Annotated in this window: 52 protein-coding genes and 1 pseudogene (1 of these 53 only partly in view); 33 read left to right on the plus strand and 20 right to left on the minus strand. The window is 71.5% G+C overall.

Annotation, left to right across the window (positions count from 1 at the left end):
- Positions 1–113 precede the first annotated feature (113 nt).
- The 6 genes from CIB93_RS21040 (at position 114) to ccsB (ending at position 7,211) form a co-directional block, all read left to right on the plus strand.
- Positions 114–818 (plus strand): histidine phosphatase family protein, encoded by a 705-nt coding sequence (locus CIB93_RS21040; RefSeq protein WP_096628890.1) that lies wholly within the window; start codon positions 114–116, stop codon positions 816–818.
- An 850-nt stretch (positions 819–1,668) separates the two neighbouring features.
- Positions 1,669–2,928 carry a hypothetical protein gene (locus CIB93_RS21050; protein ID WP_096628892.1) on the plus strand — a complete coding sequence of 420 codons (1,260 nt, stop codon included), beginning with the start codon at positions 1,669–1,671 and terminating at the stop codon, positions 2,926–2,928.
- A gap of 67 nt (positions 2,929–2,995) precedes the next feature.
- Positions 2,996–3,598, plus strand: a complete 603-nt coding sequence (locus CIB93_RS21055) for a TlpA disulfide reductase family protein (protein WP_096628893.1) — start codon at positions 2,996–2,998, stop codon at positions 3,596–3,598.
- Between the two features lie 37 nt (positions 3,599–3,635).
- A complete protein-coding gene (locus CIB93_RS21060) occupies positions 3,636–4,358 on the plus strand; it encodes a cytochrome c biogenesis CcdA family protein (RefSeq protein ID WP_096628974.1) in 723 nt (240 codons plus the stop codon).
- Between the two features lie 4 nt (positions 4,359–4,362).
- A complete protein-coding gene (locus tag CIB93_RS21065) occupies positions 4,363–6,132 on the plus strand; it encodes a cytochrome c biogenesis protein ResB (RefSeq protein ID WP_096628895.1) in 1,770 nt (589 codons plus the stop codon).
- Positions 6,129–7,211, plus strand: coding sequence for a c-type cytochrome biogenesis protein CcsB (gene ccsB / locus CIB93_RS21070; protein WP_096628896.1), 1,083 nt, complete (start codon positions 6,129–6,131; stop codon positions 7,209–7,211). The genes CIB93_RS21065 and ccsB overlap by 4 nt, the downstream gene beginning before the upstream one ends.
- Positions 7,212–7,302: 91 nt before the next feature.
- On the opposite strand, the gene CIB93_RS21075 is transcribed toward ccsB, so the two are convergent.
- On the minus strand, positions 7,303–7,764 hold the full coding sequence (locus CIB93_RS21075) for a PLD nuclease N-terminal domain-containing protein (protein ID WP_096628898.1): 462 nt from the start codon (positions 7,762–7,764) through the stop codon (positions 7,303–7,305).
- 143 nt (positions 7,765–7,907) lie between these two features.
- On the opposite strand from CIB93_RS21075, the gene CIB93_RS21080 reads away from it, so the two are divergent.
- Both CIB93_RS21080 and mqnP read left to right on the plus strand, forming a co-directional pair.
- Complete coding sequence (locus tag CIB93_RS21080; protein WP_096628976.1) at positions 7,908–9,365, plus strand: menaquinone biosynthesis decarboxylase; 1,458 nt, start codon at positions 7,908–7,910, stop codon at positions 9,363–9,365.
- Positions 9,362–10,285: a menaquinone biosynthesis prenyltransferase MqnP gene (gene mqnP / locus CIB93_RS21085; RefSeq protein ID WP_096628899.1), complete on the plus strand. Its 924-nt coding sequence runs from the start codon at positions 9,362–9,364 to the stop codon at positions 10,283–10,285. The genes CIB93_RS21080 and mqnP overlap by 4 nt, the downstream gene beginning before the upstream one ends.
- A 35-nt stretch (positions 10,286–10,320) precedes the next feature.
- Here mqnP and CIB93_RS21090 read toward each other — a convergent pair whose 3' ends face one another.
- Positions 10,321–10,947, minus strand: a complete 627-nt coding sequence (locus CIB93_RS21090) for a rhomboid family intramembrane serine protease (protein WP_096628901.1) — start codon at positions 10,945–10,947, stop codon at positions 10,321–10,323.
- Between the two features lie 121 nt (positions 10,948–11,068).
- On the opposite strand from CIB93_RS21090, the gene CIB93_RS21095 reads away from it, so the two are divergent.
- A complete protein-coding gene (locus tag CIB93_RS21095) occupies positions 11,069–11,755 on the plus strand; it encodes a UbiX family flavin prenyltransferase (protein ID WP_096628902.1) in 687 nt (228 codons plus the stop codon).
- 16 nt (positions 11,756–11,771) lie between these two features.
- On the opposite strand, the gene CIB93_RS38015 is transcribed toward CIB93_RS21095, so the two are convergent.
- A complete protein-coding gene (locus tag CIB93_RS38015; protein WP_179500185.1) occupies positions 11,772–11,918 on the minus strand; it encodes a hypothetical protein in 147 nt (48 codons plus the stop codon).
- 121 nt (positions 11,919–12,039) lie between these two features.
- Here CIB93_RS38015 and CIB93_RS21100 point away from each other — a divergent pair, with 121 nt between their 5' ends.
- From CIB93_RS21100 to CIB93_RS21120, 5 genes are all read left to right on the plus strand, one after another.
- The gene (locus CIB93_RS21100; RefSeq protein ID WP_096628904.1) at positions 12,040–12,495 is read left to right on the plus strand and encodes an Lrp/AsnC family transcriptional regulator; all 456 of its coding nucleotides are present in this window, start codon (positions 12,040–12,042) and stop codon (positions 12,493–12,495) included.
- Between the two features lie 49 nt (positions 12,496–12,544).
- Entirely contained in the window at positions 12,545–13,708 is a 1,164-nt protein-coding gene (gene mqnE, locus CIB93_RS21105; RefSeq protein WP_096628905.1) for an aminofutalosine synthase MqnE, read from the plus strand.
- A gap of 136 nt (positions 13,709–13,844) precedes the next feature.
- On the plus strand, positions 13,845–14,381 hold the full coding sequence (locus CIB93_RS21110) for a GNAT family N-acetyltransferase (protein WP_096628907.1): 537 nt from the start codon (positions 13,845–13,847) through the stop codon (positions 14,379–14,381).
- 77 nt (positions 14,382–14,458) lie between these two features.
- Positions 14,459–14,752, plus strand: coding sequence for a DUF4229 domain-containing protein (locus CIB93_RS21115; RefSeq protein ID WP_096628908.1), 294 nt, complete (start codon positions 14,459–14,461; stop codon positions 14,750–14,752).
- Positions 14,753–15,155: 403 nt separating this feature from the next.
- The gene (locus CIB93_RS21120; RefSeq protein WP_096628910.1) at positions 15,156–16,538 is read left to right on the plus strand and encodes a dicarboxylate/amino acid:cation symporter; all 1,383 of its coding nucleotides are present in this window, start codon (positions 15,156–15,158) and stop codon (positions 16,536–16,538) included.
- Between the two features lie 83 nt (positions 16,539–16,621).
- Here the strand turns inward: CIB93_RS21120 and CIB93_RS21125 are convergent, their stop codons facing one another.
- Entirely contained in the window at positions 16,622–17,869 is a 1,248-nt protein-coding gene (locus tag CIB93_RS21125) for an alpha/beta hydrolase (RefSeq protein WP_096628911.1), read from the minus strand.
- A gap of 251 nt (positions 17,870–18,120) precedes the next feature.
- Between CIB93_RS21125 and CIB93_RS21130 the strand changes: the two genes are divergently transcribed.
- Positions 18,121–18,741, plus strand: a complete 621-nt coding sequence (locus CIB93_RS21130; RefSeq protein ID WP_179500190.1) for a TetR/AcrR family transcriptional regulator — start codon at positions 18,121–18,123, stop codon at positions 18,739–18,741.
- Here the strand turns inward: CIB93_RS21130 and CIB93_RS21135 are convergent.
- The gene (locus CIB93_RS21135) at positions 18,738–19,574 is read right to left on the minus strand and encodes a MaoC/PaaZ C-terminal domain-containing protein (RefSeq protein ID WP_096628914.1); all 837 of its coding nucleotides are present in this window, start codon (positions 19,572–19,574) and stop codon (positions 18,738–18,740) included. The genes CIB93_RS21130 and CIB93_RS21135 overlap by 4 nt on opposite strands.
- A 5-nt stretch (positions 19,575–19,579) precedes the next feature.
- A complete protein-coding gene (locus tag CIB93_RS21140; protein ID WP_096628916.1) occupies positions 19,580–20,914 on the minus strand; it encodes a 3-oxoacyl-ACP reductase in 1,335 nt (444 codons plus the stop codon).
- A 126-nt stretch (positions 20,915–21,040) separates the two neighbouring features.
- Here CIB93_RS21140 and CIB93_RS21145 point away from each other — a divergent pair, with 126 nt between their 5' ends.
- Positions 21,041–22,303, plus strand: coding sequence for an acetyl-CoA C-acetyltransferase (locus CIB93_RS21145; protein ID WP_096628917.1), 1,263 nt, complete (start codon positions 21,041–21,043; stop codon positions 22,301–22,303).
- A 101-nt stretch (positions 22,304–22,404) separates the two neighbouring features.
- Complete coding sequence (locus CIB93_RS21150) at positions 22,405–24,330, plus strand: long-chain fatty acid--CoA ligase (protein ID WP_096628919.1); 1,926 nt, start codon at positions 22,405–22,407, stop codon at positions 24,328–24,330.
- A 36-nt stretch (positions 24,331–24,366) separates the two neighbouring features.
- Here the strand turns inward: CIB93_RS21150 and CIB93_RS38020 are convergent, their stop codons facing one another.
- The 4 genes and pseudogenes from CIB93_RS38020 to CIB93_RS21165 all read right to left on the minus strand — a co-directional run bounded on the left by CIB93_RS38020 (position 24,367) and on the right by CIB93_RS21165 (position 26,029).
- Entirely contained in the window at positions 24,367–24,669 is a 303-nt protein-coding gene (locus CIB93_RS38020; protein WP_257002292.1) for a VapC toxin family PIN domain ribonuclease, read from the minus strand.
- Between the two features lie 140 nt (positions 24,670–24,809).
- A pseudogene (locus tag CIB93_RS39635) lies at positions 24,810–24,887 on the minus strand (type II toxin-antitoxin system prevent-host-death family antitoxin); the annotation flags it as partial.
- 118 nt (positions 24,888–25,005) lie between these two features.
- Positions 25,006–25,515 carry a GNAT family N-acetyltransferase gene (locus tag CIB93_RS21160; RefSeq protein ID WP_096628920.1) on the minus strand — a complete coding sequence of 170 codons (510 nt, stop codon included), beginning with the start codon at positions 25,513–25,515 and terminating at the stop codon, positions 25,006–25,008.
- A gap of 91 nt (positions 25,516–25,606) precedes the next feature.
- The gene (locus tag CIB93_RS21165; protein WP_096628921.1) at positions 25,607–26,029 is read right to left on the minus strand and encodes a MarR family winged helix-turn-helix transcriptional regulator; all 423 of its coding nucleotides are present in this window, start codon (positions 26,027–26,029) and stop codon (positions 25,607–25,609) included.
- Positions 26,030–26,267: 238 nt separating this feature from the next.
- On the opposite strand from CIB93_RS21165, the gene eno reads away from it, so the two are divergent.
- Entirely contained in the window at positions 26,268–27,554 is a 1,287-nt protein-coding gene (gene eno, locus CIB93_RS21170; RefSeq protein WP_257002289.1) for a phosphopyruvate hydratase, read from the plus strand.
- A gap of 31 nt (positions 27,555–27,585) precedes the next feature.
- Here eno and CIB93_RS21175 read toward each other — a convergent pair whose 3' ends face one another.
- Genes CIB93_RS21175 through CIB93_RS39455 form a run of 4 tightly spaced genes read right to left on the minus strand, consistent with a single transcriptional unit; the run spans position 27,586 to position 32,169 of the window.
- Positions 27,586–28,008 carry a TetR family transcriptional regulator C-terminal domain-containing protein gene (locus tag CIB93_RS21175; RefSeq protein WP_257002290.1) on the minus strand — a complete coding sequence of 141 codons (423 nt, stop codon included), beginning with the start codon at positions 28,006–28,008 and terminating at the stop codon, positions 27,586–27,588.
- 20 nt (positions 28,009–28,028) lie between these two features.
- Entirely contained in the window at positions 28,029–28,496 is a 468-nt protein-coding gene (locus tag CIB93_RS21180; RefSeq protein ID WP_096628924.1) for a hypothetical protein, read from the minus strand.
- Positions 28,497–28,544: 48 nt separating this feature from the next.
- Complete coding sequence (locus tag CIB93_RS21185; protein WP_096628925.1) at positions 28,545–28,955, minus strand: VOC family protein; 411 nt, start codon at positions 28,953–28,955, stop codon at positions 28,545–28,547.
- A gap of 37 nt (positions 28,956–28,992) precedes the next feature.
- Positions 28,993–32,169: a BTAD domain-containing putative transcriptional regulator gene (locus CIB93_RS39455; protein ID WP_096628926.1), complete on the minus strand. Its 3,177-nt coding sequence runs from the start codon at positions 32,167–32,169 to the stop codon at positions 28,993–28,995.
- Between the two features lie 189 nt (positions 32,170–32,358).
- Here CIB93_RS39455 and CIB93_RS21195 point away from each other — a divergent pair, with 189 nt between their 5' ends.
- The 8 genes from CIB93_RS21195 (at position 32,359) to CIB93_RS21230 (ending at position 42,606) form a co-directional block, all read left to right on the plus strand.
- A complete protein-coding gene (locus tag CIB93_RS21195; RefSeq protein ID WP_096628927.1) occupies positions 32,359–33,372 on the plus strand; it encodes an NAD(P)-dependent oxidoreductase in 1,014 nt (337 codons plus the stop codon).
- Entirely contained in the window at positions 33,365–34,264 is a 900-nt protein-coding gene (locus CIB93_RS21200; RefSeq protein ID WP_096628929.1) for an NAD(P)-dependent oxidoreductase, read from the plus strand. Before CIB93_RS21195 ends, CIB93_RS21200 begins: the two co-directional genes overlap by 8 nt.
- Before the next feature lie 120 nt (positions 34,265–34,384).
- Positions 34,385–35,293, plus strand: a complete 909-nt coding sequence (locus CIB93_RS21205) for a TIGR03619 family F420-dependent LLM class oxidoreductase (protein WP_179500191.1) — start codon at positions 34,385–34,387, stop codon at positions 35,291–35,293.
- Positions 35,294–35,304: 11 nt separating this feature from the next.
- On the plus strand, positions 35,305–36,102 hold the full coding sequence (locus tag CIB93_RS21210) for an SDR family NAD(P)-dependent oxidoreductase (protein ID WP_096628930.1): 798 nt from the start codon (positions 35,305–35,307) through the stop codon (positions 36,100–36,102).
- A gap of 136 nt (positions 36,103–36,238) precedes the next feature.
- Positions 36,239–37,363, plus strand: coding sequence for an LLM class flavin-dependent oxidoreductase (locus tag CIB93_RS21215; protein WP_096628932.1), 1,125 nt, complete (start codon positions 36,239–36,241; stop codon positions 37,361–37,363).
- 231 nt (positions 37,364–37,594) lie between these two features.
- Positions 37,595–39,334 carry an amidohydrolase family protein gene (locus tag CIB93_RS21220; RefSeq protein ID WP_096628933.1) on the plus strand — a complete coding sequence of 580 codons (1,740 nt, stop codon included), beginning with the start codon at positions 37,595–37,597 and terminating at the stop codon, positions 39,332–39,334.
- Positions 39,331–40,794, plus strand: coding sequence for an aldehyde dehydrogenase family protein (locus tag CIB93_RS21225; protein ID WP_096628935.1), 1,464 nt, complete (start codon positions 39,331–39,333; stop codon positions 40,792–40,794). Before CIB93_RS21220 ends, CIB93_RS21225 begins: the two co-directional genes overlap by 4 nt.
- Before the next feature lie 240 nt (positions 40,795–41,034).
- Positions 41,035–42,606, plus strand: coding sequence for an APC family permease (locus CIB93_RS21230; protein WP_096628936.1), 1,572 nt, complete (start codon positions 41,035–41,037; stop codon positions 42,604–42,606).
- 28 nt (positions 42,607–42,634) lie between these two features.
- Here CIB93_RS21230 and CIB93_RS21235 read toward each other — a convergent pair whose 3' ends face one another.
- A complete protein-coding gene (locus CIB93_RS21235; RefSeq protein ID WP_096628938.1) occupies positions 42,635–43,363 on the minus strand; it encodes a siderophore-interacting protein in 729 nt (242 codons plus the stop codon).
- 124 nt (positions 43,364–43,487) lie between these two features.
- Here CIB93_RS21235 and CIB93_RS21240 point away from each other — a divergent pair, with 124 nt between their 5' ends.
- The 3 genes from CIB93_RS21240 to CIB93_RS21250 all read left to right on the plus strand — a co-directional run bounded on the left by CIB93_RS21240 (position 43,488) and on the right by CIB93_RS21250 (position 48,057).
- Positions 43,488–46,292 carry a GNAT family N-acetyltransferase gene (locus CIB93_RS21240; protein WP_257002291.1) on the plus strand — a complete coding sequence of 935 codons (2,805 nt, stop codon included), beginning with the start codon at positions 43,488–43,490 and terminating at the stop codon, positions 46,290–46,292.
- Positions 46,293–46,428: 136 nt separating this feature from the next.
- Entirely contained in the window at positions 46,429–46,689 is a 261-nt protein-coding gene (locus tag CIB93_RS21245) for a hypothetical protein (RefSeq protein ID WP_096628941.1), read from the plus strand.
- Positions 46,690–46,845: 156 nt separating this feature from the next.
- Positions 46,846–48,057: a hypothetical protein gene (locus tag CIB93_RS21250; protein WP_096628943.1), complete on the plus strand. Its 1,212-nt coding sequence runs from the start codon at positions 46,846–46,848 to the stop codon at positions 48,055–48,057.
- A 45-nt stretch (positions 48,058–48,102) separates the two neighbouring features.
- Here the strand turns inward: CIB93_RS21250 and CIB93_RS21255 are convergent, their stop codons facing one another.
- Positions 48,103–48,558, minus strand: a complete 456-nt coding sequence (locus CIB93_RS21255; protein ID WP_096628945.1) for a hypothetical protein — start codon at positions 48,556–48,558, stop codon at positions 48,103–48,105.
- A 125-nt stretch (positions 48,559–48,683) separates the two neighbouring features.
- On the opposite strand from CIB93_RS21255, the gene CIB93_RS21260 reads away from it, so the two are divergent.
- Together CIB93_RS21260 and CIB93_RS21265 are read left to right on the plus strand one after the other, a co-directional pair.
- Entirely contained in the window at positions 48,684–49,529 is an 846-nt protein-coding gene (locus tag CIB93_RS21260; protein WP_096628947.1) for an LLM class F420-dependent oxidoreductase, read from the plus strand.
- Positions 49,530–49,677: 148 nt separating this feature from the next.
- The gene (locus CIB93_RS21265) at positions 49,678–51,162 is read left to right on the plus strand and encodes a penicillin-binding protein 2 (RefSeq protein ID WP_096628949.1); all 1,485 of its coding nucleotides are present in this window, start codon (positions 49,678–49,680) and stop codon (positions 51,160–51,162) included.
- Between the two features lie 91 nt (positions 51,163–51,253).
- Here CIB93_RS21265 and CIB93_RS21270 read toward each other — a convergent pair whose 3' ends face one another.
- Positions 51,254–51,973, minus strand: coding sequence for an HAD family hydrolase (locus tag CIB93_RS21270; RefSeq protein WP_096628951.1), 720 nt, complete (start codon positions 51,971–51,973; stop codon positions 51,254–51,256).
- A 150-nt stretch (positions 51,974–52,123) separates the two neighbouring features.
- Here CIB93_RS21270 and CIB93_RS21275 point away from each other — a divergent pair, with 150 nt between their 5' ends.
- The gene (locus tag CIB93_RS21275; protein ID WP_096628953.1) at positions 52,124–54,706 is read left to right on the plus strand and encodes a bifunctional FO biosynthesis protein CofGH; all 2,583 of its coding nucleotides are present in this window, start codon (positions 52,124–52,126) and stop codon (positions 54,704–54,706) included.
- Positions 54,707–54,779: 73 nt separating this feature from the next.
- On the opposite strand, the gene CIB93_RS21280 is transcribed toward CIB93_RS21275, so the two are convergent.
- Complete coding sequence (locus tag CIB93_RS21280; RefSeq protein ID WP_096628955.1) at positions 54,780–55,295, minus strand: hypothetical protein; 516 nt, start codon at positions 55,293–55,295, stop codon at positions 54,780–54,782.
- 78 nt (positions 55,296–55,373) lie between these two features.
- The gene (locus tag CIB93_RS38030; protein WP_179500186.1) at positions 55,374–56,057 is read right to left on the minus strand and encodes a hypothetical protein; all 684 of its coding nucleotides are present in this window, start codon (positions 56,055–56,057) and stop codon (positions 55,374–55,376) included.
- A gap of 337 nt (positions 56,058–56,394) precedes the next feature.
- Here CIB93_RS38030 and CIB93_RS39640 point away from each other — a divergent pair, with 337 nt between their 5' ends.
- The gene (locus CIB93_RS39640) at positions 56,395–56,628 is read left to right on the plus strand and encodes a hypothetical protein (protein WP_373558778.1); all 234 of its coding nucleotides are present in this window, start codon (positions 56,395–56,397) and stop codon (positions 56,626–56,628) included.
- Positions 56,629–56,689: 61 nt separating this feature from the next.
- Here CIB93_RS39640 and CIB93_RS21295 read toward each other — a convergent pair whose 3' ends face one another.
- On the minus strand, positions 56,690–56,739 hold the 3' portion of the coding sequence (locus CIB93_RS21295) for a hypothetical protein (protein ID WP_096628981.1). The gene runs 484 nt beyond the window's last position; the window shows 50 of its 534 coding nt (coding positions 485–534); its start codon lies off the right edge, out of view — the gene reads right to left on this strand; it ends in the stop codon at positions 56,690–56,692.

Below are 56,739 nucleotides of genomic sequence, written 5' to 3' on the forward strand. Positions count from 1 at the left end.
GGCGGCCAGGTGGCCAGAACCATCAAGGGCAACCGCATGAAAGCCATACCCGGCGTCTCTGGGTCTCTGGACCTTACGACGGCCCGTCCAACCCACGAACAAGGTAGGACCGCATGAGCGACAACGCCGGCCGCGACGAGCAGCTGACCGTGGTGCACCTGGTCCGTCACGGCGAGGTGCACAACCCCGAGGGCGTCCTCTACGGCCGGCGCCCCGGCTACCACCTCTCCGACCTCGGCCGGAAGATGGCCGACCGGGTCTCCGAGCACCTGGAGCGGCGCGACATCACCCATGTCGTCGCCTCCCCGCTGGAGCGCGCCCAGGAGACGGCCGCCCCGGTCGCCAAGGCGCACGGCCTGGACCTGGCCACCGACGCCCGGCTGATCGAGGCCGCCAACGTCTTCGAGGGCAAGACCTTCGGCGTCGGTGACGGGGCGCTGCGCAAGCCGGAGAACTGGAAGCACCTCACCAACCCGTTCAAGCCGTCCTGGGGTGAGCCGTACGTCGAGCAGGTCGTCCGCATGATGGGTGCGCTCGACGCCGCCAAGGACGCGGCGCGCGGGCACGAGGCGGTCTGCGTCAGCCACCAGCTGCCGATCTGGATCGTCCGCTCCTTCGTGGAGCGCCGACGGCTCTGGCACGACCCGCGCAAGCGCCAGTGCACGCTGGCCTCGCTGACCAGCTTCACCTACCGGGGCGACACGATCGTCTCGGTCGGCTACTCGGAGCCCGCCCGGGACCTGGTGCCCGCGCATCTGCTGGCTGGGGCCAAGCCGGTGAAGGGGAAGCCGGGGCAGTCCAAGGCGTTCGGGGCGTAGCCCGACGCCTCCGGGGGCCGACGAGATCGGACGTCACGGGACCGGCTGCCGCGAGCTGCGGCGGCCGGTCCCGTCCTCGTTGCCGGGTGCGGCGGGAAAGCGCACCGAACGCGAAGGCAGGTCAAGTCCTGGGCTGCGGCCGCCCGCACCGGCACCCCCTCGTCGAACCGCTCGACGGCGATCCCGGCCATCGCGCCGTCACCTTCCTGTGGCGCGCCCACCGATCCCGTACGGCTTCAGCGGCTGCTGCCGGCGCTGCCGGCGCACGGCGTCGCCGACCCGCTCAACCTCCATCGCCTGCCGGTGCGCCGGCGGTCCGTCGCTCTCACCGGGATGGCGGCCCGGCGGCCGGGGGCTGGGAGCCCGGCGGCATCGTCCACCTCGACATCGGACCGCACGACGGGACCGCGTCGGCCGAACACGGCGAGGCCCTCGTATCCGTACTGCGCGCCCGGGGCACCGGGTCACCCGTGATACCCACAACGGCGGCCGCGACCACGCCTGTTGGCAGGGGTTCCTGGCCGACACGCTGGTGGAGGCCTTCCGCCAGGGGCGCCCCGCGAGGGACGGCGGTCAGGGCGCATGAGCTCCCCGGGACGGGGAAGTCGAACGGCGGGGCGACTCCCGGACATGTGCTCGGGCGGTGACCGGAACGGCACGGGCCTCCCAGCGCGTCCTTCCGCAGGAGTGGGCGCAAGGTGACGGGGCCGGACAGCGGTGACAGGGCCGGACAGCAAGGTAAAGCGTAAAGAAAGTCCTTAAATGTGCGGAACCGTCGTGTTGACCACCTCATCTAACCCTTCAGTAGTTTGTATGTCCTTGAGATAAAACGACCGCAGATGGGGACGGCATGCGCGACATCAATCGAAGGGGGCTGCTCGGAGCCGGACTCGGGGCCGCGGCCGCGATCGGACTCGCCGGCTGCGGGGCCTCGGGTTCCTCCGGAGGCGACAGGTCCGGTCAGGGCGGCGGCAAGGGGGACACGGGCACCGGAGGCAACGGGGGCGGAAACGGTTCTCCGAAGGACAGGGTCCGGCTGATCGGTGACGGCTCCACCGCCGACACCGGCAAGCAGCCGCACCAGCCCTCCGCGCCCGTTCCGCTCGAACCCGGCCAGAAGCCCCCGCAGTTCGTGATCTTTTCCTGGGACGGTGCGGGCGAGGTCGGCAACGGTCTCTTCCCGCGCTTTCTCGACCTGGCCAAGGAACACGACGCGGCCATGACCTTCTTCCTCTCCGGGATCTATCTCCTGCCCGAGTCGAAGAAATCCCTCTACCGTCCGCCGAACAATCCCCGCGGCGCTTCCGACATCGGCTATCTCACCGACGGCCACGTCAAGGACACGCTGAAGTACGTGCGTCAGGCGTGGCTCGACGGTCATGAGATCGGCACACACTTCAACGGCCATTTCTGCGGCGGTTCCGGATCGGTGGAGCGCTGGACGCCCGCCCAATGGCGCAGCGAGATCGATCAGGCTGTGTCCTTCGTCACGGAATGGCGGACCAACACCGGCTGGGAGAACGAGGACCCGCTCCCGTTCGACTACCGCAAGGAACTGGTCGGCGGCCGCACCCCCTGCCTGCTCGGCCAGGACAATCTGCTGCCGACCGCGAAGAAGCTGGGCTGGCGCTACGACGCCAGCTCGCCCGGCGGCCGCCAGACCTGGCCCGTGAAGCGCGGCGGGATCTGGGACCTCCCGCTCCAGGCGATGCCGTTCCCCGGGCACTCCTTCGAGGTGCTCTCGATGGACTACAACATCCTCGCCAATCAGTCGAAGAATTCGACGAAGGGCATGCCCTCGCGTTATCCCGGCTGGCGCACCCAGGCGACCGGGGCCTATCTCGCCGGTTTCCAGCGCGCGTACGCGTCGAATCGCGCACCGTTCTTCATCGGCAACCACTTCGAGGAGTGGAACGGCGGCATCTACATGGACGCCGTAGAAGAAGTGATCAAGAAAGTCGCGGGCAAGGAGGACGTGCGCCTCGTCTCGTTCCGGCAGTTCGTCGACTGGCTCGACGTCCAGGACCCCGCCGTGCTCGCCAAGCTCCGCACGCTGGACGTCGGACAGTCGCCCGCCGGTGGCTGGAACTCCTTCTTTAAACAAGCTTGACAAGGGGCTTTACGGGCACTGAGGGGGGCGCGGGAGATCGCCGGAACTGCCATGCGAAACTTTTCACATGAGCTTTGGCCGCGCGTCCCGACGCCGCTTCACCCTGCTCGCCGCCACCGCCGTGGCCGGTGCCCTGACGCTGTCCGCGTGCGGGGACGGCAACAGGGCCGGGGGTGGCGGCAACACCAACTTCGTCGCCGGCAGCGGGGGTATCTCCACCGTCGCCAGGAGCGAGCGGGTCGCGGCTCCGAAGCTGGCGGGCAACGGGCTGGACGGCAAGCCGCTCGACCTCGCCGACTACCGGGGCAAGGTCATCGTCCTCAACGTCTGGGGCTCCTGGTGCGGCCCCTGCCGACTTGAGGCGAAGTACTTCGCCAAGGTCTCCGAGGAGACGAAGGACCAGGGCGTCCAGTTCGTGGGGATAAACACCCGGGACGCCCAGCGGGACGCCGCGGTGAACTTCGAGAAGGACTACGGGATCACCTACCCGAGCTTCTTCGACCCGATCGGCAAGCTCATCCTCCGCTTCCCCAAGGGCACCTTGAACCCGCAGGCCATCCCGTCCACCGTGGTCATCGACCGGGACGGGAAGATCGCGGCCCGCACGCTCCAGGCGCTCGACGCTGACGAGCTGCACAAGATGATCGACCCGATCATCGCGGAGAAGTGATCAGGTGACCACGCTCGCCGCGGCCAACGAGACCGTGATGAGCGGGACCCTGCTGGTGTCCCTGCCCATCGCGCTGCTGGCCGGTCTCGTCTCCTTCTTCTCGCCCTGTGTGCTGCCGCTCGTCCCCGGCTATCTGAGTTACGTCACCGGGGTCACCGGCACCGACCTGGCCGAGGCCCGGCGCGGCCGGATCGTGACGGGCGCCACGCTCTTCGTCCTCGGCTTCACCGTCGTCTTCGTCTCGGGCGGGGCGCTGTTCGGCTTCTTCGGCCGGGAGCTCCAGATGCACGCCGAGGTGATCAACAAGGTCCTCGGCGTGCTGATGATCCTCATGGGGGTCTTCTTCATGGGCTTCCTGCCGGGCGTGACGCAGCGCGAGTTCCGCATCCACAAGCGGCCGGTGAGCGGACTGGCGGGCGCGCCGCTGCTGGGTGCCCTCTTCGGGATCGGCTGGACGCCCTGCATGGGCCCGACGTTCGCCGCCGTGAGCACGCTCGCGTTCAACGAGGGCACCGCCGGGCGCGGCGCGATACTGACCGTCGCGTACTGTCTCGGACTCGGCGTCCCGTTCGTTCTGGCCGCGGTCGCCTTCCGCAAGGCGCTCGGCGCGTTCGGCTGGGTCAAGCGCCACTACGCCTGGGTCATGCGGATCGGCGGCGGCATGATGATCGTGACCGGAATCCTGCTGCTGACCGGGGCGTGGGCCACGCTCATGCAGCAGATGCAGAGCTGGTCCAGCGGCTTCGTTGTGGGGATCTGAGTTCATGAGCAACGCGAACAGCACCGACGAGCGGGAGCGCGCGGACGAGGGGGAGCAGGGGTCCGCCCACGGCGCGGCCGGCGACCGGCTCTCCACCGCACCCCGCGAGGAGCGGCCGGAGACCGACACCGGGGCCGGTGTGCCCGCGATGGGGGTGATCGGCTGGGCCCGCTGGTTCTGGCGCCAGCTCACCTCGATGCGGGTCGCGCTGATCCTGCTCTTCCTGCTCTCCCTCGGCGCGATTCCGGGATCGCTGATCCCGCAGACCAGCGTCGACGAGGTGAAGGTGCAGGCCTTCAAGGACCAGCACGCCACGCTCACCCCGATCTACGAGAAGCTCCAGCTCTTCGACGTCTACAGCTCGGTGTGGTTCTCCGCGATCTACATCCTGCTGTTCGTCTCGCTCATCGGCTGCATCGTGCCGCGCACCGGCCAGTTCGTCGGCCAGCTGCGCAGCCGCCCGCCGGGCGCCCCGAAGCGGCTGACCCGGCTGCCCGCCTACACCACCTGGCGCACCGAGGCGGAGCCCGAGGAGGTCCGCGAGGCGGCCCTCCTGGCCCTGCGCGGGCGTCGGTTCCGCTCGCACGAGGTGGGCGACGCGGTCGCCGCCGAGAAGGGCTACCTCCGCGAGGCCGGGAACCTGGTCTTCCACCTCGCCCTGATCGTGATGCTGATCGCCTTCGCCGCGGGCCAGCTCTTCAAGTCCGAGGGCGGCAAGCTGATCGTCGAGGGCGACGGGTTCTCCAACACGCTCACCCAGTACGACGACTTCAGGTCCGGCTCGCTGTACGACTCCGACTCGCTGGCCCCGTTCAGCTTCGTGCTCGACGAGTTCGTCGGTACGTACGAGGAGAGCGGCCCCCAGCGCGGCACCCCGCGGACCTTCGAGGCCCGGGTGACGTACACCGAGGGAGCCGAGGGGCCCGAGCGCAAGGCCGTCATCAAGGTCAACGAGCCGCTCGTCGTGGACGGCACCAAGGTCTATCTGATCGCCCACGGCTACGCGCCCGTCGTCACCGTCCGGGACGCCAAGGGCGAGGTCGTCTCGCGCAGCGCCGTGCCGCTGCTGCCGATCGACAACAACATCACCTCGACCGGCGCGATCAAGGTGATGGACGGCTACCGGGACAAGACCGGCGAGAAGACCCAGCTGGGCTTCAAGGCGTTCTTCGTGCCGACCTTCGCGGGGCAGGGCAAGGGCCAGATGTTCTCGCAGTTCCCGGGCCTGCAGTTCCCGGTGCTGGCGCTCAGCGCCTACCACGGCTCCCTGGGCGTCGACTCCGGTCTCGCGCAGAACGTCTACCAGCTCGACACGTCCAAGATGAAGCAGTTCAAGGACGAGGACGGCGAACTGCTCAAGAAGATGCTGATGCCCGGCGAGAAGCTGGAACTGTCCGACGGCGCCGGATCGATCACCTTCGAGGGCGTCGAGGAGTGGGCCAGCTTCCAGATCTCGCAGCAGCCGGGCAACGGCTGGGCGCTCACCGGATCCGTCGCCGCCATCGCCGGACTCGCCGGATCGCTGTTCATCCAGCGCCGCCGGGTGTGGGTGCGGGCGGTCCGGGGCGCGGACGGCGTCACCGTCGTGGAGATGGCGGGCCTGGGCCGCAGCGAGTCCGCGCGGCTCCCCCAGGAACTGGGCGACCTCGCGGCCGCCCTGATCACGACGGCGCCGGTCGCCCAGGAGAAACCTGCCGCGCCCGACGCCACCCACGAGGCCGGGAGCCGGCCCGTACACCCTGCCGAAGCACCTGCCGAAGGGGCTGAGAAGTGAATCTCGCCGCCGCGACCAACCAGAGCCTGGCGGATATCAGCAATGTGCTGGTCTATTCGTCGATGGCCGTCTACACCCTGGCCTTCTTCGCGCACATCGCGGAGTGGGTCCTCGGCAGCCGCAGCAAGGTCGGCCGCACCGCCGCCGCACTGTCCGGCTCCGGAGCCGGTGCTTCCGCCGACGCTTCCCCCGTGAGCGCGCAGGCCGGCGGTACGGCCGTGCTGGAGCGGCCCAAGGTCGTCACCCGCGCGGTCTCCGGTGCGCGGGACGTGCCCGACGGCCCGGGGGCGGCGGGCGGTACGTTCAAGGGCGACCTGTGGGGGCGGATCGCGGTCTCGCTGACCGTGGTGGCGTTCCTCGTCGAGGCGGGCGGCGTCCTCACCCGCGCCCTCTCCGTACAGCGGGCCCCCTGGGCCAACATGTACGAGTTCTCGATCACCTTCTCCACCGTGGCGGTCGGCTCCTACCTGGTGCTGCTCGCGCTGGGGAAGAACGCCCGCTGGATCGGCCTTCCGCTGGTCACCACGGTCCTGCTGGACCTCGGCCTCGCGACGACGGTCCTCTACACCGACAGCGACCAGCTGGTACCCGCGCTGGACTCGTTCTGGCTGTGGATCCACGTCTCGACCGCCATCATCTGCGGCGCCGTCTTCTACCTCGGCGCGGTCGGCACGGTCCTCTACCTCTTCCGCGACAGCTACGAGACCAAGCTCGCATCCGGCGGCACGCCCGGGAAGTTCGCCACCTCCGTCCTGGAGCGGCTGCCGTCGGCGTCCTCGCTGGACAAGTTCGCGTACCGGATCAATGCGGCGGTCTTCCCGCTGTGGACGTTCACGATCATCGCCGGCGCGATCTGGGCGGGCGACGCCTGGGGCCGGTACTGGGGCTGGGACCCCAAGGAGGTCTGGTCCTTCATCACCTGGGTCGCCTACGCCGCTTACCTGCACGCCCGCGCCACGGCCGGGTGGAAGGGCCGCAAGGCCGCCTACCTGGCCCTCGTCGCCTTCGCCTGCTGGCTGTTCAACTACTACGGCGTGAACATCTTCGTCTCCGGCCTGCACTCCTACGCGGGGGTCTGAGGCCCGTCCCGCCGCAACGGAGAACGGCCCCCGGGAGGACGCGGGTCCTCCCGGGGGCCGTTCCGTGTCTCCGGTGCCGTACCCCGCCAGGTCAGGGCGTGGCGGGCGGGGCCGTGTCGTCGGGGCCCGTGCTGCGTTCGCGGCGGATGCGGTCCTTCTCGGCGTCGCTCTCCGCGTCCGGCCGCGGCGCCTCCGGCTGCGGAGTCTTCGGCTCGGCGGCGTCCTTCCCGCCCCCGCCGCCGTCGTCCTTGCCGCTGTCGCCCTTCGGGCTGTCACCCTTGAGCGACTTCAGGAAGTCGGGGTTGTCGTCCGGGGCCACCCACTGCGTCCGCCTGCCGCGCTGCCACGAGGAGGGCGCGCCGACCCCGGCCGCCCCGTGCCGCACCTTTCCGGCCGCGATCCAGCCGATCGAGCCGACGACCCAGAAAAGCAGGATGATGAAGACCCAGGCGATCTTCGGCAGGTGCTTCGTCTCCTCCTCGGGGGTGTTCAGGCAGTCGATGAAGGCGTAGATCATCAGAGCCATCGGCACGAGGATCATCAGGGCTCTCATGGTGCGTCCCCCAGGAAGTGGCGGTGGGGCGAGATGCGTCCCCGGTGTCGCGGCCAGGGTACCGGCTCCGCGCCGAGGATCCGGGGCCCGTCGGCGGGGAGCCCGGGCGGGGCGGCGCGGGCGGGGATGACAAACTGGACCGCATGGCTTACGACGATCTTCGCTCCCTGCTCCGGGCTCTCGAACGCGACGGTGATCTCAAGCGCATCAAGGTCGAGGTCGACCCCCACCTGGAAGTCGGTGAGATCGTCGACCGGGTCAACAAGGCCGGCGGCCCCGCCCTGTTGTTCGAGAACGTCAAGGGGTCCTCGATGCCCCTGGCCATGAACGTCTTCGGCACCGACCGGCGCCTGCTCAAGGCGCTCGGGCTGAAGTCGTACAGCGAGATCAGCGACAAGATCGGCGGGCTGCTCAAGCCGGAGCTGCCGCATGGCTTCGTCGGGGTGCGGGAGGCCTTCGGGAAGCTCGGCTCGATGGTGCACGTGCCGCCGAAGAAGGTGAAGTCCTCCGACGCGCCGGTCCAGGAAGTGGTACTGACCGGCGACGACGTCGACCTGGACCGGCTGCCCGCGCTGTTCACCTGGCCCGAGGACGGCGGATCGTTCTTCAACCTGGGCCTGACCCACACGAAGCACCCCGAGAACGGCGTACGGAACCTGGGTCTCTACCGGCTCCAGCGCCACGACAAGCGCACCATCGGGATGCACTGGCAGATCCACAAGGACAGCGCCAACCACTACCAGGTCGCCGCCCGGCGCGGCGAGCGGCTGCCCGTCGCCATCGCGTTCGGCTGCCCGCCCGCCGTGACGTACGCCTCCACCGCCCCGCTGCCCGGGGACATCGACGAATATCTCTTCGCCGGGTTCATCCAGGGCAAGCGGATCGAGATGGTCGACTGCAAGACCGTGCCGCTCCAGGTCCCCGCGCAGGCGGAGGTCGTCATCGAGGGCTGGCTGGAACCGGGCGAGATGCTCCCCGAGGGCCCGTTCGGGGACCACACCGGCTTCTACACCCCGCAGGAACCGTTCCCCGCGCTGACCATCGACTGCGTCACCATGCGCAAGCGGCCGCTGCTCCAGTCCATCGTGGTGGGCCGCCCGCCGACCGAGGACGGGCCGCTGGGCCGGGCCACGGAGCGGTTCTTCCTGCCGCTGCTGAAGATCGTCGTGCCGGACATCGTGGACTACCACCTGCCGGAGTCGGCGAGCTTCCACAACTGCGCGATCGTCTCGATCGACAAGAAGTACCCGAAGCACGCCCAGAAGGTGATGAGCGCGATCTGGGGCGCGCACATGATGTCGCTGACCAAGCTGATCGTGGTGGTGGACGCGGACTGCGACGTCCACGATCTGAACGAGGTCGCCTGGCGGGCGCTCGGCAACACCGACTACGCCCGTGACCTCACGGTCGTCGAAGGCCCGGTCGACCACCTGGACCACGCCTCGTACCAGCAGTTCTGGGGCGGCAAGGCGGGCATCGACGCCACCCGGAAGCTGCCCACGGAGGGCTACACCCGGGACGGGGGCTGGCCGGAGATGGTCGTCTCCGACCCGGAGACGGCGGCGAAGGTCGACCGCCGCTGGAAGGAGTACGGGCTGTGAGCAGCGCGGCGGAGGCGGCGGCGTCCGTACCCGGTTCCGCGCCCTCGGGCAGCAAGGTCAAGTCGTTCCTCCGGCTCGTGATGATCGAGCACTCGGTCTTCGCGCTGCCCTTCGCCTACATCGCCGCGCTGACCGCGATGTTCCGGCTGGACGGCACCATCGGCTGGGGTGTCCTGCTGCTCGTCACGCTGGCGATGGTGGGGCTGCGGACCTTCGCGATGGCCGCCAACCGGATCATCGACCGGGAGATCGACGCCCGTAACCCGCGCACCGCGGGCCGGGAGCTGGTGACCGGTGCGGTGTCGGTGAAGTCCGCGTGGACCGGGGCGCTCGTCGCGCTCGCCGTCTTCCTCGGCGCCGCCGCCCTGCTCAACCCGCTCTGCCTGGCGCTCGCGCCGCTGGCCGTCGTGCCGATGGTGGTCTACCCGTACGGCAAGCGGTTCACGAACTTCCCGCACGCGATCCTGGGCCTCGCGCAGGCCATCGGGCCGGTCGGCGCGTGGCTCGCGGTGACCGGCAGCTGGTCGTGGGACGCGGTGATCCTCGGGCTCGCCGTGGGGATCTGGATCGGCGGCTTCGACCTGATCTTCGCCTGCCAGGACGTCCAGGCCGACCGGGCCCACGGGGTGCTGTCCTTCCCGGCCCGCTTCGGCATCCCGGCCGCGCTCTGGGGTGCGCGGGTCTGTCATGTGATCACGACCGGGCTGCTGGTCTGGTTCGGGCTGGCCACGGACGCCGAGTTCTTCTACTGGACGGGCATGGTGATCGTCGCGGTGGCGTTCGTCTACGAGCACCGCGTCGTGCGGCCGCACGACCTGTCCCGGCTGAACCGTGCGTTCTTCTCGGTGAACGGCTTCATCGGCATCGCGCTCTTCGCCTGCGCGCTGCTGGACCTGCTGGTGCGCGGCCTCACCCCGTGAGGCCTCACCTGTAGGGCGTTACCCCGTGAGGCTTCTCAGACCGTGACCAGGTTGTCCCGGGGCCCGGGCGGGCGGCGGAAGAAGAAGGCCGCCGCCACTCCGCCGGCCAGGCCGAACAGGTGCCCCTGCCAGCTGACGCCCGAGTCGGTGGGCAGGACGCCCCACAGCAGGGAGCCGTAGACCACGGCGACGCCGATGCCTATGAGGACGTCCCAGGGGCGGCGGTCCACGAAGCCCCGGACCAGCAGATAGCCCAGCAGCCCGAAGACGACGCCGGACGCGCCGAGCGTCACCGTGTACGCCGGGGCGGTCAGCCAGACGCCGACGCCGCTGATCACGATGATCGTCGCGACGACGGCGGCGAACCGGCGCAGCCCGCCCAGGGCGGCTATGAAGCCGAGGACCAGCAGCGGGACGCTGTTGGAGGCGACATGCTCCCAGCCGCTGTGCAGGAAGGCGGCGGGCACCACATCGCGCAGCTCCGCGATCTCGCGGGGGCTGATGCCGTAGGTGTCCAGGGCGTGCCCGGTCATCACGTCGATGCCTTCGAGCAGCCAGAGCAGGGCCACCCAGCTCACCATCAGGATGCCTGCGGTCAGCGCGCGTGCGCCGCCGGTCGTGGCGGAACTCGTGTCGCGGCCGGTGGTCCAGTAATCGCCCATGGTCTGCCCCTGCCCCCGGGTTGCCCGTCATCCGTTGAACGTCCGGGGCCGCCGCCCGGTTCCGGGTGCGGGGCGCCGCGGTGCGCCGGATAGGCTCGCAGATGTGGAATCCGGGACATCAGTGACTCATCAACAGCGGCGGCCTTGGATTGTCGGGGTGTCCGGCGCTTCGGGGACCCCGTTCGCGGCGGCCGTGCTGCGCGGGCTTCTCGCGGCCGGCGAGAGCGTCGATCTGGTGGTGAGCCGGGCCTCGCGGCTCACCCTGCTGGACGAGACCGCCATCGCTTTCCGGGACGGGCACTGGCGCGAGGACCTCGCAACCTGGCTGGCGCGGGGCGCGGACGGGAAGCCGGACGCGTTCGCGGTGGGCGGCGCGGAGCTGGAGCGCGTACGCCACTGGCCCGCCGGGGATCTGGCGGCCGGGCCGTCCTCCGGGTCGTACCCCGCGAAGGGGATGCTCATCGTGCCGGCCTCGACGGCCTGTGTGGCCGGAGTGGCGCTCGGTCTGTCGAAGGATCTGCTCCAGCGGGCCGCGAGCGTGACGCTCAAGGAGCGCCGCCCGCTCGTCGTCGCGGTGCGCGAGACCCCGCTGAGCGGCCAGACGCTGAAGCAGATGGTGGCCCTGGACGAGGCGGGCGCGGTCGTGCTGCCCGCCTCTCCGGCGTTCTACGCGGGCGCGACGCACATCCAGGACCTGGTGGACTTCGTCGCGGGGCGGGTGCTGGACGCGGCAGGCGTGCCGCACCGGCTGTACCGCCGCTGGGAAGGAGAGCTCGGTGGCGGCTCCCGCAGCGCTCAGGACCTGTAGGTCCGGGTCGGCCGGGTCAGCGCTTCTTGGACGGGCGCGGGGCGCGGGTCTTGTCGACGCGGTGGGCGGCGGCGGGCTGGTGGGCACGCGAGCGGTTGGCCAGGTCCTGCAGCTCGCGCATCCGGGCGTAGGCCATCTCGATCGTGTACACGGTGAAGTTCACTCCTGAAGATTCGAAAGCGTTTCTTGGATGTTCTAGAAGATTTGCAGGGTCGAAGCCCTGCATGCCTTAGATTCTACACGTAAACTCGCGGTACTGCTGAACAATGGAAGGTTTCAGGCATATGGACGCGGTGGACAGGCAGCTCATCCAGGCCCTCAGGGAGAACGGCAGGGCCTCGTACGCCGAGCTGGGGCGGCTCGTGGGGCTCTCCGGCCCCAGCGTCACCGACCGCATCAATCGGCTGGAAACCGCCGGTGTCATCACCGGTTACCGCGCCACCGTCGACTCCGCCTCGCTGGGGCTCGGAGTCACCGCGCTCATCGGGATCTCGCTCTCGGACGCCGCCGACCACGAGGACGTGGCGCGCCGGCTGAAGGACCTCGCGGAGATCGAGGACTGCTGGTTCATCGCGGGCGACGACTCGTACATGCTCAAGGTGCGCATCGGAGACGTGGACGGTCTGGAGAAGACGATCCGCCGCCTGAGCGGGACGAAGGGCGTCTCCCGGACCCGTACCACGATCGTGCTCTCCACCAAGTGGGAGAACCGGGTCGGGGAACTTCCCGAGGAGTCGTAGGCGTACCGTTGGGCGGAGTCTGTTGTACGGAGATATGGGAGGCGCCCTAGTGGACGCGGGACTCAAGCGCGAGCTGGAGGAGAAGGTCCGGGCCGGCGAGCGGCTGACCCGCGAGGACGGGATCGCCCTCTACGAGTCCGACGACCTGGCGTGGCTCGGCGGGCTGGCGCACGAGGTGCGCACGCGCAAGAACGGCGACGTGGTGCACTTCAACGTCAACCGTCACCTCAACATGACCAACGTGTGCACCGCCTCGTGCGCGTACTGCTCGTTCCAGCGCAAGCCGGGCGAGAAGGACGCGTACACGATGCGCATCGAGGAGGCCGTCCGCCTCGCCAAGGCGATGGAGGGCGAGAACCTCACCGAGCTGCACATCGTCAACGGACTCCACCCCTCCCTGCCGTGGCGCTACTACCCGCGCTCGCTCAGCGCGCTGAAGGAAGCCCTGCCGAACGTCGCGCTGAAGGCGTTCACGGCGACGGAGATCCATCACTTCGAGACGATCTCCGGCCTCACCGCCTCCGAGATCCTCGACGAGCTGATCGAGGCCGGTCTCGAATCGCTGACCGGCGGCGGCGCGGAGATCTTCGACTGGGAGGTCCGCCAGCACATCGTCGACCACCGCACCCACTGGGAGGACTGGTCGCGCATCCACCGCCTCGCGCACGAGAAGGGGCTCAAGACCCCCTCGACGATGCTGTACGGGCACATCGAGGAGCCCCGGCACCGCGTCGACCACGTGCTGCGGCTGCGCGAGATGCAGGACGAGACCGGCGGCTTCCAGGTCTTCATCCCGCTGCGCTACCAGCACGACTTCGTCGACATGAAGGACGGCAAGGTCCGCAACAAGCTCCAGGCGCGGACGACGATGGCGACCGGCGCCGAGGCGCTGAAGACCTTCGCGGTCTCCCGGCTGCTGTTCGACAACGTGCCGCACGTCAAGGTGTTCTGGGTGATGCACGGTGTGCAGACCGCCCAGCTCGCCCTCCAGCACGGCGCGGACGACATGGACGGCTCGGTCGTCGAGTACAAGATCACGCACGACGCCGACGACTTCGGTACGCCGAACAAGCTCGGCCGTGAGGACCTGCTGGACCTGATCCGCGACGCCGGTTTCCGGCCGGTGGAGCGGAACACCCGGTACGAGATCCTGCGCGAGTACCCGGGCCCCGACGCGGACCGGCGCGAGTCCCCGCAGCCGATGCGGGTCTGAGGCGCACGCCCCCTGCTCGTCCCCGCAAGCCCCGGCCGCTGTCCTCGGCCGGGGCTTGTCCGCGTTCCCGAGCGCGTCCCTGTTCGCGGGGCGGAAAGGGTTGAGATGCCGATCGCGTAATGGTTAATCTTGCCCTATGGCACTTACCTTCGAGCTGGATCCCGCGTTCACGCCCGCCCTGCGCGACGGCATCACCGCCCTGTGGGCCGATGTCACCAACGCGGGCGGCGCCGTCGGCTTCGTGGCGCCCGTCACCCCCGAGGAGATCCGGCCCGATCTGCTCAAGCACCTCGCCGCCATCGAGAAGGGCCGCGTCCGGCTGCTGGTCGGCCGGGACGAGGACGGTGCCGTCGTCGCCACCGCCTTCCTCACCCTGAACGACCACCGGCTGCACCAGCACTGGCTGATGCTCTACACCGTGATGGTCCACCCCCGCCTCCAGGGCAAGGGGTACGGTCGCGACCTGATGACGGCCGCCGCCGACGCCGCGCGCTCCATCGACGGCATCGAAGCCATCCGCCTCACCTGCCGGGGCGGCACCGGGAACGACAGCTTCTACGCAGCCTGCGGCTACAAGGAGGTCGGCCGGGTTCCGGACGCGATCCGGCTCGCCCCCGGCGACGACCGCGACGACATCATCATGCTGCTCCCGCTCGGCCCGGCAGCCCCCTGAACCGAGAGAATCCGGGCCGTGCTTCACTGGACGGGCAGGACTGTGCCGAGAGAGTTGATGGGAAGAGAGGGCCAGCCGTGTCCGCTGCCAAGTCGAGCGCGATGATCCGGTACACCGCGTTGCGCCTGATGATCTTCGTAGGCTGCTTCCTCGTCGCCGGTGTCGCCGTCCACTTCGGGCTGATCCCCTCCGGGCTCGGCGGCTCCAACATGGTCTGGGTGATCCTGCTCGGGCTCATCCTCTCCGCGCCCCTGAGCTATGTGCTGCTGCGCAAGCAGCGCGACGAGCTGTCCGAGCAGATCGTCTCCACGGTCGACCGGACCAAGGCGCGCCTCGACGCCAACCGCACCCGCGAGGACGCCGTTCAGTAAGGTTCCTCACACGCGCGCGCCGCGCGTGCCGCCTTTCCGCAGGGCCCCGTGCCGGAGCAGACCGCTCCCGCACGGGGCCCTCGGCGTTTTCCGGACACTGTGCGGCGGGAAAGCGCCGCCTCGGAGCCAAAGAGAAGCTTTGAGGTTCTCAAAGTTCAAGTGTTAACGTATTCGGCATGAAGACAGCTGTGCGCCTCCGTCATGCCGCGAGCATCCCGCTCGTGGCGCGCCTGCATGTCGATCTCTGCCGCTGTATGTCCGCGGTCTGTTGCCGCGAAGTCTGATCCGGCATCATGCAGCGGCGCCGCCCCTGACGCGGGCGCCGCGACCCCGTCCCCGTTCCACCGCACGACCGTACGGGTGTCCCCGTACGTCCCGATGCGTCCTTAACTGGAGTGTGTCCGTGTCCGCGAACTCCGCGTCCGCCGCCCCCGAGGCCGAGCAGCCCACCGGCTCCGGCCCCGGTTTCCGTATACCCAAGGTCCCGTTCTGGGCCCAGATCGTCGCCGGTCTGGTCCTCGGTGTGCTGCTCGGCTGGCTGGCTCGCAGCCAGGACCTCGGCTGGCTCGTCACCACCCTCGACGAGATCGGTTCGCTCTTCGTCCAGCTGCTGAAGCTGGCGGTCGCTCCGCTCGTGTTCTTCGCGATCCTGGTGTCGATCACCAACCTCCGCAAGGTCAACAACGCCGCCCGGTTGGCGACCCGCACCCTGCTCTGGTTCATGATCACGTCGCTGATCGCGGTCGCCATCGGCCTCACGATCGGCCTGGTCACCAACCCGGGCTCCGGCACCGGCCTCACGCCGAAGGACGGCGCGCTCTCCGAGACCAAGGGCAGCTGGATCGACTTCCTGACGGGCATCGTCCCGGACAACGTGATCACGCCGTTCACCGAGCTGAACGTGCTCCAGATCGTGTTCATGGCCGCCGTCGCCGGTATCGCCGCCCTCAAGCTCGGCGAGAAGGCCAAGCCGATCCTCACCCTCAGCCAGTCGATCCTGGAGCTCCTCCAGAAGGCCCTGTGGTGGGTCATCCGCCTCGCCCCGATCGGCACCGTCGGCCTCATCGGCTACGCCATCGCCGACTACGGCTGGGACCTCATCGGCAAGTACGCGACGTTCACCGCCGACGTCTACATCGGCTGCGCCCTGGTGCTGTTCGGCGTCTACCCGCTGCTTCTGGCCACGGTCGCCAAGGTCAACCCGCTCCAGTTCTTCAAGGGCGCCTGGCCCGCGATCCAGCTCGCCTTCGTCTCCCGCTCCTCGGTCGGCACCATGCCGGTCACCCAGCGCGTCACCGAGCGCCTCGGCGTTCCGAAGGAGTACACCTCCTTCGCCGTCCCGTTCGGGGCGACCACGAAGATGGACGGCTGCGCCGCGATCTACCCGGCGCTGGCGGCGATCTTCATCGCGCAGATCTTCGACGTGCAGCTGGGCATCGGCGACTACGTGCTCATCGCCTTCGTCTCGGTGATCGGTTCGGCGGCCACCGCCGGTCTCACCGGCGCGACGGTCATGCTGACCCTCACCCTGTCCACGCTGGGCCTCCCGCTGGAGGGCGTCGGCCTGCTGATGGCCATCGACCCGATCCTGGACATGATCCGCACCGCCACCAACGTGGCCGGCCAGGCGGTCGTCCCGGTCATCGTCGCGGCCCGCGAGAAGATCCTCGACCACGACAAGTACAACTCGGCCTCGGGCTCCCCGATCGACTCCTTCGGCCAGGAGGACGACGTGCGGGACGCGGAGCAGATCGACCGGAAGGTCGCGGTCCCGGCGACCGCGTGACCCGGCACCCCTGTGGGGCAGCGCCCCCGGTCCACGTATGCACGCAGATACGCGGACCGGGGGCGTTGTCGTGTTCCGTACGGTCAGGGCTGCTGGAAGAGGACTTCGGGGTTGGCCGGGGCCGGGCCGTTCAGCAGCGGGGCCGCCCGCCCGCGCAGGGTGCGGTCGAAGAAGGCGGCCACATAGCTCCGGGTGATCGTGGTCGAGCGGGCGGCGGAGAGCGGGGCCTCCGGGTCCTCCAGGCCGAGCTGCTCACCGATCTCCGGGGTGTCCGTGAACGTGAAGTGCCCCGCGTCGCGCACCGTCAGCCACCGCTTCCAGCCGGCCAGCCGGTCCCAGCCCTCGTCCCAGGACGTGTCGTCGCCGGGCCCGTGCCCGGGGTGGGCCCCCAGCATCAGGAACGGCCGCCCGCCGAGCCCCGTGGCGGGCACCGGGTCGAAGAAGGTGCCGTCCATGTTGACCCCCGCGTCCACACGGCGGTCGGCGGCCATGGTGGACGCGGCCGCGTTGCCCCCGATGGAGTGGCCCGCCATTCCGACGCGGTGCCGGTCGATCGTCCGGGCGTACCGCCAGGACGCGTGCGGGCCGGTCAGCCGGTCCAGCAGGAACGAGAAGTCGGCGGCCCGACCGCCGGAGACGGCGGCCAGCACCTTCCGCCGGCCGGCGTCGTCGGGCTGCGCGCTCACCCGGTCGCACGCGGCACAGGTGAGGACCCGCCCGTCGGGCAGCCGCGTACCGGTCGACTCGTACGGATGGTCCGCCGTCGCCACGACGTAACCACGGCTCGCCAGATCCTCGGCGAGCCCGGTCAGGGTGGCCCGGGGCGTCCCGAACCCGGGGGAGAGCAGGACCAGCGGGAACCGCCCCGGGGCGGGCCGGGCGGCGGTACGGGCATGGGTGCGGGTGGCGCTGACGAGGGCGGGCGGCACGACGTCCTCCAGCCCGCGCTGCGCGAGCATGAGCCGTGCCTCCTCCTCCGCCATGTACGGGGCCGGGGCGCCGCCGCTGCCGGGCCGGGCCGGGTAGTGCAGCGACACCAGCAGCTGCCGCGCCCCCGCCGAGGGCACCCAGGGGTCGGGCCGCGTGTGGTCGGTGAGGAACAGGGTGTCGCGGCCGGTGGCGTACGGGCCCGTGGGGCGGGGGAGCGCGAGGGCGGAGGGGGTGCGGTCGCCGGGGGCAGGGGCTGAGGCGGAGGCCGCAGGAGAGGCTGCCGCCGTGGCCGGTCCGGTCGCGGAGGCGGGTGCGGCCGCGCCCAGCAGCGCGGCCAGTGCCGTCAGCACGGCCGCTGTGGCCACCGCGGCCGGTCGTCGGTTGCGGAGGAAGATCGTCATGTCCGCAACGCTAGGTGGGCGTCCGGGGCGTGCGCATCGGACGCCGGGTGGACCGGTGTCGGACCACGGGAGGACCCAGCAGGCTTCCCCCTCGCCCCCGGCCGACGCCAACCGGCCATCCGATCCGCACCCGATCGCTCCGTACGGCGTCGGGCCCGGCAGCGCCGTACTCTTGCCGGGGAGCAGGACCGGGGAAGCAGGGCCATGGGGTGGGGAGGAAGTCGGACGTGGGTGCTGTGAAGAGCAAACGGATGCCGCGCGCGGTGCGCGAGCAGCAGATGATGGACGCCGCGGTGCAGACCTTCGGGCAGCGCGGCTACCGGGCTGCCTCGATGGACGAGATCGCGGAGCTGGCGGGCGTCTCCAAGCCGTTGGTCTACCTGTACCTGAACTCGAAGGAAGAGCTGTTCTCCGCGTGCATCAGGCGCGAGGCGAAGTCGCTGGTGGAGGCGGTACGGGCGGGCGTGGAGCCGGGGCTGCCAGCCGACCGCCAACTGTGGTCGGGGCTGCGGGCGTTCTTCACCCACACCGCCGAGAACCCGGACGGCTGGGCGGTGCTGCACCGCCAGGCGCGGTCGCACGGTGAGCCGTTCGTCAGCGAGGTCGTCGTGATGCGGGACGAGATCGTTGCGTTCGTGACGGGCCTGATCGGTGCCGCCGCCCGTGAGGCGCACAGTGACCCCGCCCTCGCGGACCGGGATGTGGCGGGGCTGGCGCAGGCCCTGGTGGGGGCCGCGGAGTCGCTGGCGGGCTGGGCCAACGACACCCCGGGCGTCTCGGCGAAGGAGGCGGCGGCGACGCTGATGAACTTCGCCTGGGCAGGCCTGGAGAACCTGATGCACGCCCGCCCCTGGCAGCCCCCGACGGCCTAAGGGCTGTCCCGGCTCAGCGTCCCCGCCAGGTGGACGCGCCCACCGTCCGCACCCCGCAGCGCGAAGGCGGCGCCGGAGGGGGCGGCCGCGTACGTCACGGTGGCGGGCAGCAGGACGGGCGCCCTGAACTCGGCCCGTACGGAACGGATTCCGGCCGGGTTCTCGGCCTCGGCCAGGCAGCGGGCCACCGTCCACATGCCGTGCGCGATGGCCCGGGGGAAGCCGAACAGACGGGCGGTCAGCGGGTACAGGTGGATCGGGTTGCGGTCGCCGGAGACCGCTCCGTAGCGCCGCCCGAGATCACCGGGCAGCCGCCATTCGGCGACGGCGGGCAGATCGCCCGCGGCCGGGGCGGAGCGCTCCGAAGCCGTGGTGTCCGTCGTCCCGTGCCGCGACAGATACCCGCTGCGGGACTCCCACGCCAGCTCTGCGCCCACCCGCGCCTCGGTCACCATCGTGACCTCGGTGCCTCGCCGGTGAGGTGTCAACCCATCTGCGTACACGGCCAGTTCGAGCGACTCGGTGGGCTGCACGGCCCGGTGCGGCGCGATCTCGATCCAGGTGTGGACGAGCCCGACGACGGGCAGCGGGAAGGACCTGCCTGTCATCAGCCGCATGGCGAGCGGGAAGGCCAGCACATGCGGGTACGTGAGCGGCACAGGGCCGGACTCGGCGAAGCCGCACATCCTGCTGTAGGCGGCGAGGGGGCCGGGGGCGAGGGGCGCGGCCGGGCGGGTGAGGCGGTCGGCGGGCAGGGTGGCGCCCGGCTGCCCGGCGCGTTTGAACGGCGAGGTGACGGCCCCGCGCACCAGTGAGGCGTTGAGCGAGGTCATCGGTCTCACGCCCCCAGCAGGCTCTGGCCGCAGACGCGCAGCACTTGGCCGTTGACCGCGCCGGAGCCGGGCTGGGCGAACCAGGCGACGGCTTCGGCGACGTCGACCGGAAGGCCGCCCTGGGAGAGGGAGTTCATCCGGCGGCCCGCCTCGCGGATGAGCAACGGGACGGCGGCGGTCATCCTCGTCTCGATGAAGCCGGGGGCCACCGCGTTGACCGTGACGCCGTGCTCGGCGGCGGCGCGCGGCCCGAGCGAGCGGACGAGACCGATGATCCCGGCCTTGGCGGCCGCGTAGTTGGTCTGGCCGTAGTTGCCCGCGATGCCCGCGATGGAGGCGGTGGCGACGATGCGGCCGCCCCGGTTCAGGGCGCCCGAGGTCAGGAGCTCGTCGGTGGTGCGCAGGACGCTGCCGAGGTTGACCTCGATGACCTGGGCCCACCGGTCGGCCGGCATGTTGGCGAGGCGGCGGTCGCGGGTGATGCCCGCGTTGTGGACGAGGACGTCGAGCCCGTTTGGTGCGGCGGCGGTGATACGGGCGGCGGCGTCGGGCGCGGTGATGTCCAGCGGCAGCGCGGTGGCCCCGAGGCGGTCGGCGGTGCGTACGAGGTCGTCCTGGGCCTGGGGGACGTCCAGCACGACGACGTGCGCCCCGTCGCGGGCCAGCACGGAGGCGACGGACGCGCCGATGCCCCGGGCGGCCCCGGTGACCAGGGCGGTCCGGCCGGTGAGGGGAGCGGCCGGGTCGGGGGTGGGGCCGGGGGTGGCGGCGGTCAGCTCGATCACCTGGCCGCTCACGTACGCGGACCGGGGGGAGAGGAGGAAGCGGAGGGTGGACTCGGCGGCGGACACGAGGGCTTCGGGGGTCCCGTCGGCCGCCAGCCGCAGGAGCTGCGCGGTGGTGCCGCGTCCGGCCTCCTTGCCCAGAGACCGGACGAAACCCTCCAACGCCTGCTGGGCAGCGGCCTGATGGTGGTCCTCGGAGGACGGCCGGCTGCCGAGGACGACGATCCGGCCACCGGGAGCCTGCGACCGTACGACGGGGTGGAGGGCGGCGTGCACCTGGGCCAGGTCCGCGACGGCGCCGACCCCGGTGGCGTCCAGGACGATCCCGCCGGGCCGGGCCGCCTGCGGGTCGACGGTCAGCCCGGTCGCGGCCAGCGCCTTCGCCAGTTCGTCCGTGATCGACGAGGACCCGGCGGTCAGATGCAGCAGCGGCCCGTCCAGCCGGGGCGTCTCCAGGCTCCAGCGGCGCAGCGGTGCGGGCTGCGGCAGGCCGAGCCGACGGGTGAGGAAGCGGCCGGGTGCTGTGCCGGTGAGGTGCAGATAGCGATCGGCCATTGTCCTGACTCCCAGTGGGTCGTAGATTTACTCCTGAGTAAGGTTACTGAAGAGTCAGGAGCTGGTCGAGATGAACTTCCCTGGACTGTCCGGGACGAGGCCGACCGGGGCGAGCTGGTCACGGTGATGACGCCTCTCCCGCAGCCGCGCCGCGTGGCGGTGATCGGCGGCAGCCGCACCCCGTTCGCGCGCTCGGACGGCCCGTACGCGACCGCCTCCAACCAGGACCTGCTGACGGCCGCGCTCGACGGCCTGGTGGAGCGGTACGGGCTGGCCGGGGCCCGGATCGGGGCGTTCGTGGCGGGCGCGGTCCTCAAGCACAGCCGGGACTTCAACCTGGCGCGGGAGACCGTCCTCGGCTCCGCGCTCGACCCCCGCACCCCCGCGTACGACATCCAGCAGGCCTGCGGCACGGGCCTCCAGGCGGTGATCGCCGCCGCCAATACGATCGCGCTCGGGGCCGCCGACTCGGCGATCGCGGGCGGCTCCGACACGACCAGCGACGCACCCCTGGGCGTCAACGACGAACTGCGCCGCATCCTGCTGGCCGCGCGCCGCGCGAAGTCGACCGGCGCCCGCCTCAAGGCCCTGGCCGCCGTACGCCCGCGCCACCTCCTCCCCGACATCCCGCGCAACGCCGAACCGCGCACCGGACTGTCGATGGGCGAGCACGCGGCGCTCACCGCGCGCCGCTGGGCGGTGAGCCGGGAGGACCAGGACCTGCTGGCCGCCACGAGCCACCAGCGCCTGGCGGCGGCGTACGAGCGGGGCTTCCTGGACGACCTGGTGGTCCCGTACCGGGGCCTGGAACGCGACCAGAACCTGCGCCCGGGATCAACGGTCGAGAAACTGGCAAGCCTGAAGCCGGTGTTCGGGGTGTCCGTCCCCAACCCCACCATGACGGCGGGCAATTCGACCCCCCTGACAGACGGGGCGGCGACCGTCCTGCTGGCCACCGAGGACTGGGCCCGGGAACGGGGCCTGGAGCCGCTGGCGTACCTCTCCCTGTACGAGACGGCGGCGGTGGACTACGTGGACGGCGAGGACGGGCTCCTCATGGCCCCGGCGTACGCGGTGCCGCGCCTGCTGGAGCGGGCCGGGCTGACGATGGAGGACTTCGACCTGGTCGAGGTCCACGAGGCGTTCGCCTCCCAGGTGCTGGCCACCCTCGCCGCCTGGGAGAAGCAGGGCCTGACCCCGGTGGACCGCACCCGCCTGAACGCGGCCGGTTCCTCCCTGGCCACCGGTCACCCCTTCGCCGCGACGGGCGCCAGGATCGTGGCGACGCTGGCGAAACTCCTGGCGGAACGGGACGGCCCGGGACGGGGCCTGATCTCGATCTGCGCGGCGGGCGGGCAGGGGGTGACGGCGATCCTGGAACGCCCGTGATCCGCGTCCTTCTTCCGCCTCTTCCGCCTCTTCCGCTTCTACTGCCGGACGGACGACCCGGCGAACCGACCCGCCCGACCCCCCGAACCGAGGAGCCGCACGTGTCAACGCCACCTTCATCCGCCGCAACCGCCCCTGATGTATCGCCGCCCGTCCTGGTCGAACCGACGAAGAGGCGCGGCCCCGACGGCAGGGTCCAGGAGGTCTCCGTACCGAAGTTCGCACCGGCCGTGGAGCGCGGCTCGCTGGCCGAGATCCCGTTCGACAACGCCCGGGAGGCCCCGTCGGACCCGGTCCTCAGCCGCAAGGACGACGAGGGCGTCTGGCGGGACGTGACGGCGGCCGAGTTCGCGGCCGAGGTGCTGGCGGTCGCGAAGGGCCTGATGGCGGAGGGGCTGCGGGCGGGCGAGCGGGTGGCGATCATGGCCCGGACGGCGTACGAGTGGACGCTCCTCGACTTCGCGTCCTGGGCGGCGGGCCTGGTGACGGTCCCCATCTACCCCACCTCCTCCGCCTTCCAGACCCGCTGGATACTCCAGAACTCGGGCGCGGTGGCGTGCGCGGTGGAGACGACGGAACAGGGCCGCCTGATCAGCCAGGAACGCAAGCAGCTGGGCGATCTGGCGCACCTGTGGCAGTTCGACACGGGGGCGATCGGCCACCTGAAGTCCCGGGGCAAGGACATCCCGGACGAGGCGGTCACGGCCCGCAGGACGGCCCTGGCACCGGAGACCCCGGCCACCCTCATCTACACCTCGGGCACGACGGGCCGCCCGAAGGGCTGTGTCATCACGCACGGCAACTTCTTCGCCGAGGTCGACAACGCGATCGAACTCCTGCACCCGGTCTTCAAGTCGGTATCGAAGGACCCCGCCTCCACGCTCCTCTTCCTCCCCCTCTCGCACGTGTTCGGCCGGATGGTGGCGATCGGCTGCATGAGGGCGAGGGTCCGCCTCGGCCACGCCCCCTCGATCCGGACGGAAGACCTCCTGGCGGACCTCGCGGGCTTCCGCCCGACGTTCCTCCTCGCCATCCCGTACGTACTGGAGAAGGTCTACAACACGGGGAGAGCGACGGCGGAGAAGATGGGCCGGGCGTCGTCGTTCGACCGTGCGGCCCGCATCGCCCGGCGCTACGGCGAGGCGGTCGAGGCCGCCGAACACGGCACGGGCCCGGGGCCGGGCTTCGGCCTGCGCGCCGCCCGCGCCCTGTATGACCCGCTGGTCTACCGCCGCATCCGGGCGGCACTTGGCGGCAAGGTCCGGTACGTGATCTGCGGCGGCTCCCCGCTGGGCCGGCGGCTGGCCGCGTTCTACGAGGGCGCGGGCATCGGCGTCTTCGAGGGGTACGGCCTCACGGAGACCACCGCCGCCCACACGGTCACCCCACCCCTCAAGCCCCGCCTGGGTACGGTGGGCTGGCCGCTGCCCGGCACCTCGGTACGCATCGCGGACGACGGCGAGGTGCTCCTGAAGGGCGGCCAGGTGTTCCGGGGCTACTGGGACGCGGAACGGTCGGAGGTGACCCCAGCGCTCCTGGACGACGCCTGGTTCCCCACGGGCGACCTGGGCGCCCTGGACGAGGACGGCTACCTCACGATCACGGGCCGCAAGAAGGACATCATCATCACGTCGGGCGGCAAGAACGTCACCCCGGCACCCCTGGAGGACTGGCTGCGCGCCCACCCCCTGGTGGGCCAGTGCATGGTGGTCGGCGACAACCGCTCGTTCATCACCGCCCTGATCACCCTGGAGCCGGACGGCCTCCACCACTGGCGCCAGATGACGAAGAAGCAGGACGTCCCGATGCGCGACCTGATCCACGACGAGGACCTGCGCACGTCGCTGCAACGCGCGGTGGACGAGGCCAACCGCCTGGTCTCGCGGGCGGAGTCGATCCGCAAGTTCGCGGTCCTGCCCGTGGACTTCACGGAGGAGAGCGGCCACTTGACGCCGTCGCTGAAGCTGAAACGGGACGCCATCGCGCGGGACTTCTCGGGGGAGATCGAGGAGTTGTACCGGAGGTGAGGGGGGAGGGGGCTGCCCTGGTGGCGAGTGCCCCCGTCACTGGTCCTCGGGCAGCAACCGGAACGCCTTGTGCCCGGTGAGGGGCCGGACCATACGGAAGTGGCGGTCCGACGTGAAGACGGCCTCGGTCCGGTACGCGGCGGCCAGGGCAACGTTCATCGCGTCTGTCAGCCCGATGCGCTTGCCGCCGTCCGCGTCCACGTAGCCCTCCGCGACGGCGATCGCCGCACTCAGGTGTGCGCCGACGGAGGGCACCTCGAAGCGGCGGGTGACCACGTTGCGTTCAATGAACCGCGCTGCTGCCAGAGCCTTGCCGGACCCTGCCCTGGTGGTGATCAGGTCCTCGTCGGTGAGGTGGGGGCAGGCCGAGGTCGGGGAGGTCCATGGTGCCCATCGGGTCGGTGGGGTAGGGGGATGCCGTCCTCGGTGATGGGTACGACGCGTGCGACGGCGGTGCCGTTCTTGGTGACGGTGATGGTCTCGCCGCGTGCTGCCGCGGCGAGGGTCTGTGAGGATCTCCGGTTGAACTCGCGGGCCGTGGTCTCCATGTAGTGCATGGTGCTACATGGAGGGTCGGGTGCCGGCGGTCCGCGTCTCCGCGTACGGCCTTCCCCGCTGGGGCGACGACGAGGCCCGCGACGACATCGGCGTGGTGATTCCGGACTGCTGACCGAACTACGGCAGCGAGCGGGTGAGCCAGAAGACGTCGCCGTTCTCTTCTGTGGAGACGCGATCCCGCTCGAACCCGAGCTTCTCCAGGACGCGGAGCGACGGGGTGTTCCAGGTGCCGACGGTCGACCACAGCCGCTTCCGGCCGGTCGCGATGGCCGCATCGAGCACCGCTGCGGCCGCCTCGGTGGCGTAGCCGCGCCCGTGCGCGTGCCGGAACAGCTCGTAGGCGATTTCCGGCTCCTCCAGGGTGGAGCGGCCGATGATCAGCCCGCAGTAGCCGATGAAGTCGCCTTCGTCGCGGCGTTGGACGGGCAGCAGGGCGATCCCGGTGGAAACGGTCGCGGCGAGCAGCTTCGCGATGTCCGTCCGGGTCTCCTCGACCGTGGGTGTTCCCTTGCCGCGTTCGGAGAGGAGGGCGGCGAACTCGGCCGCGTCGGAATCGGCCCACGGCCGCAGTAGCAGCCGCTCGGTTTCCAGGTGGAACGGCATCGTGCTGTACGTGGGTACGGGCATGGGTCCCACCCTGTCACCGGCTCACGCCAAGGGGTGGCGCGGGGCGCGGCGGGAGCGCCGGTGCCGGGGGTGTCTGGCAATCCCGCGTGGATCAGCGGGAGGCGAGCCGCTCCATCAGGGCGGCGCTGCGGGCCAGCACCTCCCGCTCCTCGCCGGTGAGCTCGTCCTCGATGGCCTGGGCGAGCCAGCCGGCCCGGCGCCCGCGTTCCGCTTCGAGCGCGGTCCGTCCGGCGGGGGAGAGGTCGACCAGGGTCTTGCGGCCGTCCGTGGGGTGCGCCCGGCGGACCACCAGGCCCTGGTCCACGAGCAGCCCGACCGCACGGGCCATGGACTGGGGCCGTACGCGCTGGTCCGCCGCGAGGTCGCTGGTGGTCATGGCCCCGTCGCGGTCGAGGGTGCCGAGCACGGAGACCTGGCCGTGCGGGATCCGGTCCTCGTGCTTCACGCGCCGCGTGAGCTTGCCCATCGCGATGCGCAGTTCCGCGGCGACGGCGGCGGGTTCCGGGTTGGGCATAGGGCACTTTAACCGGTGATGCCCGACGGGGCCGCCCGCCGTCTGTGCACAGCAAAACTGAACAGCGGAACTGAACAGCATTGCTGTAGAGTCGTTGATGTCGCGGTACGCGCCAGCGTTGTCGCAGCAGGGTCGCGGCGCGCCTCAACGTGAAGGGCCTCCCATGGTTTCCCGGGCAGTCGAGTCCACCGCCATTCAGTCCCCCACCGCCGTTCAGTCAGTGACGGCCACTCAGTCCGTGACCGCCATCCGGTCCGTCACCGCCCGCCGAGTCCTCGACAGCCGGGGCAATCCCACGGTCGAGGCCGACGTCCTCCTCGCCGACGGGTCCCTGGGCCGGGCCGCCGTCCCCTCCGGTGCCTCGACCGGCGCACGCGAGGCCGTGGAACTGCGCGACGAGGACCCCGCCCGCTGGCATGGCAAGGGCGTCGACCGCGCGGTGGCCCACGTCAACGGTGAGATCGCGGCAGCGGTCGTGGGGCGCGACGCCGACGATCAGGCGGGCCTGGATGCCGCGCTCGTCGCGCTCGACGGCACCGCGGACAAGTCCCGCCTGGGCGCCAACGCGCTCCTCGGCGTCTCCCTCGCCACCGCCAAGGCCGCCGCGGCCGCCCACCGCCAGCCCCTCTACCGCTACCTCGGCGGTGTCGACGCCCGCCTGCTCCCGCTGCCGATGATGAACATCGTCAACGGCGGCGCCCACGCCGACAACCCGCTGGACTTCCAGGAGTTCATGATCGCCCCGGTGGGCGCGGAGAGCTTCGCGGAAGCCGTCCGCATGGGTTCCGAGGTCTTCCACACCCTCCGCCGCGACCTGCTGTCCGCCGGGCACTCCACGGGCGTCGGCGACGAGGGCGGCTTCGCGCCCGCGCTGCGTACGGCCGAGGAAGCGCTCGACTTCGTCATGGCGGCCATCGACCGCACCGGATACCGGCCCGGCACGGACATCGGCCTGGTGATGGACCCCGCCTCGTCGGAGTTCTTCCGGGACGGTACGTACGTCTACGAGGGTGAGGGCGTGCGCCGCACCCCCTCCGAGCACGCCGCGTACCTGACCAAGCTCATCGACACGTACCCGGTCGTCTCCATCGAGGACCCCATGGCCGAGGACGACCTCGACGGCTGGCGGGAGCTCACCGCCCTCGTCGGTGGCCGCTGCCAGCTCACCGGCGACGACGTCTTCTGCACCGATGAGGCTCTGCTGCGCGAGGGCATCCGCACCGGCGTCGGTAACTCCGTCCTGGTCAAGGTCAACCAGATCGGCACCCTGACCGAAGCCCTCGACACGGTCGCCACCGCGCACCGGGCGGGCTGGACCGCCGTCATGTCGCACCGCTCAGGGGAGACGGAGGACACGACCATCGCGGACCTGGCGGTCGCGACAGGCTGCGGCCAGATCAAGACCGGATCGCTGTCCCGCTCCGACCGTACGGCCAAGTACAACCAACTTATTAGGATCGAGGAGGAGTTGGGCGCGTCGGCACGCTATGCGGGCGGAGCGGTGCTGCGCCGCTCCCGCTCCTGACGGCGCTCGGTGCCCTAGGGGCCGTAAAGCCCTAGCGGCCCCTGGTGCGGTGGCGGCACGTTCCGGTGAATACGCGGCCGAGCTGGTCGTCCAGGGCGGCGAGGACGGCTGATTCCGGGGTGCCGTCGGGGTCGATGTGCGTGTGCAGGGCGAGCCCTTCGGTGAACGCGACGATCCGCAGGGCCTGTTCGGCGGCATCGACGCCCTCGGCGACCTCGCCGCACGCCGTGCCGTAGCCGATGGCCCGGGCGACGCGTGAGCGGACTCCCGCGAGGGTCTCCGCCCGGCCCTGGAGGCCGACCCGGTACGCCTCGCGGATTTCCCGCAGGGCGCGGGCGGCCGCCGTAGCCCGGAGAGGCGGTTCGCGAGCTCCAGCAGGTCGCGTGCGGCGGACCGGGGCGGTCGGCGCGGGTCCTCGCCTGCCGTGCGACGCTGGTGAACGTTCCGTCGACACGGGGACCTTGGGGCAGCCGCCTACCTCGTGCTGCTGACTGCCGACGGCAGCAGCGGCCCGGTTGCCGCCGACCTGCGCCGGCGCCAGTACGCGTACGTCAGGATGCCGAGCATCGGGCCCCATGGGACCAGAGGGGCGTAGGACGCGTAGAAGTAGACGGTCTCCCAGCCGCCGGCCTTGCTCGGGAAGTCGGCCGGCAGCGGATCGCCGTTGGTCTTGGACTGGGTGACCGTGGTGACGGTCGCGGTGATCGTGAAGACCAGGGTCAGGATCGTCGCTCCGATCGTGGCCGGGACGACCGCGGCGGCTGTCGGTACCCGCCGCCCGCGCAGCCCCGGCACCCAGCCTGGGAACACCACGCCCCAGCGGGCGATCAGCCCGACGGCTGTGAAGGCGAGGACCTCGGATACGAGGGTGAGGAAGACGACGTAGCCGTTCATCGCCCAGTCCTCGATCGCCCCACCACGCTTGTCCTCGGCGAACAGCACACCGCGGCCCGGTCAACCTGGTGGGCATCCCGATCGGGCACGGGGGATTCAGGACGCTTCGGGCCCCTGGAGGATCTGGAGGTAGTTGCCCACCGGGTCCACGATCGTCGAGAAGAACCAGCCCCCGCCGACCTCCTCGACCGGGCGCACCCAGGTCACCCCGAGGGTGTTGAGGTGCTTCTCGGCCGCCCGGATGTCCCGCACGGTGAGGTTGACCAGCTGCCGGCCCGGTTCGGCGGCCTTCTCCGCGACGTCGTCCCGCTGGTCGAAGCCGATGACCGCCCCGGGGCCGACCAGCAGCATGTGCTCCACCCAGCGGGCGCCCAGCGGCTCCAGAGCGGCGCGGTACCAGGCGATCAGGGCGTTGGTGTCCGTGGTTCCGATGATGACCCCGAGACCGGTGATTCCGTCCTGACGGGTGGCGTCGGTGCTGGTCCGGGTGACGTTCTCTGCCGTCATGGTGGGCTCCTTCGGTCGTGTGAAGCGTCCTGCCAGGTCATGACCCTCCTCCGGCCGGAAAGTCATCGGTGTCCGCCAGGAACTCCCGCGTGAATCCCTCCGCGCCCAGTGCCGCCCGCACCGCCGCCCCCACCCGGTCCACATCCCCCCGCTCGGCCTCGGGCAGCGGGGCCCCCGCTGCCGCGCGGGCCCTGTGTGCCGCACCCAGCAGGCGGGCCGCCCGGACTGGGTCGCCCGCCAGGGCGTGGGCCCCCGCCAGTCCCTCCTGAGCCAGGGCGACCGCCCGGGGGTCGCCGCTCTCCCGGGCGACGGCGAACCCCTGGTGGTGCAGGGACAGGGCTGCCTCCGCGTCGCCCCGCTGCTCGGCGAGGAAACCGAGCTCGGCCAGGAGCAGGGCCGGGCCGGGGTCGAAGGAGACCGCGCGGTGCCAGGCCAGAGTCTTGTGGAGCAGCTTCTCGGCGAGATCGGCGTCGCCCGTGCGCCGGGCCCCGAGCGCGAGCCCGATCTCGGCGTGCACCTCGCCTGCCGCGTAACCGTGCTCGGCGGACAGCGCGACCGCCCGCCCGTGCAGCGCGGCGGCCTCCGCGAAGTCCCCGGTCAGCAGGGCGACCCGGCCGAGCCCGGTGAGGCGGTCGGCGGCGTCCGGCCACAGGTCCAGGTGCTGGGCCCTCGCCAGTCCGCTGCGGTGCAGCTCCTCGGCCCGGTCGTAGTCACCGGTGATCGAGGCCAGGGCGGCGAGGACGTACCCGCTCTGCAACTGGCCCCACCCGTCACCCAGTTCACGGAACGTCGCGTGGGACTCCGCCGCGTCCCGCCGCGCTCCTGCCAGGTCGCCCCGGAACAGCGCCGCCGTGGAGCGTGTGACCAGCCCCGCCGCCGCGCCCCAGGCGTCGCCCGCCGCCCTGGCACCCGTCAGGGCCCGGTTCACCAACGCCTCGCTCCGGGGCAGGTCCTCGCCCGTCGAGAGCGCCGCGTGCGCCAGAAACCAGGTCGCGCGGGCCAGTTGGGGGGAAGCTGAGGGCCAGGCTCCCAGAGTGGGGCTGCTGCCTGGGCGGGGGGTGCCGCCCAGGCCGGGGGTGCCCTCGGGTCCAGGGACGCCGTTCAGGCCAGGAGTGCCGCGCTCCCCCGCCAGCACCGCGAAGCCCTCCTGCCAGAGAGCCGCTCGGGCTCCCGGATCAGCCCCCGCGTCGCCCGGCGCGACCGGGCCGCCCAGCGCCGCTCCGAGCGCCCTCCGCGCCTCGCTCCAGCGGCCCCGCAGGAACCAGTACCAGGTTGCCGCGAGCGCCAGCCGCAGCGCGCCCTCGGTGTCCCCGCGCCCCACCGAACGTGCGAGTGCCGCGCGGAGGTTGGCGCTCTCCTGGTCAAGCCGTTCCAGCCACGCCCGCTGTCCGGGGCCGTGCAGCTCCTGCGCGGCCCGCTCCAACAGGGCGGTGCAGTAAGCGTGATGGAGCTTCTCGTGGCCGGTCACCTCGCCCGCCTCCGCCAGGCGCTCCCGCGCATAGGCGGCCACCGACTCCGGCAGCCGGTAGCGGGGGTCGCCGGAGGGCCCGTCCGTCACCGTCAGCAGCGAGCGGTCCACCAGACGGATCAGCGGTTCCATGGCGTCGAGGTCCGCACCGCACACCGCTTCGGCCGCCTCCAGCGTGCAGCCGTCGGCGAAGACGGCCAGCCTGCGCAGGACCGTACGCTCCTGCTCGTCCAGCAGCTCCCAGCTCCAGTCGATCACCGCCCGCAGCGTGCGGTGGCGGCCCGGGACGTCCCGGCGGCCGCCCGCCAGCAGCCGGAACCGGTCGTCCAGCCGCGTGGCCAGCCCCCGTACGCCCAGGGCGCGCACCCGGGTGGCGGCCAGTTCCAGGGCCAGCGGCAGCCGGTCGAGGCGGCGGCAGATCTCCGCGACCGCCGACGCGTTCTCCCCGGCGGCCGTGAACCCGGGCGCGGAGGCCGCCGCGCGCCGGGCGAACAGCGACTCCGCGTCGGTCTGCGACAGCGGCGGCACCACCCACACCGACTCGGCTGCCAGCCCCAGCGGCTCCCTGCTGGTCGCGAGGATGCGCAGCCCCGGGGCCGCCGCCAGTATGCGGCGTACGGTGCCGGCGGCGGCGTCCACCACGTGCTCGCAGTTGTCCAGCAGGAGCAGCGAACGGCGGGAACGCAGCGCGTCCTCCAGGCTCGCCCCCGCGTCCTCCCGCAGGCCGAGCGCTGCGGCGATCTGCTCCTCCACCTCTCCGGCCGCCGCCAGCGGAACCATCCGTACGCCGTCGGGTGAGGCCCCGGCCATGCGGCGGCCCACCTCCTCGGCCAGCCGGGTCTTGCCGACCCCGCCCGGGCCGGTCAGCGTCACCAGCCTTTCGCGTCCCAGGAGTTCGGTCAGTGCGGTCACCGCATCCGCGCGGCCGATCAGTTCGGTGAGCGGCTCGGGCAGGGGCGCCGGGTGGCGCGGAGCGGGCTGCGGCTGCTGAGCCGGCGCCAGCGAGACATCGTGCCGGAGCACCGACCGGTGCAGGGCAACCAGTTCGGGCCCAGGGTCCACCCCCAGCTCCTCGGTCAGCAGGTCGCGCAACTCGGTGTAAGCGGCCAGCGCCTCGGACTGCCGACCCGCCCCGTACAGCGCCCGGATGTGCGCGGCGCGCAGGCGCTCCCGCAGCGGGTGGGCGGCGGTCAGCTCACCCAGCTCATCCGCAACAACGCCGTGTTCGCCCAGGGACATGCGCGCCTCGGCCAGCGCCTCCACGGCGGTGAGACGTTGCTCCTCCAGCCGGTCCGCCGCCACGCGCACCGCCTCCCCGTCTCCCGCGTCCGCGAAGGCGTCCCCTTGCCACAGCGCCAGCGCCTCCGTCAGCAGCTCCGCCTTCGCCCGGGGCTCCCCGGTGGCATACGCCCGCGCTGTCCGCTCGGTGAACCCCAGGGCGTCCACCTCGGCCGCCCCCGCCCGGAGCAGATAGCCCGGCGGCCGGGACTCCACCAGGGCCTCGGCGCCCGGCTCGGCCTCGGCCAGCGCCCTGCGCAGCCGGGACACCTTCGTCTGGAGCGCCCCGGCCGGGTTGCGGGGCAACAGGTCTCCCCACAGGGCGTCCACCAGCCGGTCAGCCGGCACCGCCCGACCGGCGTCGAGGAGGAGAACCGACAGCAGGGCCCGCACCTTCGCCTCGGGGACGGCCACCGGGGCCCCGGTCGACGTGGTCACGGTGAGCGGGCCCAGTACGGAGAAACGCATGGCTGAAAGGTAGCCCGAGCCGGGAGGCCCTCTCCCGGCCGCGGACGGGCCGACAGCCGATCGACAGCGGACCGACAGCGCCGGTCGGCACGGTGAGGTCATCCAGCAGGCGCCGGACGTCAGGCAGCGGACATCGGACGCCAGGGACCTGACGCCCGGCACCAGACCAACGCGAGAGCGGAGAAGCAGATGACTCAGCAGCGGACAGCACCGGAAGCGACGGCACCGCAGGGGGCGGCAGTGGGACGCGAGCCCGGTGAGGACGCCGGCACCGCCACCGTCTCCGTCATCGGCCTCGGGCAGCTGGGCACCCGCCTCGCCCAGGCCTTTCTCGCCGCCGGGCACCCGACGACCGTGTGGAACCGCACCCCCGCGAAGGCCGACGCGCTCGTCGCCCAGGGCGCGGCCCGCGCCAATGGTCTGGAGGCCGCGGTGGCCGCGAGTCCGCTGGTCGTCGTGTGCCTGCCGGACTACGCGACCGTACGCGGCCTGGTCGAGCCGGTGGCCGGGGCGCTGCGCGGCCGGGTGCTGGTGAACCTCACCTCCGGCACGCCCCAGGACGCGACGAAGACCGCACACTGGGCGGCCGGACACGGCATCGGCTACCTCGACGGGGCGGCCATGAGCGGCACCCGGCTCGTCGGACGCCCGGACGCGCTGTTCGTCTTCGGTGGTCCGGCCGGGGTCTTCGCGGCGCACCGGGAGGTGCTGGCCGCCCTCGGCAACTCCGTCCACGTGGGCGACGATCCCGCGCAGGCCCCGGTCTACGACACGGCTCTCTTCGGCGCGGCCTGGGGCGCCCTGGCCGGGTTCTACCACTCAATCGCCCTCGCCGGGGCCGCAGGCGCCGACCTCCGTACGTACGCGGAGGTCGTGACCGGCCACATGGGCTTCGTGACCTCGTTGATGGCCGACCACGCCCGCCAGATCGAGGAGGGCCGCTACCCGTCGGACGACGGCACGGTGGAGGTGCACCGGGCCGCCATGGACCACCTCGTCCACACCAGCCGCGCGGGCGGGGTCGGCACCGAGGTGCCGGAACTGTTCGGGGCCCTGCTGGCGGGGGCGGAGGGTGCCGGGCACGGCGGAAGCGGCATCGCGAGCGTCGTCGAAGCGATGCGGGCCGGTGCGGACACGGCGACGACTACCCCGGCCGCGGCCGCGGCCCCGGCCCCGAACGCGAAGGGCCGGCGCCATGTCTGACGGCACTGAGCGGCGCACCGCTGCCCCGCACGTCACCGTCGTCGGGCTCGGCCGGATGGGCGTGGCCATCGCTGCCGCCCTCCTCGACGCCGGGTATGCCGTGACTGTGTGGAACCGCTCCCCGGGAAAGGACGACGCGCTCGTGGAGCGGGGCGCGGTCCGGTCCACCAGCCTGGCCCGGGCGGTGGCGGCCGGGCCGCTGGTCCTCGCCGCGCTCGTCGACAGCGCGTCCGTACGGGAGGCGTTCGGGCCGGTCGGCGAGGCGCTCCGCGGCCGGACCCTCGTCAACCTGGCCAACAGCAGCCCGGACCAGGCCCGGGAGCTGGCCGACTGGGCCGCCGGGCACGGCATCGACTACCTCGACGGCGCCATGATGGCACTCCCCGAGACCGTCGGCACCGACGATGCGTTCTTCCTCTACAGCGGCTGCGAGCGCGCGTTCACCACGTATGGCGGGGAGTTGGAGGTGATGGCGTCGGCCCACTACTTCGGGGCCGACCCCGGAGCCGCCGAGGTCCACGATCTCGCCGTCCTCTCCACCGGATACGCGGCGCTCACCGGATTCCTGCACGCCCTCGCGCTGCTGGAGCCGTCGGGCACGGACCCTGAGGCGTTCGCCCCGCTCGCCGCCCGCTGGCTGCGCGGCATGGCCGCGTTCCTGCCGGAGCTGGCCCGGGAGGCGGGGACGCGTTCGTACGGGGACGGTGTCTCCACCGTCGACCTGAACCGGGCCGCCGTCCACAGCCTTCTGCGCCTGGGCGCCGACCACGGCGTGGCCGGTGACGTCCACGAGCCGCTGCGGGCGCTGCTGGACCGGCGGGCCGCCGAGGGGCACGGCGGCGACAGCTTCTCCAGCGTGCTGGAGCTGATGCGGCCCGCACCTCTTGTCTGATGGTCTGTCAGGTATGACGATGGCGGCCGTCGCCCAGGGCGTGACCGCCCCGGGCCGGAGGGGAAGGAGGCTGCCGTGCCGATACCGCTGCCGTCGTCCGACGGGCCGCTGTCGTACGGAATGCAGCTGCCGGTCCAGTCGCAGAGTGCCATCTACGCGGAACCCTGGGAGGCGGCGGCGACCCCCGCCGACCTCGCCCGGATCGCCGGCGCCGCCGATCGCGGCGGCTTCGCCTACATCGCGAGCTGCGACCATGTCGCCATCCCGCGACGGCTCGCCGAGGGGATGGGCACCGTCTGGTACGACCCGGTCGCCACGCTCTCGTTCCTCGCCGGGGTCACCAGGCGCGTACTGCTGATGAGCCATGTCGCCGTCGTCGGACTGCGCCACCCGCTGGTCACCGCCAAGCAGTACGCCACCCTCGACCACCTCAGTGGCGGGCGGCTGATCCTCGGGGTCGGGGCCGGGCACGTGCGGGAGGAGTTCGAGGTGGTCGGGGCGGACTTCGACGGGCGCGGCGGTGTCCTCGACGAGACGATCGACGCGCTGCGGGCCGCGCTCGGGCCCGAGGAGTACCCGGAGTTCTCGGGCGAGCGGTTCTCGTTCGGCGGGCTCGGGCAGCTGCCCCGGCCCGCGCAGGAGCGGGTGCCCCTCTGGGTGGGCGGCTCCTCGCCCGCCGCCGTGCGCCGCGCCGCCGTACGGGGGGACGGGTGGCTCCCGCAGGGTGACCCCCGCGACCGGCTGCCCGCGCAGATCGCCCGGGTGCACGCCCTGCGGGGGGAGGCGGGCGTCGACGCCCCGATCGTCATCGGTGCGATCACCGAACCGCTGTACGTCGGTGAGCCCGGGTGGCCGGTGGGGCGGCGGACGCTCGCCGGGAGGCCGGAGGAGCTGGCCGCGTCGCTTCGGGAGTACGCGGCGATCGGCGTGCATCAGATCCAGGTGCGCTTCCGCAGTCGGAGCGTGGACGAACTGACCGATCAGATGGCGGCGTTCGATGCGGACGTGGCCCCGCATCTCAACACGTAGGGGAGAGCGTCATGGGCAAGCTGGACGGGAGGGTCGTCCTCGTCACCGGGGCGGCGCGCGGACAGGGCGAGCAGGAGGCGCGGCTCTTCGCGGCCGAGGGTGCGCGGGTCGTCGTCGCCGATGTGCTGGTCGAGCAAGGGGAGGCGCTGGCGAAGGAGTTGGGGGAGGAGTTCGGTGGGGGTGCGGCCCGGTTCGTACGGCTGGACGTCGGGCGCGAGGAGGACTGGGTCGCCGCCGTCGCCGTGGCCAAGGACGCCTTCGGGAAGATCGACGGGCTCGTCAACAACGCGGGCATCCTGCGCTTCAACGAGCTGGTCAACACCCCCCTGGCGGAGTTCGAGCAGGTGGTGCGGGTCAACCTCACGGGCGCGTTCCTCGGGATGCGGGCCGTCGCTCCGGAGATCGAGGCCGCGGGCGGCGGGACGATCGTCAACACCTCCTCGTACACCGGTCTGACCGGGATGCCCCTGGTCGGCGCGTACGCCGCGACCAAGCACGCGGTGCTGGGGCTCACCAGGGTCGCCGCCATGGAACTGGCGGGAAAGGGGGTCCGGGTCAACGCCGTCTGCCCGGGTGCCGTCGACACCGCCATGAGCAACCCGGCCCTGCTGGACCCGGGCGCCGACCTGACGACGTCGAGCGCCGCCCTGGACGCGTATTACCGCAAGCTCGTCCCGATGGGCCGGATCGGGCGGCCCGAGGAGGTCGCCGCGCTGGTGCTGTTCCTGACTTCCGAGGACTCCTCGTACATCACCGGACAGCCGTTCGTCGTCGACGGCGGGTGGCTGGCCGGCGTCAGTCCCTTCTGAAGCCCCTTGCCTGACGCGGCGTCAGGTATTGACGGGTCGCGGCGGCGGTGGAACAGTCGGTCGCATCGCAATCTGACGATGCGTCAGAAACTGTCGGGGAGACCTGGGCAGGAAAACTTGAGGACGGTGAACCTCCGTGGAATTCGGGCTCTTTGTTCAGGGGTACGTGCCCGCCGCGCGTGCCAGGGTGGACCCCGAGGCAGAGCACAAGGCGCTGATCGAGGAGACCGAGTACGTCATTCAGGCGGACAAGTCCGGCTTCAAGTACGCCTGGGCCTCCGAACACCACTTCCTGGAGGAGTACTCGCACCTCTCGGCCAACGACGTGTACCTCGGCTACCTCGCGCACGCCACCGACCGCATCCACCTCGGATCGGGCATCTTCAACCCGCTCGCCCCCGTCAATCACCCGGTGAAGGTGGCCGAGAAGGTCGCCATGCTCGACCATCTCTCCGAGGGGCGCTTCGAGTTCGGCACCGGGCGCGGGGCGGGCAGCCACGAGATCCTCGGGTTCATGCCGGGCATCACCGACATGAACCACACGAAGGAGCTGTGGGAGGAGACGATCGCCGAGTTCCCCAAGATGTGGCTCCAGGACGAGTACTCCGGCTTCCAGGGCAAGCACTGGTCGCTCCCGCCGCGCAAGATCCTGCCGAAGCCGTACGGGGCCGCTCACCCGGCCATGTGGTACGCGGCCGGGTCGCCGTCCTCGTACGCCATGGCGGGGAAGAAGGGGCTCGGGGTGCTGGGGTTCAGCGTGCAGAAGGTCTCCGACATGGAATGGGTCGTCGAGTCCTACAAGAACGCGGTCAAGGACGCGGAGCCGGTGGGGGCGTTCGTCAACGACAACGTGATGGTCACCTCCACCGCGATCTGCGCCGAGACGCACGCCAAGGCGGTGGAGATCGCGGTGGGCGGCGGGCTCAACTACCTCCAGTCGCTGCTGTTCCGCTACCACGACACCTTCCCCCGGCCGGAGGGCATCCCGGAGTGGCCCGCGCTGCTGCCGGAGTACACCGAGGAGATCGTCGAGCTGCTCATCGCGGAGGAGCTGATGATCTGCGGCGACCCGGACGAGGTGCTGAAGCAGTGCCGTCGGTGGGACCGGGCGGGGGCGGACCAGCTGAGCTTCGGGCTGCCGATCGGGATCAGTCCCGAGGACACGATGAACACGATCAAGCTGATCGGGGAGCACGTGATCCCGAAGATCGACACGGACCCGGTGCATCGGACCTCGCGGTTCCGTGACTCGGCGGGCTGACCTTCCCGGGCCCCGCCCCGGACCCCGCGCCTGGATCGCCGGAGGGGCGAGAACTCGGGGCTCCGCCCCGGGCCCCGCGCCTCGAACCCGGCGGGGCCCGGTTCGCTGAGCCCTCACCCATGGCCGGGCGGCGTCTTCCCGGATCGTCGCCCTGATGAGCCGGGGTACGTACCGCGGCCGAAAGCGTGCGTACCCCGGCTGTCCCAACCGAACCGAAGAAGGGACACCGTCATGCTCGACCACCTCATTCGCCACGCGACCGTCGTGGACGGCACCGGCGGTCCCGCCCGCACCGCCGACGTCGGAATCCGCGGGGGCAGGATCGCGGTCATCGCCGAGCCGGGGGCGATCTCCGAGGAGGCCGTCACCAGCGAGGACGCCGACGGGCTCGTCCTCGCGCCCGGGTTCGTCGACCCGCACACGCACTACGACGCCCAGCTCTTCTGGGACCCCTATGCCACCCCCTCCATGAACCACGGCGTCACCACCGTCGCCGCAGGGAACTGCGGGTTCACCCTCGCGCCGCTGAACCCCGACCGGCCCGGGGACGCCGACTACACCCGCCGGATGATGTCCCGGGTCGAAGGCATGGCGCTCGCGGCCCTGGAGGAAGGCGTCGACTGGACCTGGTCCACCTTCCGCGAATACCTCGACGCCCTCGAAGGGCGCATCGCCGTCAACGCCGGGTTCATGGTCGGCCACTGCGCCCTGCGCCGGTACGTCATGGGGCCGGACGCGGTCGGTGGCCGGCCGACCCCCGCGCAGCTGGACGCCATGCTCGCCCTGTTCCACGACGCGATGGACGCCGGGGCCTGGGGTCTGTCGACCACCCAGTCCGCCACGCACTCCGACGGCGACGGCGAGCCCGTCGCCTCCCGGCACGCCCGGCCCGAGGAGCTGCTCGCCCTGTCCCGAGCGGTCGGGGAGCACGAGGGGACCCAGCTGGAGGCGATCGTCGCCGGGTGCCTGGACCAGTTCTCGGACGAGGAGATCGACCTCTTCGTCGACATGACGGCCGCCGCCGGGCGCCCGCTCAACTGGAACGTCCTCACCATCGACGCCGCCGTCCCCGAACGCGTACCGCGCCAGCTGATCCCCAGCGAACGCGCCCGCCGCGCGGGCGGCCGGATCGTCGCGCTGACCATGCCGATCCTCACGCCGATGAACATGTCGCTCGGTACGTTCTGCGCCCTCAACCTCATCCCCGGCTGGGGCGAGATCCTCGCCCTCCCCGTGCCCGAGCGGATCGAACGCCTCCGGGACCCCGCCACCCGCGCCGAGATGCTGCGCCGCGCCGACAGCAAGGAGGCCGGGGTCTTCCGGCGGCTCGCGAACTTCGGCCGGTACGTCATCGGGGACACCTACAGCGCCGCCAACGAAGGCCTCAGCGGACGTGTCGTCAACGACATCGCGGCCGAACGCGGACAGGACCCCTTCCACTGCCTGGTCGAGATCTGCGCCGCCGACGACCTGCGTACGGTCCTGTGGCCGATGCCCACCGACAACGACCCGGACTCCTGGGCGCTGCGGCAGCGCACCTGGGAGCACGAGGACGTCATGCTCGGCGGGTCCGACGCGGGCGCGCACCTGGACCGCATGTGCGGGGCCCCGTACACCACCCGCTTCCTCGGCGACTGCCTGCGCGGGCGCAGGCTGGTCCCGCTGACGGCCGCCGTCAAGATGCTCACCGACGACCCGGCCCGGCTCTTCGGGCTGCGCGAACGCGGCCGGATCGAGGAGGGCTTCCACGCCGACCTCGTCCTCTTCGACCCCGAGCGGATCGACGCCGGACCCGCAACGCTCGTCCACGACCTGCCCGGGGACAGCCCGCGCCTGGACTCCAAGGCCATCGGGATCGTCTCCGTACGCGTCAACGGCATCGAGACCCTGCGCGACGACAAGGTCACGGGGGCGGTGCCGGGGACGGTGCTGCGCTCGGGCCGCGACACCCGGACGGTGAGCACGGCGTGAGCCCCGAACCACAGCGGCTGTTCATCGGCGGTGGGTGGACCGAGCCCGCCGACGGCCACTACGAAGTGATCGACCCCGCCACCGAGGAGGTCGTCGGCCTCGCCCCCGAGGCGAGCCGCGCCCAGGTGCACGAGGCAGCCGCGGCCGCCAAGGAAGCCTTCGGCCCCTGGTCGCGGACCCGCCCCGAGGAGCGCGCCGCGATCCTGGACCGGGCGGCGGACATCATCCAGCGCGACTTCCCCGCCCACGCCGACCTCGCCCGCGCGGAGAGCGGAGCGACCGCCTCCACCGCTCGGGGCATGCAGGTCGCGGTGGGCGCCGCCCGCTTCCGCCGGTACGCACGCGGCGCCCTGGAGCCCGTCGAGGAGGCCATCGCACCGCAGATCAACGAGGCCGGGCCGATGGGGCGGGCCGGGGTCTTCGGGGCGCTGGCCGTCCGCCAGCCGGTCGGCGTGGTCACCTGCATCACCTCGTACAACAACCCCTGGGCCAACCCGGCGGGCAAGGTCGCGCCCGCACTCGCGATGGGCAACACGGTCGTCGTGAAGCCCGCCCCGCAGGACCCGCTCTCCGTCTACCGGATGGCGGCCGCCCTCGCGGAGGCAGGTGTTCCGCCGGGTGTGGTGAACGTCGTCACCGGGTCGGGCGCGGAGGCGGGGGAGGCAGCCGTCGACTCCCCGGACGTCGACATGGTCAGCTTCACCGGCTCCACGGCCGTCGGGCAGCGCATCGCGGAGGTGTGCGGGCGGGGTATGAAGCGGCAACTGATGGAGCTGGGCGGCAAGGGGGCGGCGCTCGTCCTCGAAGACGCTGATCTCAGCTCCGCGGTCGCGGGGATCGGGACGACCTTCTCGTTCTACAGCGGACAGATCTGTACGGCTCCGACCCGCGTCCTGGTCCACCGGTCCCGCCAGGACGAGCTGATCGCCGGGCTGGCCGCGTACGCGGGGCGCCTGACCGTCGGGCACCCCGCCGACCGGGCCACCGTGGTCGGCCCGGTCATCTCCGCCGCCCACCGCGACGGCGTCGAGGCGTATGTGGAGCTGGGCCGCAAGGAGGGGGCGCGGGTCGTCACGGGAGGCGCCCGCCCCGCCCACCTGGACCGGGGCTTCTACGTGGCCCCCACCCTGCTGGCCGACTGCACCAACGACATGCGGGTCGTCCGGGAGGAGATCTTCGGCCCGGTCGTCGTGGTCGTCCCCTTCGACGAGGACGAGGAGGGCGTCGCGCTCGCCAACGACAGCGACTACGGCCTCATCGACTACGTCTGGTCCGGCGATGCGGCCCGCGCCTTCCGCCTCGCCCGGCGACTGCGCGCGGGCGGGGTGGGTGTCAACACGGTCGGGCGGAACATGGAGGCCCCGTTCGGCGGGTTCAAGAAGAGCGGGGTGGGACGGGACGTGGGCTCGTACGCGCTGCACGCCTACAGCGAGACGCAGGCGATCGTCTGGCCGGGCTGAGGCGGCTTCCCGGAACCCGTCGCGGAGGGCGCGGGAAAATTTTGAATCGCCACAAAACGGACAGTGCTGCGATTACCGTACGTCGTCACGTCCGGCCGGGCGTCATGCATTGCAAGGTTTCATGTGGATGTGACCTTGAATTGATGAGGCGTTCATGGGTTGTTGGCCGGTGTACCTAAGGGTGAGACGTTGGAGTCTCACGCTCCGGATGTGGATATCGCAGCGCATAGCGTCCTTCTCATGACTCAGCTGGACGCGCGGCCACAGGCCGGAGACACGGTACGGGGAAGTGCCCCGGCCGACGGCGGTGTACGCGGAAAGGGGCTCGGCGGGAACTCCGTCGGCCTCATGGGCAGCGCCGTCATCGGCGTCTCCACCGTCGCCCCCGTCTACTGCCTGACCTCCACCCTCGGCTCCACCGCCGGAGAGGTCGGCGTGCAGATGCCCGCCGTCTTCCTGGCCGGGTTCCTGCCGATGCTGCTGGTGGCCTTCGCCTACCGCGAGCTGAACCGGGCGATGCCGGACTGCGGTACCTCCTTCACCTGGACGGTGAAGGCGTTCGGCCCGCGCGTCGGCTGGATGTGCGGCTGGGGCCTGGTCATCGCGACGATCATCGTCCTGTCCAACCTGGCGGGCGTCGCCACCTCGTTCTTCTGGCTGCTGGCGGGTGAGGTCACGGGCAGCCCCTCGGTCGCCGCCCTGGACGACAGCAAGCTGGTCCACATCGGTACCTGCCTCGTCCTCGTCGCCGTCGCCACCGCCATCAGCTACCGGGGGATGACCGCCACCAAGGGCATCCAGTACACCCTGGTCGGGCTGCAACTCGCCGTGCTCGCGCTGTTCGTGGCGATGGCCCTGAGCAAGGCGGGCAGCGGCGGCGCGGACTTCGCCACCTCGCTCGACTTCTCCTGGTCCTGGCTGAACCCGTTCGCCGTCCAGTCCTTCGCGGCCTTCACGGCCGGTCTCTCCCTCTCCATCTTCATGTTCTGGGGCTGGGACGCCTGCCTGACCGCCAACGAGGAGACCACCGGCAGCGAGAAGACCCCCGGCCGCGCCGCGCTCGTCGCCATGATCGTCCTGGTCGGCGCCTACCTGGCCACCGCCGTCGCCGCCCAGATGGCCGTCGGCTCCGGCACCACCGGGCTCGGCCTCGCCAACCCGGAGACCGGCGAGAACGTCTTCGCCGCCCTCGCCGGACCGGTCATGGGCTCCGGGCTCGGTGTGCTGCTCTTCGTCGCCGTCCTCGCCTCGGCCGCCGCCAGCCTCCAGACCACGTTCATCCCGGTGGCCCGCACGGTCCTCGCGATGTCGACGTACGAGGCGATGCCCGCCTCGTACGCGAAGGTCCACCCCCGCTTCAGGACTCCCGGCCGGGCGACGGTCGTGGCGGGCATCGGGACCGGTGTCTTCTACACCGTGATGACGCTGGTCAGCGAGCATGTGCTGATCGACACCATCTACGCGCTCGGCCTCATGATCTGCTTCTACTACGCGCTGACCGCCTTCGCCTGCGCCTGGTACTTCCGCGCCGAACTGACCCGCTCCGGCCGCGACCTGGTCTTCAAGGGCCTCTTCCCGGTCGTCGGCGGCATCCTGCTCGCGGCCGTCTTCGCCAAGACCCTCTACGACATGTGGGACCCGGCGTACGGCTCCGGCTCCTCGGTGTTCGGCGTCGGCTCGGTCTTCGTCATCGGGGTGGGGCTGCTGCTCCTGGGCGTGGTGCTGATGGCCGCGATGGAGCGCCGCAGCCCGGCGTTCTTCCGGGGCCAGGTGCTGACGAAGGAGACCCCGGCCCTGGTGGTCCAGGACTGAGTCCTCCGGCGCGGCGGTCAGCCGCCGACTACGGGCGCCAGTAACCCAGCGCGTTCACCCGGTCCTTGGGCAGGCCCAGCTCCTTGCGGAGGTACGCCGACAGGGTCCGGGTGGTCGACGTGTCGCAGGCGACCCAGACGTACGCGTCCGAGTGGTCCTCGCCCAGCAGTCCCGGCAGCGCGGCCTTCACCTCGGAGACCAGATGCGCGCCCGCCTCGCGGCGCTCCACGTGGTGCAGGGTGTGGTGGGCCTCGTCGAGGCGGAACGGCAGTTTCCGGTCGTCCTCGTCCGAGGTCTCGAACCAGATGGTCGCCGGGGTGTCCGGGACCGCGTCCAGCAGCGAGTTGATCGCGGGCAGCGCGGCCGGGTCGCCGATCACGAAGAGCCGGGAGGGCGCCGGGTCGGGCAGGGCGAAGCCGGTGCCCTGGAGCGTCGCGTCGATCGTGTCGCCGGGCTGGGTGGCCCGCGCCCAGTCGCAGGCGGGGCCCTCGTGGAGGGCGAATTCGAGGCTGAAGGTCCCGGCCTCGGGGTCCGGGTCGACCAGGGTGTAGGCGCGCTGGTGCGGCTTGCCGGCCTCCTCGAACCAGAGCCGCACCCACATCGTCGGATGCGCGCCGCCGGTCGCCGCGAGCAGCCCGCCGTCGCTCATGTGCACCCGGCGGAAGCGGTCGGTGACCTGCTCCGCGCCGGTCACCGTGAACGTGAAATCACGCCCCCGGAGCAGTTTGAGAACGACGCCTTCCCAGCCATGTCCCACGGTGTCTCCTGCCTCGCCCTGGCGCCCCGGCCCACTGCCAAAGAGTCGCTTTAGGTTAGGCTAACCTAAATCTTTAGGGCTGGGGAGTGGCTGAAAACCACCGGAGCAGGGGATGGGCAGAGCGATGACCGCTGGCACCGGCAGCGAGAGACCCGACGCCGGACCGGACCGGGGCGCCGGTGGCCGCTTCGAGGTGTTGCGGGACGACTGGGGGATACCCCACCTGCGGGCCGCCGACGTCCTCGGCCTGGCCCGCGCCCAGGGGCACAACGCGGCCCTGGACCGGGCCTGGCAGCTGGAGACCGAGCGCCACCGGGTGCTCGGCACGACCGCCGCGTACCTCGGTGCGGAGGCCGTCGACTGGGACCGGTTCGTCCGGCGGGCCCGGCTCGCCGACACCGCCCGCCGCTGCTACGAGGGGCTCGCGCCCGAGACCGCCGCCTGGGTGGGCGCGTACGTCGACGGAGTCAACGAGGGCCTCGCCGAAGGGGCCGCCCTGGCCCCCGAGTTCGCCGCGGCCTCGCTCGTCCCCGGCCGCTGGGAGCCCTGGACCCCGCTCGGCGTCTGGCTCTCCACGCACATCCTGTTCGCGGGGTTCCCCACCAAACTCTGGCGCGAAGAGGTCGCCCGCCGACTCGGCGAGGACCACATGACCCTCTTCGCCACCGACGGCCCCGGCACCGCGGGCAGCAACGGCTGGCTCCTCACCGGCGACCGCACCACCACCGGCGCCCCCCTCATCGCGGGCGACCCGCACCGCTTCATCGAGGCCCCCGGCGTCTACCAGCAGATCCGGCTCGCCTGCCCCGAGTTCGACGTCGTCGGCCTCGCGGTCCCGGGCATCCCCGGCATCGCCCACTTCGGACACACGGGGGGCGTCGCCTGGGCGATCACCAACGCCATGGCGGACTACCAGGACCTGTACCGGGAGCGGTTGCGCCGCACCCCGGACGGTGGGGTCGAGGCACTGGGCCCGGACGGCTGGTACCGGGTCCACGCCCACACCGAGACCGTGGAGGTCGCCGGGGGAGAGCCGGAGACGGTCGAGATCGTGGAGACGGACCGGGGGCCGGTGATCATCGGGGACGTGCACGACGCTCCGAGCCCCGACGCGCCCGTCATCAGCCTCCGCCACCCGCCCCGCGTCACCGGCGACCTCGGCTTCGACGTGCTGCCCGCGCTGCTCCGGGCCCGTACGGTCGCCGACCTCGACGCCGCCCTCGACCGCTGGGTCGAGCCGGTCAACGTGGTCCTGGCCGCCGACACCGCCGGGGACACCCTGCACCGGACCGCCGGACACGTCCCGGCGCGCCCGTACGCCAACCGGCTGCGGGTCGTTCCGGCCGAGGACCCGGCGTACGCCTGGCGCGGGGGCGAGACCGTCCCCCTGCCCCGCACCGAGGTCGACCCCGCCACCGGGATCGCCGTGATGGCCAACGAACGTGGCCTCGCCGCCCCGCTGGGCGTGGAGTTCGCGCCCCCGCACCGGGCCCGCCGGATACGGGAGCTGCTCGACGCGGACACGGACCGCTCGCCCGCCGACATGGCCGCCGTCCACACCGACACCCGCCTCGCCTCGGCCCGCCCGCTGCTGTCCCTGCTCGCCGGGGCCCCGGCCCTGGGCCCCGCCGCCGAACGCCTCCGGGACCGGCTGCTGCGCTGGGACCGCCACATGGACGCGGACAGCACCGAAGCGACCCTCTACGCGCGGCTGCGCACGGACGTCGTCCACCGCCTGGCCGCCCACCCAGCCCTGAAGGCCCTCACGGCCGCGGACGATCCGTGGCGCTCGACCGCCTACCCGCCGCTCTTCCGCCCCTGGCTCGCCACCGTCCCCCGGATCGGCTACGCCCTGGAGACCCTGCTGACCGTGGGGTTCCTGCCGTACGAGGACCGGCTGGCGGTGGTCGCGGCCTCGGCCGAGGCGGTCGCGGCGGCGGCCGAGGAGACCCCGCCCGGCCCGTGGGGCGAGCTGCACCGGCTGTCCCCCTGGCAGGCGCTCCCGGACGCGGTCCCCGACGAGGCCGCCCGGCCGGGGCTCGCGGGCGACCACGACTGCGTGCTGTCCACCTCCAGCGTGCCCGGCGTCACCGACCTGTTCGCCCGGGGCCCGGCCGCCCGTTACGTCTGGGACCTGGCCCGCCGCGAGGACAGCAGGTGGGTGGTGCCCTTCGGTGCGTCCGGCGTCCCCGGGTCCGCGCACCACCGCGACCAGACACCCCTGTGGGCGCGGGGCGACCTCGCCCCGGTCGTCACCGACTGGAACCTGCTGCACCGCACGACACACCCCGCGACGCCCCGCCCCGAGGGCGCCGAGAACGACGAGGACAAGGCCCCCATGACCGTCACCGAACCCACCGCGCCCGCCCTCCGCCCGGCCGTGCACGAGCAGAAGGTCGAGGGCTTCGGCACCGTCCGCCTGGTCCCGGTCGACCCGGCGGCCGACGCCGGCCTGCTGCACGGCTGGGTCACCGAGGAGCGCGCCCGGTTCTGGGGCATGGCCGACCACACCCGTGAACAGGTCCAGGAGATCTACGAGTTCGTCGACTCACTCCCCACCCACCACGCCTACCTGGCGCTGCGCGACGGCGTCCCGGCCGCGCTCTTCCAGACGTACGAGCCGGACGCCGACCCGGTGGGCGAGTGCTACGACGTCCAGCCCGGGGACTTCGGTATCCACCTGCTGATCGCGCCCGCCGAGGGCGAGGGCGCGGTGAAGGGGTACACCGACGCCCTGCTCACCGCGTTCATCGGTTACGTCTTCAGCGACCCGGCCCACCTGCGGGTCGTCGTCGAGCCGGACGCCCGCAACGAGAAGGCGCTCGCCCGGATGGTCCGGGTCGGCTTCGAGCTGGGCCCGGAGATCCAGAAGCCGGAGAAGACGGCCCGGCTGGCGTTCCTGAGCCGGGCGGCGCTGGGCCTGGCCTGAGGGCCGTGGCCCTGCCGTGCGGCGCTCAGGGGCCGTTCGGGCCGGGCCGTCGGCGAATGCCATGATGGGGAGGAGCGGGAGGCTTTCCGCCCGCGTACACAGGACGATGCAGACACCTCACGACAAGGGAAGCGCCATGGCCACCGGAACCACCGAAAGCCCTGCCACCCTCTACGCGCCCGTCTCGCTCGGCCTGGGCGTCGTCGCGGTGGTCCTCTCCTTCTTCCTCGCCGTCTTCGCGCTCCTGGCCGGCGCCCTCGCGGTCACCTTCGGCGTCCTCGGTCTGGTCAGCAGGGTCCCGGTCAACCGGACCCAGTGCTACATCGGCCTCGCCGCCGGTGCCGTCGGTGTGCTCCTCCCGCTCTTCTTCCTCTTCGCCTACACCGGCGGCCTCTGAGCCATTGCCCCTTGAGGCATTGCCCCTAAGGGCAATGCCTCAAGGGGCAATTGAACCCTTCTGTCCCCCTTCCTAAGGTCGATGGCAGGTGCCTGACACCAGGGCGCCCGATGCCATGGCCTCGGCCGTGGTGTCGACGGGGATGAAGGGAAACACATGCAGTTCTCGCGTTTCGCCAAGGTGACCGCGCTGTCAGTGACCCCGCTCGCGCTCGTCGCGGGCGGCTTCCAGGCGACCGCTCTCGCCTCGGGCTCCGCCTCCGGACCGGCCTCCGCCTCCGCGGTCTCCTCCGACGGGTCCGGTCCGGCGTTCGCCGTGTCGCAGCTGTCCGCCACGTCGTACGGCGGACTGAAGGACGTCACCGGCTTCGCCGCGGACAGCGCCCAGGGCAAGGCGCTCGACGCGCAGGGCCTCGGCGTCGCGCGGGCCGCCTCCGGCGAGACCGCCGTCGTCGACACCTCGTCGGCGGACGAAGGCATAACCGCCGCGGCCGGCCAGGGCTTCGTGGAGCTGTCCTGGAAGGCTTACGCCGAGAACGCCCAGTACGTCGTCACCCGCGACGGCAAGGAGATCGCCCGGCCGGGCGCGGGCGTGCAGTCCTTCCGGGACACCGCCGTCAAGCCGGGCGCCCAGTACGACTACCAGGTCATTCCGCTCCTCCCCGAGGGCGGTCACTCCGGCGCCAGGACCTGGGGCATGAACGTCTCCGTCCCGGCCACCGGCTCCCTCGCCGGGCTGCGCGGTCAGGCGGTCCGGCAGGCCGAGGCGGCGGCCGCGGCGAAGACCACCACGCTGAGCTGGGTCGCGTTCCTGCCGTTCAAGAAGGTGGACGCTCCCGCGGCCGGCTGCGACTACAAGAAGGGCTTCCAGTACGGCGGTGACGGCCGCTCCAAGTTCGACTGGAAGTCGGACAAGTACCGCGCGGCCCTGCACGCCACCGTCACCTGGAGCAACAAGAAGGTGGTGGGCAACAAGTCGGTCAAGCCTACCCACGTCTACAAGAAGTCGACCGGCAAGAAGGTCGCCACGAAGACGGCCACGGACAAGCACATGACCGCCAAGAAGCTGGGGTCGGGCAAGAACTCCGTGGACATCCGGTTCGTCATGCACGCCGCGAACCCGTTCTGCAAGGGGCTGGGCGGGGTCAAGGGGGCCATCAGCGGCGCGGCCACCATCAACATGACCAAGAGCGGCAACTGGACCATCCGCTCGGGCAAGCACCGCCTGATGCCCAACCACCACATCTACATCTACAACGGCGGCAAGGTCACCAACGTCTACACCCGCAAGTACGTCGGCCTGCCTTGCCTGATCGGATCGGTCCTGTGCCAGGAGGCGGACCTGACGGGCCGCTACGGCAAGTTCTGATCTCCTGAACGGAAGAAGGCGAGCCCTCTGTAGCCGCACGCGCGGCTACAGAGGGCTCGTCCCGTCCCGGTTCAGCTCGCCGCCCGCCCGGAAAAGCCGCCGGGCGACGACGTGACCGCGCCCGGCGGCCATCCGGAACCAAGGTTCCGCCGCCGCCAGACCCTCGCGGTCCTGGACCAGCCGGCCCAGCTCCCACATCGACTCCACGTCCCCGGCCTTCACCGCCTGCCGCAGCATCCGCTCGGCGGCGTCCGGCCGCCCCTGGCTCCGCGCGTCCAGGGCGAGCGTGCGCAGCCCCCGAACGGCACGGGCGTCCCCGGCGGCAGCGGCGACGGCCAGTTGCCGGGGGTCCGGCGGGCGGCGGTAGCGCTGGGCGATCAGCAGCAGGATCCCGGCCGCCCACATGATCCAGCTCAGCCCGATCAGCGTGCTGCTGCCCAGGAACACACCGGTCAGGCTCAGCGCACCGCCTGCGGGCAGCAGGAAGAACCCCAGTCCCATTCCCATCCCACGTCCTCTCCCGCAGTCCTGCCCGCTCCCAGGCTATGGCCAGGGCTGACATGGTCTCGGAATTCTCGGGCCTACGGCATATCTTGGCCCCCGTGCAGACGACGGAGGTGTTCCCGATGCGGATCTCCACGACGATCTTCCTCACCGACGAGACGGTGACACCGGTCAGACTCGCCCGCGAGCTGGAGCAGCGGGGGTTCGCCGGGCTGTACCTGCCCGAGCACACCCACATCCCGGTGAGCCGGAGCACGCCGTATCCGGCGGGCGGTGATCTGCCCCGCGAGTACGGCCGCACCCTGGACCCCTTCGTCGCCCTCGGCCAGGCCGCCGCGGTCACCGAACGCCTCGCGCTGGGCACCAGCATCACGCTGATCGCCCAGCACGACCCGATCGGCCTGGCCAAGCAGGCGGCCACCCTGGACCACCTCTCCGGCGGCCGGTTCACCCTCGGCATCGGCTACGGCTGGAACGTGGAGGAGGCCGTCGACCACGGGGTGCGGTGGTCGACCCGCCGGGACCTGGGCCGGGACCGGATGGCGCTGATGCGGGCCCTGTGGGCGGACGAGCCAACGGCGTACGACGGCGAGTTCGGGTCCGTACAGGCGAGCGAGGCGCACCCCAAGCCGGTCCAGCGGCCGCGCGGCCCGGTCAACGGCCCGCGCACCCTGATCGGCGGCGGAGCGGGCCCGAAGCTGTTCGCGCACATCGCGGAGTACGCGGACGGCTGGCTGCCCATCGGCGGCCGGGGCCTCACCGAGTCCCTCCCGAAGCTGCGGGCGGTCTGGGAGGAGGCCGGGCGCGACCCGAAGGGCCTCCAGGTGGTGCCGCACGCGGTCCTGCCGAGCCCGGGGAAGCTCGCCCACTACGCGGATCTGGGCATCGAGGAGGTCGTGCTCCAGCTGCCCCCGGCCGACGAGCCGGAGGTGCTGCGGGCGCTGGACGCCTACGCCGCGTACCTGTAGGCCCGCGGGGGGCGGGTGCAACCGGGCACGGCCGCAGGGCATCCTTACTCTCCGGGGATCGCGAACGCGGGCCCGGTCCGCGGACGCGTACGAGCGCGTCAGTGCGCGTCCCGCGCTGGACCTGGTGCCCGCCCGAGTGGGGAGTGGAATGAACAGGCCGTTGCGGCACATAGCCATCTTCTGCGGGCTGCTGGTGCTGGCCCTGCTGCTGCGGGCGAACTGGCTCCAGCACGTGGACCGCGAGGAGCTGGCCCAGCACGAGAGGAACGCCCGGGTGCGGTTCGAGCGGTTCGCCTCCCCGCGCGGCGACATCATCGTCGGCGGCAAGGCGATCACCGGCTCGAAGGAGACCGGGAGCACGGACTACCAGTTCCGGCGGACCTTCAAGGACGGGCCGATGTACGCGCCCGTCACCGGCTACGCCTCCCAGGCCCAGGGCACCTCGCTGCTGGAGCGGACGTACGACAGCATCCTCAGCGGCCAGGACGACCGCTTCGCCTTCCGGCACGCCAAGGACGTCCTGATGGGGCAGCCCCGGCGCGGCGGCGACGTGATCACCACGATCGACGCGAAGGCGCAGAAGGCCGCCTACAAGGGGCTGACGGACCTGGGAGCCCGGGGCGCGGTCGTCGCCCTGGACCCGCGTACGGGCAAGGTCCTGTCCCTGGTCTCCACGCCCTCCTACGACCCCGGGGTGTTCGCCGGGATCTCGTTCAAGGAGAGCGACCGCTTCAAGGCGCTCCTCGACGACAAGAGCAAGCCGCTGGCCAACCGCCCGCTGCGCGAGACCTTCCCGCCCGGCTCCACCTTCAAGATCCTCACCGCGGCGGCCGCGCTGGAGCACGGCGTGGTCACGGACGTGGACGCCCGGACGGACGCGGTGTCGCCGTATCCGCTGCCGCTCTCCACGAACAGGATCGGCAGCGAGGCGGGGGACGCGGTCTGCGACAAGGCGTCCATGAAGACCGCCATGCAGTACTCCTGCAACAACGTCTTCCTCGACGCGGCCGCCGAGCTGGGCGAGGACCGGATGCGCGAGACCGCGGAGAAGTTCGGGTTCAACGAGGACGTCTACTCGGACGAGTTCGGCGACATGCTCGCCACGAAGAGCCTCTACCCCGAGAAGCTCGACAAGCCCGGTACGGCGCTCACCGGCATGGGCCAGGGCAGCCTGACGAGCACCCCGATGCAGATGGCGATGGTGACGGCGGCCCTCGCCAACGACGGCAAGCTGATGCAGCCCTACATCGTGGAGGAGCTGCGCGGCCCGGACCTCTCCACGCTGGAGAAGAACGAGCCGAAGGAGATGAGCCAGGCCGTCTCGGCGGAGACGGCGAAGAAGGTCCAGGAAATGATGGAGCACACGGCGAAGGAGGGCAGCGCCCAGCGCGCCCTGATCGACGGTGTGACGGTCGGCGGCAAGACGGGCACCGCCCAGCGCGGTGTGAACGTCCGCGACAAGGTCCCGTACGGCTGGTTCGTCAGCTACGGCAAGAAGGACGACGGCCGCTCGGTCGCGGTCGCGGTGTTCATCGACCCGACGGACATGGACATCTCCCGCTCCGACATCTCCGGTGGCCGCCTCGGCGCCCCGATCGCGAAGAGCGTGATGCAGGCGGTGCTGGGGGACTGAGGGCTGCCCCGTCATCCCTGGCGGGCGGACGACGACAGCTACGCCAGGGCCTTCGTTCGGATCACGCCGGGCTCGGGGGGCCGGCCGGTCCCTACCGGACCGACCGCAGCGCCCCCCGCCGCACCACCTTCGGCTTCTCGTCCGACACCGCGTCGGGCGGCGCCTTCGGCCCGACCGAGTCCGTCAGCCCCACCAGCTCCGTCAGCGCGCCGATGCGGAAGTCCGCCGTCTCCACCACGTCCGGGTGGTCCGCCCACCAGTGCCCGTACGGCCCGCGCCGCAGATGGGCCGTTCGCAGGCCCGCCGCGGCGGCGGGAAACAGGTCCTCGGCCGGGTGGTCGCCCACGTACAGCGTCGCCTCCGGGGCCGCACCCGCCAACTCCGTCACCCGCCCGAAGAACGCCGGGTCCGGCTTCCGCACGCCCCACTCGGCCGAGGTGACCACCAGGTCGGCGGGCAGGTCCAGCGCCCGCAGCAGCTCTCCGGCGCGGGCCGTGCCGTTCCCCGCCACCACCACGCGGACGCCCGCGGCCCGCAGTTCGCCCAGTGCGGGCCGCACGTCCTGATAGAGGTCCGACTCGTCGAGGTGCTCACCGCGTCCGGCGGCCACGCGGGCGGAGCAGGCCTCGTCGACGTCCATGCCGGGCCGCAGGACGAGCAGCGCGTCCGTGGCGTCGCGGCCCTGGGCGACGGCCGCGCCCACCAGCGCACTGAGCGTGTGCGGCGGTACGCCGAGCCAGTTGGCCCAGGACGCCCAGTGCCGGTCGTCGCGTACGAGGGTTTCGCCGATGTCGAGGACGATCGTTTCCATCACCGTTCCGACATTAGGCGTGAGGACACCGTCGGCGGGCTCTCATCCGGGTGAGTCGGCCCGCACGAGTGACCACGGTCATGTCGCGGGCGGCGAATCCCGGGCCGAGGCCCTGGTCCGGCGCGTGCACCTCGCTCGTATGCTCGGTTCATGACCGATGCTCAGAGCGGACGCCCGACCTCCAACGCCATGCGGCGCGCGCTCAGACGAGCCCGCGACGGTGTCGCCCTCGACGTGACCGAGGCCGCCGTGCTGCTCCAGGCGCGCGGCGACGATCTGACGGACCTCGCGGCGTCCGCCGCCCGGGTACGGAACGCGGGCCTGGAAGCCGCGGGCCGGCCGGGCGTGATCACGTACTCGCGCAAGGTCTTCATCCCGCTCACCCGTCTCTGCCGTGACCGGTGCCACTACTGCACCTTCGTCACCGTCCCGGGCAAGCTCCGCCGGGCGGGCCACGGGATGTTCCTCTCGCCCGACGAGGTGCTGAAGATCGCCCGCGAGGGCGCGGCGATGGGTTGCAAGGAAGCCCTGTTCACGCTCGGGGACCGCCCGGAGGACCGCTGGCCGGAGGCGCGGGAGTGGCTGGAGGCGGAGGGGTACGACGACACCCTCGCGTACGTACGTGCCATGGCGATCCGGGTCCTGGAGGAGACGGGCCTGCTGCCCCACCTCAACCCGGGCGTGATGACCTGGACCGACCTCCAGCGCCTCAAGCCGGTCGCCCCCTCCATGGGGATGATGCTGGAGACCACGGCGACCCGCCTGTGGTCCGAGCCGGGCGGCCCGCACCACGGTTCCCCGGACAAGGAACCGGCCGTACGGCTGCGCGTGCTGGAGGACGCGGGCCGCTCCAACGTCCCCTTCACGACCGGCATCCTGATCGGGATCGGCGAGTCTTACGAGGAGCGCGCCGACTCCCTCTTCGAGCTGCGCAGGACGGCCCGCGCCTACCACGGCATCCAGGAAGTCATCGTGCAGAACTTCCGCGCCAAGCCGGACACGGCGATGCGCAAGATGCCCGACGCGGAGCTGGAGGAGCTGGCCGCGGCCATCGCGGTAGCCCGGCACATCCTCGGCCCGTCCGCCCGCATCCAGGCCCCGCCGAACCTGGTGGACGCGGAGTACGCGCTGCTCATCGGCGCGGGCATCGACGACTGGGGCGGGGTCTCACCCCTCACGCCCGACCACGTGAACCCCGAGCGCCCCTGGCCCCACATCGAGGAACTGGCGGACCGGACAGCCGAGTCGGGCTTCACGCTCCGCGAACGCCTCACCATCTACCCCGAGTTCATCCAGCGCGGGGAGCCCTGGCTCGACCCCCGCCTCCTCCCGCACGTCCGCGCCCTGGCCGACCCGGAGACGGGCCTCGCCCGCGAGGACGCGATCCCCGCCGGCCTGCCCTGGCAGGAACCGGACGAGGGCTTCACCTCCACCGGCCGCACCGACCTGCACGCCACCATCGACACCGAGGGCCGCACCGGCGACCGCCGCGACGACTTCGACGAGGTCTACGGGGACTGGGAGGCGCTCCGCGAGGCGGCGGCCCCCGGCATGGTCCCGTCCCGCATCGACGCCGACGTACGCCAGGCGCTGAGCCAGGCCGCCGACGACCCGACGAAACTCACCGACGACCAGGCCCTCGCCCTCCTCCACGCGGACGGCCCGGCGCTGGACGAGCTGTGCCGGATCGCGGACGCGCTGCGCCGGGACGTGGTCGGCGAGGACGTCACGTACATCGTCACGCGGAACATCAACTTCACCAACGTCTGCTACACCGGCTGCCGCTTCTGCGCCTTCGCCCAGCGCCGTACGGACGCCGACGCGTACACGCTCTCGCTCGACCAGGTCGCGGACCGGGCTGCGCAGGCGTGGGACGTGGGCGCGGTCGAGGTCTGCATGCAGGGCGGCATCCACCCGGACCTGCCCGGGACGGCTTACTTCGACATCGCGCGAGCGGTGAAGGAGCGGACCCCCGGCATGCACGTGCACGCGTTCTCCCCCATGGAGGTCGTCAACGGGGCGACCCGCACCGGCCTGTCGATCCGCGACTGGCTGACGGCCGCCAAGGAGGCCGGGCTCGACTCGATCCCCGGTACGGCGGCGGAGATCCTGGACGACGAGGTCCGCTGGGTCCTCACCAAGGGCAAACTGCCCACGGCCACCTGGCTGGAGGTCATCAGGACCGCTCACGAGGTGGGTCTGCGCTCGTCCTCGACGATGATGTACGGCCATGTCGACCAGCCTCGCCACTGGCTGGGCCACTTCCGTACGCTGTCCCGACTCCAGCAGGAGACAGGCGGGTTGACGGAGTTCGTCACCCTCCCCTTCATCCATACCAACGCCCCTGTCTACCTGGCGGGCATCGCCCGCCCCGGCCCGACCGACCGCGACAATCGCGCGGTCACCGCGATGGCCCGGCTCCTCCTCCACCCCCACATCACCAACATCCAGACGAGCTGGGTGAAGCTCGGCGCGGAGGGCGCGGCGGAAATGCTCCGCTCGGGCGCGAACGACCTGGGCGGCACGCTGATGGAGGAGACGATCTCCCGTATGGCCGGGTCGAGTTACGGCTCGTACCGCTCCATCGAGGACCTCACCGCCATCGCCGAACTGGCGGGCCGCCCGGCCCGCCCGCGCACGACCCTGTACGGGGAGGTCCCGGCGGAACGGGTGGCGGCGGCGACGGCCTCGGACGGCCAGCTGCCGGAGCTACTGCCGGTGGTGCCGAGCTGACGGCGGGGGAGAGGGAGGCGGGGTTGTTCCCGGCCCCGTATCCGCTCACCCGTATCCGCTCACCCGTATCCGTTCAGCAGCCCATGGCGGCGAGACCGGTCGGCAGGTATGACCTGACGAACCGTTCGAGGTCGTCGCTGTGGTCGTTCTCGGTATTCGGGAGATCGAGGTCGAGGACGTAGTTCTTTCCGGACTTCGGGCAAGGAGCCATCACCACGGACCGGGTCCGGGACACCACGGCATTGTCGCTGGCGTCCGAGGCCCTGAGCTGATCAAAACTCCCGAGCTTCCCGTTCTTCGCGTACTCCAGCACATCGAACTTCCGTTGACCGGAACGCTCGGTGAAGACGACCTCCATGTCGTCGTCGACGTAGATCTCGCACGAGAACGGTTCGTCCGACGCCGACGGCTTGTCCCGCAGCTCGTCGCCGCTGGGCAAGAGCTCCGCGAGCCGGTCCCTTTCCATGTCCCGGCCACAGGCCTTGGCCGGGACGGTGTACTCCTGCGGACCGCCGCACGCCGCGATGCCTGCCAGGAGAAGGGCAGCGAGGGAGAAGTGAGCGGTTGTGGTACGCAGCCTCCCGGTCATGACGATCCCACCGTGCCGTTCGCGCTCTTGTTTCCGTTGAGGGCAGCGAGAGAGATGTCCATCTGGCGCAAGTACTCGTCACCCTTGGCCGACAGCTCGTGGTCCGGATTGATGCGGCTCCACTCCTCGCCGAGGGCGGCGAGGTAAGCCTGCCGACTCTGGAAGTTCTCGCTTCGGGTCTCCCTCATGCGGAGCATGCATATCGGCGATGATCGCCTGATTCACCCCTTCCATGAGCATGCCGTAGGCGTCCTGGTCCCTGGACACCTGCTTGGACACCTCAAGGAGGTCCTTGTAATCGAGCGGGCTCCTTCCCGAATCCAGCGAGCTGGCCGACTGGTGCACATTGTCGCCGTAGTTGGCGAGTAGGGCGGCCATGTCGTCCCGGAGTTCGGGCGGGAAGTCGTTCTTCTTGTCGGCCAGCAGGTCCAGGGACTTGTCCAGGACTTCGCGCTGCTCGGGCGTGTGGTCGTAACCGGTGACCACGGCGGGTACGTCGGGGTTCAGGCCGGTGCCTGCGGCCAGCAGCGCCTCGATCGACGCGGTGAACGTGCTGGGGCGGGCGTGGTCGCTGTCGACGCCGAACTTCTGACGCAATTCGTATGCGGTGTTGCCCATTTTGCCCAGCTGGTCGTCGTGGACGACCAGGTCACCGTCGGCCGCTGTGCCACCTCCGCCGGGCGGCGCCCCGTTGAGCTGCGTGGGGGCCGAGACTCGCTGCGCCGCTTCGTTCTTGAGCTTCTCCCACTCGTCCCATGCCATGAACTGAACCGTCCCCGTAAGCGGTCGACCACGAGCCCCTTTACCCTGCACGGTAGCAACCTGCTTGCCATGTGAACCTGTCGGATGCGGCTCACGCGATTCAGCCACACCGATGACCGCGCTCGCCCGCGGTCGGTGCGGCATTGCTCGGCATAACGTTGGGGCGTGATGGAACCCACGCCCCCGTACCTGGACAGAATCCGGCAGTCGTACGATGCCGTCGCCGCCGACTACGCCCGCTCCGTCAAGGATCCCGCCGAGCTGGACCCGCTGTCGCGCGCCGTGCTGGGCGCGTTCGCCGAGCTCGTACGGTCGGCGGGCCTCGGGCGGGCACCTGTTGCTGGTCACCCGGGTCGACGACGAGGGGCACCACCGTCTCACGCACGGCTACGGCGGCCCTCCCGCCTCCTTCGACAGCTACCGGATGCCCGCGGACCGGGTCGCGGAACTGCTGGAGGGAGCGGGGTTCGTGGTTACGGGGCGGACGCTGCAACCACCCGAGGAAGGCGCGAAGCGGCCGGTCGCCGGCTTCCTGGCTCGCAGACCGGAAACCGCCGCCCCGCAGGAGTGATCCGCCGCGCCCGCGCTGTATCGCGGGGGTGTGCCCCCTCCTCCCAGGGCCCCCGGGGCCGTTACGGGCGGCAGCCTTCTGCCTGCATGGCGACGGGCAGTTGGGAGCGCA

This window comes from Streptomyces sp. WZ.A104 (assembly GCF_002382885.1).
In the GTDB taxonomy this organism is placed as follows: Bacteria; Actinomycetota; Actinomycetes; order Streptomycetales; family Streptomycetaceae; genus Streptomyces.

Coding starts and splice junctions, on each gene's coding strand:
- CIB93_RS21040 (WP_096628890.1), top strand. CDS start 114: ATGAGCGACAACGCCGGCCGCGACGAGCAGCTGACCGTGGTGCACCTG.
- CIB93_RS21050 (WP_096628892.1), top strand. CDS start 1,669: ATGCGCGACATCAATCGAAGGGGGCTGCTCGGAGCCGGACTCGGGGCC.
- CIB93_RS21055 (WP_096628893.1), top strand. CDS start 2,996: ATGAGCTTTGGCCGCGCGTCCCGACGCCGCTTCACCCTGCTCGCCGCC.
- CIB93_RS21060 (WP_096628974.1), top strand. CDS start 3,636: ATGAGCGGGACCCTGCTGGTGTCCCTGCCCATCGCGCTGCTGGCCGGT.
- CIB93_RS21065 (WP_096628895.1), top strand. CDS start 4,363: ATGAGCAACGCGAACAGCACCGACGAGCGGGAGCGCGCGGACGAGGGG.
- CIB93_RS21075 (WP_096628898.1), bottom strand. CDS start 7,764: ATGAGAGCCCTGATGATCCTCGTGCCGATGGCTCTGATGATCTACGCC.
- CIB93_RS21080 (WP_096628976.1), top strand. CDS start 7,908: ATGGCTTACGACGATCTTCGCTCCCTGCTCCGGGCTCTCGAACGCGAC.
- CIB93_RS21090 (WP_096628901.1), bottom strand. CDS start 10,947: ATGGGCGATTACTGGACCACCGGCCGCGACACGAGTTCCGCCACGACC.
- CIB93_RS21100 (WP_096628904.1), top strand. CDS start 12,040: ATGGACGCGGTGGACAGGCAGCTCATCCAGGCCCTCAGGGAGAACGGC.
- CIB93_RS21110 (WP_096628907.1), top strand. CDS start 13,845: ATGGCACTTACCTTCGAGCTGGATCCCGCGTTCACGCCCGCCCTGCGC.
- CIB93_RS21125 (WP_096628911.1), bottom strand. CDS start 17,869: ATGACGATCTTCCTCCGCAACCGACGACCGGCCGCGGTGGCCACAGCG.
- CIB93_RS21130 (WP_179500190.1), top strand. CDS start 18,121: ATGCCGCGCGCGGTGCGCGAGCAGCAGATGATGGACGCCGCGGTGCAG.
- CIB93_RS21135 (WP_096628914.1), bottom strand. CDS start 19,574: ATGACCTCGCTCAACGCCTCACTGGTGCGCGGGGCCGTCACCTCGCCG.
- CIB93_RS21140 (WP_096628916.1), bottom strand. CDS start 20,914: ATGGCCGATCGCTATCTGCACCTCACCGGCACAGCACCCGGCCGCTTC.
- CIB93_RS21145 (WP_096628917.1), top strand. CDS start 21,041: ATGACGCCTCTCCCGCAGCCGCGCCGCGTGGCGGTGATCGGCGGCAGC.
- CIB93_RS21160 (WP_096628920.1), bottom strand. CDS start 25,515: ATGCCCGTACCCACGTACAGCACGATGCCGTTCCACCTGGAAACCGAG.
- CIB93_RS21165 (WP_096628921.1), bottom strand. CDS start 26,029: ATGCCCAACCCGGAACCCGCCGCCGTCGCCGCGGAACTGCGCATCGCG.
- CIB93_RS21185 (WP_096628925.1), bottom strand. CDS start 28,955: ATGACGGCAGAGAACGTCACCCGGACCAGCACCGACGCCACCCGTCAG.
- CIB93_RS39455 (WP_096628926.1), bottom strand. CDS start 32,169: ATGCGTTTCTCCGTACTGGGCCCGCTCACCGTGACCACGTCGACCGGG.
- CIB93_RS21195 (WP_096628927.1), top strand. CDS start 32,359: ATGACTCAGCAGCGGACAGCACCGGAAGCGACGGCACCGCAGGGGGCG.
- CIB93_RS21200 (WP_096628929.1), top strand. CDS start 33,365: ATGTCTGACGGCACTGAGCGGCGCACCGCTGCCCCGCACGTCACCGTC.
- CIB93_RS21205 (WP_179500191.1), top strand. CDS start 34,385: ATGCAGCTGCCGGTCCAGTCGCAGAGTGCCATCTACGCGGAACCCTGG.
- CIB93_RS21210 (WP_096628930.1), top strand. CDS start 35,305: ATGGGCAAGCTGGACGGGAGGGTCGTCCTCGTCACCGGGGCGGCGCGC.
- CIB93_RS21220 (WP_096628933.1), top strand. CDS start 37,595: ATGCTCGACCACCTCATTCGCCACGCGACCGTCGTGGACGGCACCGGC.
- CIB93_RS21230 (WP_096628936.1), top strand. CDS start 41,035: ATGACTCAGCTGGACGCGCGGCCACAGGCCGGAGACACGGTACGGGGA.
- CIB93_RS21240 (WP_257002291.1), top strand. CDS start 43,488: ATGACCGCTGGCACCGGCAGCGAGAGACCCGACGCCGGACCGGACCGG.
- CIB93_RS21245 (WP_096628941.1), top strand. CDS start 46,429: ATGGCCACCGGAACCACCGAAAGCCCTGCCACCCTCTACGCGCCCGTC.
- CIB93_RS21250 (WP_096628943.1), top strand. CDS start 46,846: ATGCAGTTCTCGCGTTTCGCCAAGGTGACCGCGCTGTCAGTGACCCCG.
- CIB93_RS21255 (WP_096628945.1), bottom strand. CDS start 48,558: ATGGGACTGGGGTTCTTCCTGCTGCCCGCAGGCGGTGCGCTGAGCCTG.
- CIB93_RS21260 (WP_096628947.1), top strand. CDS start 48,684: ATGCGGATCTCCACGACGATCTTCCTCACCGACGAGACGGTGACACCG.
- CIB93_RS21265 (WP_096628949.1), top strand. CDS start 49,678: ATGAACAGGCCGTTGCGGCACATAGCCATCTTCTGCGGGCTGCTGGTG.
- CIB93_RS21270 (WP_096628951.1), bottom strand. CDS start 51,973: ATGGAAACGATCGTCCTCGACATCGGCGAAACCCTCGTACGCGACGAC.
- CIB93_RS21275 (WP_096628953.1), top strand. CDS start 52,124: ATGACCGATGCTCAGAGCGGACGCCCGACCTCCAACGCCATGCGGCGC.
- CIB93_RS21280 (WP_096628955.1), bottom strand. CDS start 55,295: ATGACCGGGAGGCTGCGTACCACAACCGCTCACTTCTCCCTCGCTGCC.
- CIB93_RS38030 (WP_179500186.1), bottom strand. CDS start 56,057: ATGGCATGGGACGAGTGGGAGAAGCTCAAGAACGAAGCGGCGCAGCGA.